We start from the raw sequence: 55,159 nt of genomic DNA on the forward strand, positions 1-55,159 counted from the left end.
CTACGTGCGAGGTCAGCGAATGCTGCCTCCAGGGTCCAACGGCCTCCCCGGTAACTGTTTTTAACTCTATCAGTTCATCTCGCTTCAACATACAAGGGTCCGTTTCAACGGACCATTCCAGCCACGGCACCGGGATTCGGTCGACTGAAGTCGACCCTACGACGACCCTACGGGACCGCCCCGTCATCGACGCCGCTACCCCACCCAGGCGAACCATTCCGGGTGCTGCTGCCACAACAGCCGTACCGACATCACCAGCGACACCGTCACCAGCATGGGGCGGATGATGGTGGTGCCCCTGGTCACCACCATCTTCGAGCCCAGTCGGGCACCGACAATCTGACCGAGCGCCATGGACAGGCCGACGACCCAGGCCACCTGGCCGCCCAGGATAAAGAACAGCAAGGACGCGATATTGGAAGTGAAGTTCAACAGCTTGGTATGGGCGGTGGCCCTGGCCATGTTGAAACCGGCCAGGGCGATAAAGCCCAAGGCGAAGAAGGAGCCGGTGCCGGGGCCGAAAAAGCCGTCGTAAAAACCCACCCCGGTGCCCACCAGCAGGGCGAAGGGGACCATGCCGAGGCGCCGGTGGCGATCTTCATCCCCGATGCGGGGGGAAAACAGGAAGTAAAGGGCGAAGGCGGCCAGCAGGAAGGGCAGCACCTTCTGCAACAGGCTGGCGTCGATGCGCTGTACCAGCAGGGTGCCCAGCACGCTGCCGACAAAGGTACAGGCCACCGCCCATTTCATGCTGCGCCAGTCGATAAGGCCACGCCGCAGGTAGTAGAGGGTGGCGGAAAAGGCGCCGAAGCTGCTCTGCAGCTTGTTGGTGGCCAGGGCCATGGTCGGCGGCATGCCGGTGGCCAGCAATGCCGGTATGGTGATCAGGCCGCCGCCGCCGGCGATGGCGTCGATAAAGCCGGCCAGCAGGGCGGCCAGGGCCAGCAGCCCCAGGGTCAGTAAATCCAGTTCCATTATGATACCGTACTGCAACAAGAAGGCGCCCAGCCTAACAGCAGGGGCGCAGGGGCGACAGCGAAACCCCGGACTGACACCTATTCCCTTTATTCATATATACAATCGACACCGGCTCGTAACATTCGCCATTCAGCCCGAGGGACGGCTATGGTAACTTAGCCCCGTACCCACGAGGAGATAATAAAATGACGGATTCCGTATTGAGTCTGCTGCCCAATGATTTTCCCGATGCCGACGACCGCGCCTTTATCAATACCGGGGTGCGCCAGCTGGTGCTGGCCGGCGGTTGTTTCTGGTGCACCGAGGCGGTCTATCGCCAGTTGGAGGGAGTGCTGGGCGTGGTGTCCGGCTATGCCGGCGGCACCGCCGACACCGCCGACTACGACAGCGTCTGCAGCGGTACCACGGATCATGCAGAGGTCATCTGCATCGAGTACGACAGCGCCCAGATAGGCCCCGCCACCCTGCTGAAGGTGTTCTTCGGTATCGCCCACGATCCCACCCAGCTCAATCGCCAGGGCAACGATCTCGGTCGTCAGTACCGTTCGGCGGTGTTCTACCGGGACGACAACGAGCGCCGGCTGGCGGCGGACTATATCGCCCTGCTGGAAGAGCAAGGGGTGTTCAGGGCCCCCGTCGTCACCACCCTGGAGCCGCTGGATGCGTTTTATCCGGCCGAGGGCTATCATCAGAACTACGCGGCGGCGCATCCCAATCAGCCTTATATCGCCGCCGTCGCTCAGCCCAAGGTAGCCAAGGTGCAGCATTATTTTAAACACCGGTTGAAAAAGGATCTGTAATCATGGCGCAAACTCCCAGCCCCTACGACCTCAGCCCGCCCAGCGACGAGCAGTTGCAGCAGTTGGCCGAAGCCCTGAGTCCGGAAGAGCGACGCATCCTGCTCAACCAGGGCACCGAACCTCCCTTCTGCGGTGGCCTGCTCGACAACCATGAAGAAGGCAGTTACGTGTGCCGGCTGTGTGCCCTGCCGCTGTTTTCCTCCGCCTGCAAGTTCGAGTCCGGCTCCGGCTGGCCCAGCTTTTATGTCCCTTACCATCCGGATCATATTCGCGAGCTGGTGGACCTGGGCCACGGCATGCGCCGGGTCGAGATCCGCTGTGCCCGCTGCGACGGCCACCTGGGTCATGTGTTTCCCGACGGCCCCGCCCCTACCGGACTGCGCTACTGCCTGAATTCGGCCTCGCTCAGTTTCTGCGGCGATGGCGAGCCCAAGCCGGATCCGCTGCGGCGGGGAGAACGCGACTTTTTATAGGAGAGCGCCATGGCGGACGGCAGTGGTCATCCAGATCGGTTCGACAAATTCAAGCGGGTCCTGATCGACAGTCCGCTGCTGGTCAACGGCTTCGACCGGCAGGGCCGCTGCGTATTATGGAATCATGAGTGCGAGCGCCTGTTCGGCTGGTGTTTCGACGAACTGAGCCAACATGCGGATCCCTTGGCCCTGCTGTATCCGGACAACGCCGTTCGCCAGGCGGTGAAAGACAGCTTTCTCGCCCCTGCCGGCTCCCGTTTTCGTGAATGGGCCCCCTTGACCCGCCAGGGCCATCCCCTGCCCAGCCTGTGGGTCAACATCGCCCTGCCGGACGGTGAGCTGATCTGTATCGGCCACGATATCAGTGAGCAGAAAAAGGCCGAGACCCAGTTGCAACTGGCCGCCAGGGTGTTCGAATGCAGTTACGAAGGTATTCTGATCACCGACGCCGACAACCGCATCATCAGGGCCAACCCCGCCGTATCCCTGGTGACCGGCTACAGCACCGAAGAGCTGCTGGGCCGGACGCCGGCGCTCTTTGCCTCGGGCCGTCATTCCGCCGATTTTTTCGATGCCATGTGGCACAGCCTGAATACGGAGGATCACTGGCGGGGCGAGATCTGGAACCGGCGCAAGAGCGGCGAAATCTACCCCCAGTTGCTGGCCATTTCCGCCCTGCGCAACAGGGAGGGGCGGATCAGTCACTATGTGGCGGTGTTCAGCGATATCAGCCAGCTCAAGGCCGATGCGGCCGAGCTGGAGCAAATCGCCCAGTACGACGCCCTCACCGGCATTCCCAACCGCCGTCTGCTGGCCGACCGCCTGCTCCAGGCCATGGCGCGCTCCCAGCGCCTGGGCAGCCAGCTGGCGGTCTGCTATCTGGATCTGGACGGCTTCAAACAGGTCAATGATGAGCACGGCCATCCCGCCGGGGATCAATTGCTGATCGAAATCAGCCGTCGTCTCAAGCATATACTGCGTCAGTACGATACCCTGGCCCGGCTGGGCGGCGACGAATTCGCACTGCTGTTCGCCGAATTGCAGCACAGCGAGGATCTGCACCCCATCCTGACCCGGGTGCTGGAAACCATAGCCACCCCGATAGAACTGCCCGATGGCCTGGCCCGGGTCTCGGCCAGCATAGGCGTCACCTTTTACCCCCACGACGACAGCAGTGCCGACCTGCTGCTGCAGCATGCGGATCAGGCCATGTACCAGGCCAAGCAGGCCGGCAAGAACCGCTACCAGTTTTATGATCTCGAGCAACAAATCGAGCAACTGAGCCGCCACCACCAGCTGAAAGTCATCGAACAGGCCCTGCAGCACCAGGAATTTGTGCTCTATTACCAACCCAAGGTAGATCTGCTCAACGGCCAGGTGATCGGGCTGGAAGCCCTGATCCGCTGGCAGCATCCGCAGCTGGGCCTGCTGGTCCCCGCCGCTTTTCTTTACCAGCTGGCCGGCAGCCGGCTGGAGTGGGGACTGGGCCAATGGGTGATTAATTCGGTGCTGCAACAAATTGCCGACTGGCAACATCAGGGGCTGGACCTGACCGTCAGCCTCAATATCAGCGCCGATCACCTGCTGCAACCGGACTTTGCCGACCAGCTGAAAGCGGCCCTGCAACGCTACCCTCAGGTGCCCCCCGCCAGCCTGGAGCTGGAATTCCAGGAAATTGCCGCCATTCGCCAGCTGGAACAGGTCACCTGGGTGCTGGAACAGTGCCATCAACTCGGAGTGCAAATCGCCCTGGACAATTTCGGCACCGGGTTGTCCGCCCTTTCCTTCCTGCGTCAGTTGCCGCTGGACATTTTGAAACTCGATCACAGCTTCGTCAGCGACATGCTCACCAACGCCGAGGATCTCAGCCTGGTCAGCAGCGTGCTGCACCTGGCCCGCACCTTTCACCATCCGGTGGTGGCCGAAGGCGTGGAAAGCCCCGAACTCGGCGCCCTGCTGCTCCAGCTGGGGTGCCGCTTCGCCCAGGGCTACGGCATCGCCGAGCCCATGCCGGCAGGGCAGGTACCCGGCTGGATTGACAACTGGCACGACAAAGGGCTCTGGGCCGATCTGACAACCCGCTTCGGCCCGGATCAGGCGATGAAGCCACTCGAATAGACTCGCGTCCAGGAGGGATGACGGTATCCATGACGAGGGCCTGGCCGCGATGGCCATCGCGGAAACCGGCCGCCGCCGCACACCCCGCCGTCGTGCCGGCTCAGTCCGCCTCCAGCCGGCGCACGAAGTCTTCGATCACCATGTCGTAGAGCCGGTCCTTGAGGAAAAGATCCTCCACCCCGTGATCGATATTGGGATTGTCGTTCACCTCTATCACCGCCACCCGGCCCTTGCCCTCCTTGATGTCCACCCCATAGAGGCCGTCGCCGATGGGCCTGACCGCCTTGAGGGCGGCGTTGATCACCGCCTTGGGCGCCTCGAAGGTGGGCAGGGTGACGAAGCCGCCGGAGTCCGCCTCCTGGCCGTTGCCGTTATGGCGGTAAATCTGCCAGTGCCCCTTCACCATAAAATACTTGCAGGCGAAGATCGGCTGGTGGTTGAGCACCCCGATGCGCCAGTCGAACTCGGTGAAAAAATACTCCTGGGCCAGCACCAGGGCCGAGGCGTTGCGCAGCTTGGCCAGGGTGTCCACCAGGGCCGCCCGGTCGGCCACCTTGTATACCCCGCGGGAAAAGGCGCCGTCGGGGATCTTCAGCACCAGGGGGTAACCCAGCTCCCGCTCCAGCCAGTCGGCGGCGTCCTTCTGTTTGGGGTTGACCATCAGCGTCTTCGGCGTGGGCACCCCGTGCTTGGCGAAGCTTTCCGCCAGGAAAATTTTGTTGGCGCAGCGCAGTATGGAAGTGGGCGAGTCCATCACCACCAGGCCCTCGTGCTCCGCCTTCTGGGCGAAGCGAAAGGTGTGGTGGTCGATGGCGGTGGTCTCGCGGATAAAGAGGCCGTCGTATTCCGCCAGCCGCTGGTAGTCCTTGCGGGTGATCATCTCCACGTTGACCCCGGCCCGCTCCCCGGCCTTGACGAAACGCTTGAGCGCCTTGGGATCCGAGGGCGGCAGCGCTTCCTCCGGGTTGACCAGCATCGCCAGATCGTAGCGATAGCGCTTCACCGATCTGGGCTTGCGCCAGATGATGCGGGAATAGGCTTCGAGGGCGTCGGCGAACTGATCTTCCTCCTCCCCCGCCAGATCCCGGGGCGCCAGAGTCGCCAGCCCGGTCAGCTCCCAGCGGGAGCGACGCTTGAAGCCGAGCTCCATGATGGGGCACGGCAGCCGCTCGAACAGCTCCCGGCACAAATTGCCCAGGCCCGGCACCTGGCAGTGGCCGAAATAACTTTTTATTTTCAGCTGCTTAACTGGCTCGCCACTGGCCAGCCACTGGTCGAGCGCCTCGGATACACCGTCGAAACCGAAGGCGAACAGCCCCTTGTTGCGCAGGTTGTTGAGGGTGGACACCGAGGGGATCACGTGCTGGCCGCGGGCCTCCGCCAGCAGCGAGCAGTAATAGCCGTTGGACAGGTACTTGCCGGTCTTGCACAGGTTGATGACCCGGGTACGGGGCGCGTTTTTGGCCGGCGCCTGCTTGAGATAGGTCTGGAAATCGACCAGGTTTTCGGAAGGAAAATAGGGCTCCCAGGCGCTGAGTTCATCGACCACCAGGATCAGTTGGGTCATGGGGAAATCCGTGTTGGCTGCAGACGTTATGTGTGCCTCACTCTACCCCCAAATCCGCCGGCCGGGCATGGAAATTTGCTCGCTGACGGAATATTTTTGACGTATGTTGAAAGTATTCATCTGGCCCATCCGGTGACCTATGTCCGCCCCCGTCGTCCGCCCCGCCCAGAAGTCCGAACTGGCCGCCCTGCTCGCCCTCGAGGCCCGCTGTTTCGAGCAGGACAGGATCAGCCGGCGCAGCTTCCAGCGCTTTATCGAACATCCCCAGGACATGCTGCTGTTGGCCGAGCTGGGCGACCGGTTGCTGGGCTATATACTGGTACTGTTTCGCCGCAACACCCGCCTGGCCCGGGTCTATTCGGTGGCGGTGGCGCCCGATGCCCGCGGCTTGGGGCTGGGGCGCGCCCTGATGCTGGCCGCCGAGGACGGCGCCCGGGACAAGGGCGCCGTGTTTATGCGGCTGGAGGTGCGCGCCGACAACACCGCCGCCCAGAACCTGTACCAGCGGCTCGGCTATCGCCAGTTCGGGGTCTTCCACGACTACTATGAGGATCACCAGACCGCCCTGCGCTACCAGAAGCGCATCCACCATTATCATCCCCTCACCGGTACCAAGGCCGTGCCCTACTACCGCCAGACCACCGACTTCACCTGCGGGCCGGCGTCGCTGATGATGGCGGTGAGCGCCCTGGACTCGCGCTACCGGCCGGAAATCGACGAAGAGCTGCAGCTGTGGCGCGAGGCCACCACCATCTTCATGACCCGGGGCCACGGCGGCTGCGGCCCCCACGGCCTGGCCCTGGCCGCCAAGCGGCGCGGCTTCGAAGTGGAGCTGATGCTGAACCTGCAGGGGCCGCTGTTCGTCAGCAGCGTGCGCACCCCCGACAAGAAGCTGATCCTCGAGCGGGTGCACGAGCAGTTCCTGGCCCAGATGGCCGAGCTCGGCATCCGCCCCCAGTACGGCAGCTTCAGCCTGGAGCAGCTGGAGCAGGGGCTGGCCCGGGGCCGGCTGCCGCTGGTGTTGATCAGCACCTACCACCTGGACGGCCGTAAGGCTCCCCACTGGGTGCTGGTGTGCGCCATCGACAAGGAATTCGTCTATATCCACGATCCGGATATCGACGACGACGCCGGCGAAAGCCCGGTCGACAAGCAGTACCTGCCGATAGAGCGCAGCCGCTTCGACCGCCTGGCCCGCTACGGCCAGAACGGCCTGCGCACCCTGGTGTGGGTGTACAAGAACTGAACCGCTCCCGCCACGGACAGGAGCTGTCGGGCACAGCTTATCGCCTGTTGTGGCACAACAAATTAAAATTTATTTAAAAACAATAAGTTGAAAATAAATCATCACAAGGGGACTCAAACAATACCACACCCTGGCCGCTTCCCTTCCGGCGTTGCCCATGTATAGTTCGTCCAAGTTGAACAGCCTGACAGAGAGTCTGCATGTTGAAGAAAAGCCTTACCTTAAGCCTGCTGCTGCTCGGCGCAGCGCCCGCCATGGCCGGCGAAACCCTCAATACCATCATCGGCGGCGGGGCCGGCGGGGCCGCCGGCGCCGTTATCGGCAAACAGATGGCCGGTGACACCGGCGCCCTGGTGGGAGCCGCCCTGGGCGGCGCCGCCGGTGGTGCCGCCACCGCCAACCGGGGCAACAAGAACGAAGCCGCCCTGGGCGGGGCCGTGGGTGCCCTGGGTGGCGCTGCGCTCGGCAAGAACGTGGCCGGCGACAGCGGCCAGGTGATCGGCGCCGGCATCGGCGGTGCCGCCGGCTCCGCCCTGGGCGCCAAGTCCGGCGACAACCGCAAGGTTGTGCACCACCATCATTACCACGGCAAGAAAAAAAAGAAGAAATACCGCCGTTGGCATGACTGATATACCAAGGCCCGGTGAAAACCGGGCCTTTCGCTTTTTCGCCATCATACCTGCGCCCTGATTTGGCCGAACAAATCCGCCCCTGTGAGAAGGCTGGTGCCGTAGTCGCTCGACTGACGTAACCCCGGCGGCGGGCGGAAATAAAAAACCCGGCGCCAGGGCCGGGTTTGTGGGGTTTATTCGGCGGATGCGGCCTGCCGCTCCACCTTGTCCACCAGTTTGAGCCAGAAGCCCAGCACCAGTTTCTGGTCGTCGTCGTTCAGCTCGCCACTCAGAATGGCCTGGTTGAGGCTGGTCTTGACCCGGGCTTTCACATCGCGGATATGGTTGCGGCCGGACAACTCGCTCTGGGCCACCGCCAGGGTGATGTGCCCGCGCAGGTAGCCACCGGCAAACAGCTGATCGTCGCTGGCCTCGGCCACCTGAGCATCGATTTCTGCCAGCAGCAGCCGTTCAAATTCAAAAATATTCATTTATTGAGCCTCGTATTCCGGGTTTGCCACCCGAACCAGAACTTCATCATGATAGCCAGTGATCACCCGGATCAGACCGCCCAGTTCACGGTCAAGCATGGGATCATTGGTGTCCACTCGCAACGGGCGCCCATGAAGCGAGTTAAGCTTTGATTTGGTCGCCAGTAGCCAGATATTGTCGCGCCCCACGGCTCTGATCACCTGGGGACTGAGCTGCTGATTGCCACGGCCGAAAATATGGCCCTGGCCCCCGATCAGGGTGATCACCAGCTTGCATTTCTTATCCTTGATCCGTTCATACAGGCCTCTGGCGTCCAGATCCGAGGCAATCAGGCGTTTCTGGTACACCAGATCCACGCCCAACAGGGTATTCTCCAGGCCGAGCCGCTCCATCACCGCCGCCACTGTGGTGCCCGATCCCATGATGTAATAACTGTCGTCCTCCATCCGCTCGATGATGTCATCGGCAATGTCGGTCAGCACCAGCTCGGCGGATTCCTTGCCGGCGACTTTCACCGCCTGCACATAGTTGAGCTCGCCGGGAATCCGCATTTCACCATAACGGCGGGCCCGCACCCGCCCTTCCCGGAAGGCGGCTTCGTCGATATCCATTACGTCCGCTTCCACCAGGCTTACCGGCTCGCCGCGCACCAGCCTGGCCAGCAGCCGACCGGTGCCGGCCGGCGTCACCCCGTACACGCCGGAATGGATTTTCACCCCGGCGGGAATGCCGAGCACGCAGAGCCGCTCCGGCACCTCGGCGCAGATGTCCCGGGCGGTGCCGTCACCACCGGCGAACAGCAGCAGATCGATGCCTTGTTCCAGCAACAGCGGCACCGCCCGGTGGGTATCCTCGGCGGTGCTGGGGCTGGCAGGCTGGTAACAGACGACAAAGGGCAAACCGAGGGCGTGGCACACCGTTTCGCCCATGTCACCGGCCACGGTATAAATCATAAGGTGATCTTTCAGCTCCGCCAGCTCCGCCAGGGCCAGGGCGCTTCGCTGCAGGGCACGGGGCTCGGCGCCCAGGGCCCGGGCCTGCTCGGCCAGGCCGTCACTGCCTTTCAGTGCCACGCTGCCGCCCAGGCCGGCCAACGGATTGATAATCAAGCCTATCTTAAACATCTCTGCCCTCAGCTCTCAGCCAAAATCCGCCGCCGTCAGCGCGGCTTGCCGGTAGTGGCGCTGCAATGCCGTCATAAAGGCCCGCGCCCGGGGGGGAAACCCCGCTTCCAGATAGCACAAGGCCTGCTGCCGCACCCGGGCCTTGAAGGCGTGGCGATCCGGCTCCACGCTGCCGTTGAGGTTGTCGCAACTGACGTTGAAGGGAAAGCCGCAGCTGAGCGACAACGCCCACTCGATGGCCTGGGGTTTGACCTCCACCGCCTCGAACTGTTGCTGGGCCAGCGCATCACGGCCATCGGGATGGTACCAGTAGCCGTAATCCACCTGGGTGCGCCTGGCCTCCCCCGCCAGCAACCAGTGGGCCACTTCATGCAGGGCGCTGGCAAAAAAACCATGAGCAAAAATAATGCGATGATGGCTTACTCCGGCGTCTGCCGGCAGGTAAATGGGCTCGTCATCCCCCAGCTCAAGGCAGGTATTGTACGTGTCGGCGAAGCATTGGTTAAACAGGAAAATCAGATCCCGGTAACAAAATGACATAATAAAAGCGGCCCTCTGTTAAGGGCCGCTATTTTACTCACTCGCGAGGGGTACACAAGAGGCGTGACGCCGTGGTTCGGTCGAATAAATTCGACCCTACGGGTGGGATCGTGCCGTGTTCGGTCGAATAAATTGACCCTACAGCTTGGGCGTGCTGGTCACGACCTCGGCATTCTGCGCCCGGTTCAGCAGCAGGTGGTCGAGCAGCACTATGGCCAGCATCGCCTCGGCGATGGGCACGGCGCGGATGCCGACGCAGGGGTCGTGGCGGCCGCGGGTCACCATCTCGGTGGGGTTGCCTTCAACGTCGATGGTTTTGCCCGGCACCATGATGCTGGACGTCGGCTTGAGCGCAATGCTGGCGACGATGTCCTGGCCACTGGAAATGCCCCCCAATACCCCGCCCGCATGGTTGCTGGTAAAGCCTTCGGGGGTCATCTCATCCCGGTGCTCGGAGCCTTTCTGCTCGACCACTGCGAAGCCGTCGCCGATTTCCACGCCCTTGACCGCGTTGATGCTCATCAGGGCATGGGCGATGTCGGCGTCCAGCCGGTCGAACACCGGCTCGCCCAGGCCCACGGGCACGCCCTGGGCCACCACCTGGATCTTGGCACCGATGGAGTTGCCCTCTTTTTTCAGCTCGCGCATGTATTCGTCGAGTTGCTCCAGCTTGCCCGCATCGGCAAAGAAGAAGGGGTTGGTCTCGATGATGCTTTGATCGAAGGCTTCCGCCTTGATCGGGCCGAGCTGGGTCAGGTGGGCATAGATGGACACGCCGAACCGGGCCAGCACCTTCTTGGCGATGGCGCCGGCCGCCACGCGCATGGCGGTTTCCCGCGCCGAGGAACGGCCGCCGCCGCGGTAGTCGCGGAAACCGTATTTCTGGTGGTAGGTGTAGTCGGCATGGCCCGGCCGGAACAGATCCTTGATGGCGGAGTAGTCCTGGGAGCGCTGATCGGTGTTTTCGATCAGCAGGCCGATGGAGGTGCCGGTGGTCTTGCCTTCGAACACGCCGCTCAGGATCTTGACCTGGTCCGCTTCCCGCCGCTGGGTGGTAAAGCGGGAGGTGCCGGGCTTGCGCCTGTCCAGATCCTGCTGCAGATCCGCCTCGCTGAGTTCGATGCCCGGGGGCACGCCGTCGACCACGGCGCCCAGGGCCGGGCCGTGGCTCTCGCCGAAGGTGGAGACACGAAAGAGGGTTCCGATACTGTTCCCTGCCATTGATTCGTTTCCTTATATGAGATTAAAACTGGTTCCGGAAGGGCAAAAGATCACGCCGGCTGATCACGAAAACGCCGTGGCCGCCCTTTTCAAACTCGACCCAGGACAGGGGCAGTTCGGGATAGGCGTCTTCCAGGTGGATCTGGCTGTTGCCCACTTCCACCACCAGCACGCCGTCGTCGGTCAAAAAGTCGCAGGCCTGGGCCAGCAGGCGGCGGGTAAAGTCCAGGCCGTCGCTGCCGGAAGCCAGCGCCAGCTCGGGCTCATGACGAAACTCCTCGGGCAGGTCGCTCATGTCCTCGTCGTCCACATAGGGCGGATTGGCCACGATCAGATCATACCGGTCGCCGGCCGGCAGGGCCGCAAACAGGTCGGACTCGATGGGGATCACCTGTTGTTCGAGGCCATGGTTCTGGATATTGATCTCCGCCACGTCCAGCGCCTCCCGGGAAATATCCAGGGCGTCCACCTCGGCGTCGGGGAAGGCATGGGCCAGGGCGATGGCAATGCAGCCGGAACCGGTGCACAGGTCCATGATGCGCAGCGGGTCGTGGGCCAGCCAGGGCGCGAAACGGGTGTCGATGAGCTCGGCGATGGGCGAGCGCGGGATCAAGACCCGCTCGTCCACGTAAAACTCGTAACCGGCAAACCAGGCGGTGTGGGTGATATAGGGGGTGGGAATGCGCTGCTCTACCCGTTGTTGCAGGGCCTCCAGCAGTTGCTTGCGTTCACTCGGCAGCAAGCGGGCATCGCGTACCTGGGGCGGGCAGTCCTGCGGCAGGTGCAACAACGGCAGCACCAGTTGTACCGCTTCATCCCAGGCGTTGTCGGTACCATGGCCGTAAAACAGGCCGGCCTGCTGGAAACGGCTGACGGCAAAGCGCAACCAGTCGCCGATGGTGTGCAGCTCGGTGAGCGCCTCATCATTAAAAAGCGTGTCCAAAACCCCTCCGCCTCGATAAAATGGCTGTTTTTGAATAATCGGACGCAGACATGACCACCACCTCCCCCCCCAAAGACGACGAAAAAGCGCTCTTTAAGGAGGCGGTGCAGGGTGTCCGCAAATTGAAGCAGGATACCATAAGTCCGCACCGGGCGCCGGTCAAGGTGAAAGCACAGCGGCAAATAGTGCGTAAAGACAGTGCCGAAGCCCATCCGTTTTCCGATATCTACGAGCCTTATCTGGATCAGGACGGCCCCACCCGTTTCCGGCAGCCGGAGACGTCCGCCCATGAGCTGAAAAAGCTGCGGCGGGGCGACTATGTACCGGATTTGTTTCTGGATTTGCACGGCCTGACCCAGGATCAGGCCAAGGAAGAGTTATCGGCCCTGCTGTTGGCGGCCCGCCGCCGGCACACCCGGTGCGTGTCCATCATGCACGGTCACGGCAAGCATATCCTGAAGCAACGGCTGCCGATGTGGCTGGCCCAGCATCCTCAGGTGCTGGCCTTTCATCAGGCCACCCGGGAATGGGGCGGCGACGCCGCCCTGCTGGTGCTGCTCAAGACCGACATCTGAACGCCGGAATCGATAAGGTCCACTGATGGACCCTACGGCGGGTAGCACGGCGCCGGTTCGACGGAACCTCTGTAGGGTCGAACCGTGGCCATCAGGCGGTTTGCGGTTCCTGCAGACGACCAATCAAACTATTGATTTCCTGTACCGTGACCCGGTGACGCTCATCGGCATGAGCCGGCATCACCAGCATTCCCTTGGCATACAGGAAGGCGCCTCTGCCACGAATGTATAAACGTCCGCTGAAAAAGGTTTTTACATACTTGGCAATCAACAAAGGCTGATATTTATTAAAAATACGCATGATTCACCTCTGCTTATTTCCTTATTATCACTACCCTAAAGACCCGAGAAGGTGACAAGGCTGCTCATAATGGGGACGGACGTTGTGCGGCCCCTCCAGCCAGTTGAACACGGGCGCCTGGCCTTGCTCGAGGATAATTTTGGCGATACCCGAGGTCACGAAAATCGGTGCCATGGTTGCCGGACACAGACTCTCGACCAGAAAACCGACCAGCGGCATGTGACTGACCACCAGCAGGTTGTCCTGCCGGTGCAGGTCGCCATAGGCCAGCAGCAGGCTGGCGGCAATGTCCGCATCGGCATTGGGAGTGAGTTCTTCGCAACACTCCACCTGGGTTCCCGTTATATGCTTGGATACCTGCTGCCAGGTTTGCCTGGTTCGCAGATAAGGACTGACCAGCACACGATCAAACACCGGCACTTGCCGTGCCAGCCATTGCGCCATCAAACAGGTCTCATCCCTTCCCTGTCCGGTCAAAGGTCGTAAAGCATCACTGGATGCTTCCGGTGCCGCCTGGCCGTGGCGCATGATAAAGATATTCATCTCCACCTCACTTTCAGGCGAACCCCGCCTCTATAAACGGCGGGCATCATACCCCTGCGTTTCGTTATGCTCAAGGATCCAGCTCACCTTTTAACCAAGCGGCGGGAACTCTTTTTTGTTCTTATCTTAGCTATAACATAAAGAACACAACTCCACCGAAAATCATTCGCTTTTTCGGACATGAGCACAGTCAGGCAGGTCAGTCAGGCTCCGGCAGCGTCAAAGTGTGCCCGGTGTTGATGACATTTTGGTGAAAAGCGGGCAAAAAAACTGGCCGGGAAGGCCAGTCAAAAAGATTACATACTAACGAGTGAACAGAAACCAGAATCTGAGATCACCCAGGTGATCATCAGCTTGTTGACGTGGCGCCAACGGGTTTAAGCATAAGCACTCTGCCTGTTCGCCGGTTTGATCTTAATCAACAAAGGCACACTCAGCCTTTGCGCTTATCCATCCACATCAGGATAAGGCAGGTCACTACCGACACGCCGATAAAACCTGTCAAGAAAATCAATGGCATAGCGGTATAACCCAAGACATTCCAGATTAATTTTTCCAGTGCACTCATAACATGCTCCAAGCAGATCCCGATGGGGGCAGTCTAGCAGAAGAGAACTGTCAGGCCTTGCGCAAGATCAAATCAGGCCCGAAGCAGGGCATAACCCATACCGCGGGCGCACACCAGCGACCAGCGCCGCCTGGCCATAAACAGGGGAAGTGCCGCCGGGCCGAACAGGCAGCCGAGCAGGGCCCAACGACGCGGCGGTAAGGCGCATTGCAGTGCGGCGATATAAAACAGCCCCCCAAACAAGGGTGCCACCAAGCTAAGAATAAGGATCATGTACGGCCCTCCCAATCGCGCAAGATTAGCACAACCCAATTCCCCCTGTCATCATGCACACAAAACTCAATAAAAATGCACACAAAAAAATAAATCAATTAAATTGATTATGAAACTAAAAAACTTCAATTTTTATTAATTAAATCACCGCCCTACACTGCCGCCATACCAGTTACGGAAAAGGGATGATCATGCTTATCGTTATCCGGGGGATAGGTCTCGCCGCACTGTTGGCGGCGGTCAGCATGATGTTGGCCCAACAATTCGGCACCGCCATCAGTCCCTTGATTTTCGCCATCCTGATTGGCCTGGTGTTGGGGAATGCCTTGCCGAACCTGGCCCGGCCAGGGTGGCAACCCGGCCTGGAGTTCTGCAAGAAAAGGCTGCTGCGTATCGGGGTTGCCTTTTACGGCATCCATATCACCCTGCAGCAAGTAGCCGAGGTCGGCGCCGGCGCCCTGGTGGTGGATGCGGTGATGCTGCTCTCCACCCTGGCACTGGCCTACTGGCTGGGCCGTCGCTGGCTGGGCCTGGATGCTACTACCAGCCTGCTGGTGGGCTCGGGATCGGCCATTTGCGGCGCCGCCGCCATCCTCGCCACCGAGCCGGTGGTCCGCGCCAAGCCCCAACAAACCACGGTGGCCGTGGGTACTGTGGTGCTGTTCGGCACCCTGGCTATGTTTGTCTATCCCATGCTCTATCCCTGGCTCGGGCTTTCCCCCCAGGCCATGGGCATCTATACCGGCGCAACCGTGCATGAAGTGGCACAAGTGGTTGCCGCCGGCACCGCCATGGGCGATGATGTGGCGCAAACGGCGGTGATCGCCAAACTGACCCGGGTAATGATGCTGGCGCCGGTGCTGCTGGTGCTCGGCAGCTGGCTCGGTCGCAAAAGCGGCACCCAGGCGGTACGCGCGCCCCTCCCCTGGTTTGCCTTCGGTTTTATCGCCGTGGTGGTATGCAATTCTCTGCTGAGTCTGCCGCCGATCTGGGTCGCCATCATCAAGCATCTCGATACCTGGGCCCTGACCATGGCGATGGCGGCGCTGGGACTGGGTACCCGGCTCGGCGGGCTCGGGTCGGTAGGCTGGAAGCCGCTGGTACTGGCCGCCATCCTGTTCTTGCATTTAGTGGTCAGCGGGCTGATAGTGACCCATATGGCGACATCCTGGCTGTAGTCACCGGCGAACACGACGCCGCCGGTTAAAAGGAGGCGGAGATGCCCTATCGTAATATTCTGGTGGCCCTGGAGCTGAACCACAGGGAAAAGCCTTTGCTGAAGCGGGCGGTGGAACTGGCGGAATGCTACCAGGCCGGGCTGCATATCGTCCATGTGGAGCCGGACGTCAGCGGCATCTACGTGGGCAGCCTGAACATGGATCTGCGCCAGCTCAAGATGAAGCTGCGGCTGGAAAGCGGCCACGAGATCATGCAGATGCTCAAGGACGCCCAGCATCAGGTGGCCAGTGTCTCTCTGCCGAGTGGCGATGTCCGCCAGGCGGTGCGCCTGGCGGTAAAGGAAAAAAACGCCGATCTGCTGATCTGCGGCCACCAGCTCGAGCATCATTTCCTGGGTCATCTTTTCTCCCACACCGTGGGTTTTCTCGATATCAGCAACTGCGACCTGCTGGTGGTCAAGTTGTCCGACACCAGCGGAGACTAACGCAGGCAGAATCCCTGGCGGTGCAGAAACTCCAGCATAAAAGGACGCGCCTCCCTGGCCAGGGTTTCCCCTATCTGCCCGGTCCAGCTCATGTCCTTGTTGCCGCCGGTACGGGAGCGATAGTAGTGGCGCACCCGCTCGTCGTAGTCTCCCATCAGGGCCTCGTCCTGGTGCGCCGGGTAGCCGTTCTCGAAGAACATCAGGGCCGCGGGCAGCCGTGGCTTGGGCTCGGGATCCTGGTCCGGGTGGCCGAGACAGAGCCCGAACAGGGGAATCACCCCCTTGGGCAGCGCCAGCAGCTCGCTGAGCTCATGCGGGTGGTTGCGTACCGCCCCGATAAAGACCCCGCCCAGCCCCAGTGACTCCGCCGCCGTCAGCGCATTCTGCCCCATCAGGGCGGTGTCGATGGCGCCGATAAGCAATTGTTCGGCAAAGCCGGTCTTGGCTGCGGGCACCCACTGCAGGTGGCGGTGGAAATCGGCACAGAATACCCAGAACTCGGCAGCCCCGACTACATAGGCCTGATTGCCGCACAGGGGCAGCAGCCGGCCTCTGAGTTCGGGATCGGTCACCCGGATCACCGCCGAAGCCTGCAGGAAGCTGGAGCTGGGCGCAGCCTGGGCGGCGGCCATAATCGCCTCCCGTTGTTCGCGGGAAAGGGGCTGCTCGGTGAACTTGCGGATGGATCTGTGACGGCGCATCACCTCGATGGCGGTTGTCATTTTTACCTCTTGCTGGCGGTCTTCGTGTATCATCACCTTAATGGAATCACGCCCCAAATGGGAGAGACGGTGCGGGAAACCCAACACATAGAGCCCATGTCGCGCCGCCATGGGCTGGCCCTCACCCTGGCCGGCATGGCCGTGATGTTGGTACTGACCGGGGTGCTTTACTGGCTGGGCGGGCGTGGCCATCTGGTGGTGATCTTCCTCTTCCTGGCCGGCCTGGTGATGACGACTCTCGGTATTCTCAAGCTGCGCGAACCGGTATACAGCTTTTCCCTGAGTGCCGACAACCTGCATTTTCATCACAAGATCGGCGGCTGGAGCCTGCACTGGAGCAACATCGTCCGGGTCGATCAACCCCGGCTGCACTCGGGGCTGGAGCTGGTGGAACTGCCCTATATCGGCATCAAGATCCGTGACTACGACGAATTCCTGCCGCTGATGACACCGCGCCTGACGGTGCACCTGCTGACCGATCAACGGCCCCTGTTGGCCATGGCCCTGCGCCACGGCGCCGTCAGTCGCAGCCGGCTGCAAGACTGGCTGGTGGAGGACAATCATTATCGTTCGGCCAACGGCCGGCATTATGACGGCCTGCCCGCCATGCTCGGCCACCGCATGACCCATCTGCGCGAGCTTTATGGCTACGATCTGCTGGTACACGAGTCCAACCTGGATCGGGAGCCTACCGCCTTTGTGGCGCTGATGCGCCGTTATCTGCAGCCGTCTTGATCTACGGCGGACGCCGGGCTGGTCGCGGGTCCATTGCAGTGGACCATCCACCAACGGCGCAGTGTTCGGCCGAATAAATTCGACCCTTGTGGTATTGGGCCGCATTCGGTCCACTTCCGTCGGCCAAAAACACTGGATCTGCGCGCGTCCCTCGCATAGAGTCCCTCCATGCTTGTATCACCCACGGCACCAAGGCCCGCCCCATGAAAAACCTGGATGCCTTTTATTTATTCGTCAAAGTCGTGCAGCAGGGCGGCTTTTCCCATGCCGCCGCCCAGCTGGGCATGCCGACCGCCACCCTCAGCCGGCGCATTTCGGCCCTGGAGCAATCGCTCGGCTGCAAGCTGCTGAGCCGCACTACCCGCAAGCTGCAGCTGACCGAGGAAGGCCGACGCTACTTCGAGCGGCTGAACCCGCTGCTCACCGAAATGGAGCAGGTGACCGGCGACATCCAGGGCCAAAGCCAGCGCATGAGCGGCCTTATCAAGGTGGCCGCGCCCATCGCCATTTCCAACACCTTTCTGATCGACGGCATCACCGAATTTTGTCTGCGTTATCCCGCAATCCGCATCGAGCTGCTGCAAAGCAACGACTACACCAGCCTGCTGGATACGGATCTGGACGTGGTGTTTTTCAGTGGCGAGCTGCCCGATTCGAGCCTGCGGGCCCGTCGCCTGGGCGAGGTGCACTACGGTCTGTTCGCCTCTCCCCACTACGTAGAGCAGCAGGGCATGCCGGTGTTGCCGGAAGAGCTGGACCAGCATCATATCATCCAGTGCTGGCCACATCGTAACTGGCTGCTGACCCATGAAGACGGACGCCGTTTTCACCTGAAACCGGTGGCCCGGCTGTCGGTCAACCAGATGCAGTCGGCGGTCAAGGCCGCCATCCAGGGCCTGGGTATCGTCAACGTGCCCAAGCACTATGTGGCCCACCACGTGAATGCCGGCCTGCTGCGTCCGGTACTGTCACCCTGGCTGGGCGGGAAGCGCCCCTTCCATATGGTCTATCACAACAGGGAACTGGCACCGGTGCGGCTCAATACCTTTATCGAGTTTATCGACAAGCACATGCGCGAGCGGCTGGCATCGACCTGGGTCAGAAACTGGCAGGATAAAAGCGAGGAGGAGTAAGATGCGGGCAAAAAAAATGGGCAGCTTCCGTCTGCCCGATTCCACTAACAAAAGATAAATGTAAGTAAGCTTGAACAAAAAGGTAACATAGCTCTCCCGGATGGATTAGCAGTTATTCTGTAAAACGAAAAAAGTCATTATTCCATTTTTGCAACAATCAGCTTACCCCCGGTAAATCCTGCTCCCACAGCACCACCTGCCCGCCCGGCCAGCGCTGGTCAAGCTCGGCGTATTTCTGCTCCAGCAGGTGGCGCTTTATCTTGAGCGTGGGCGTCATGATGTCGTTGTCCACCGTCCAGGGTGCCTGCATCACCAGTATGCCCCCCAGCCGCTGGTGGCTTTCCAGCTTCTGGTTAACCTGCCCCAGGGTGGCCGCCAGTTGTTCGGCGATGATCCCCTTCTGCCGCTGCTGCGCCCCTTCTGCCAGCTGTACCAGGGCCATCGGCTGGGCCTGGCCGCTGCCTACCACGCATACCTGTTCGATCAGCTCATTCTCGATCAACTGAGCTTCTATCGGCACCGGCAGCACATATTTGCCCTTGGCGGTTTTAAACGCGTCTTTCATCCGCCCGGTGATGGTGAGATAGCCCTCCGCATCCAGCTTGCCCTGATCGCCGGTATGCAGCCAACCGTCCTGCAGGGTATCGCGGGTGGCGGACTCCTGCTTGTAGTAGCCGCTCATCATTCCCGGGCAACGGCACAGCACCTCGCCATTGTCCGCTATGCGGATTTCCACCCGGACCCCGGGCTTGCCCACGGTACCGACCTTGTCGGAACGGTAGGGATAGTTGAGGGTGGAATAGGCCAGGTTCTCGGTCATGCCCCAGGCTTCGGTGATGGGCATGTCCAGCTTTTCATACCAGCGCAGCAGCGAGGGCGACACCGGCGCCGAGCCGCAACCGAGGATACGGGCGGCACTCAAGCCCAGGCCGGCACGGATCTTCTTCTTTACCAGGCCGGAGATGAAGGGGAGCTTAAGCAGCAGATCCAGTTTTTTCTGAGGCAGTTTTTCCAGGATACGGCTACGGAAGTTGGTCCATAGCCGGGGCACCGAAACAAACACCGTGGGCGAGATGGTTTTCACATCGTCGATAAAGGTGTCCAGGCTCTGGGCGAACCCCACCGGCACCCCGCCGTAGAGGCTGGCGCCGAGGATGTAGACCCGCTCGGTAATATGCGACAACGGCAGGTAGGAAAAGGCCCTATCCTCACTGCTGAGGCCGGTGGTCTGCAATATGCCCTGGCAGGCGGCGGCATAGGCCCCGAAGCAGATCATCACGCCCTTGGGATTACCGGTGCTGCCGGAGGTATACACCAGGCTCATCAGACGATCCCGCTCCGGCACCGGCCGTTCGGTGATGGGCGCCTGGGCCAGCAGATCCGCCCAGTGATGGTGGGTCTCTATGGTGGACGGATAAGGCATGCTGATGCGCATGATGCCATCGGGAATGCCCGGCTCCTGCATGCCGGGATCGTCCAGCTTGCCGGTGAAGATGGCCTTGCTCTCGCTGTGCTCCAGCACATAACGCACGGTCTCGGCCCCGGCGGTGGGATAGATGGGCACATTGACAAAGCCGCCCATCTGCAAGGCAAAGTCGCAGATAAACCATTCGGCACAGTTTTTGGACAACAGGGCCACTTTATCTCCCGGCTCGAGTCCCAGGGCCCGCAGGCCGCCGACCAGCCGGGCCGCCTGCTCCAGCACCTGGGCCCAGCTGTACTGGTACCAGTGGCCGTCCTTGGGCTGACGCAGGTAGATATCGTGGGGCTTGTGTTCGGCCCAGTAATAGAGCATTTCCAGAGGCAGCTTATCGGTATGTGTGCTCATAACTATCCTTGTGTCTGCAGGGCTAGATTAACAACAGTATTACAAAAACGGCGGAAAGCACCAGCATCAGGCCGGCTAGGTGCTTGATGATATTCACAATATCGGCTTTATTGCGACGGAAGTCGCCCACCGGGCGGCGGGCCGGAACGAAAAAGCCCGCATCGCTGCGGGCTTTTCAATCATTGGATGTTAAAACGGGCAATCAGCGCCGACATTCGCTCGGCAATGCCAGAAAGCTCCTTGGTAGCTCTGGATGTGTTGCCTGCTTCACCCGCCACTTCACTGGATTGGTCACGGATCACGATCACGCTTTGGTTAATCTCTTCGGCAGCGGCAACTTGCTGCCCGGTCGCGCTGGCAATCTGCACTATTATATCTTGCATAGCGCGGATCGTAGTTACAATCTGTTCCAGCGATGACTCCACCGAGCCAGACAGTTCAACCGAAGAACGCACCTGCTGTACTCCCTCTTGCATAGTGGCAACAGCCTGGTGGGTGCCTGACTTCAACTCTTCAATAATAGCCCGGATTTCACTGGTCGATTCTTGGGTTCGTTGCGCCAGAGTGCGGACTTCGTCAGCCACCACGGCAAATCCCCGTCCCGCCTCCCCGGCGCGAGCGGCTTCGATGGCGGCATTCAATGCCAACAAATTGGTCTGCTCGGCAATGCCTCGGATCACATTCAGTACTTGGTCGATATTGCTGCTTTGCTGCTCTAAGCGGGTGATTGCCTGGCTGGCATCGGCCAGGCTAGTGGCCAAGGCGCCGATGGAGATCATTGCTTCACTGACTACCTGCCGACTCTCGGCCGTTTGAACACTTGCATTTTCGGTAGCTTCCGCCGTACCTGCCGCCAATCGCGCGACCTCGTTGACCGTCTGCACCATCTCATTCATCGCTGCAGCAAGCTGTTCGGTACCGGTCTGCTGTCCCTGCACCGCGCGCTCGGTAGATTTGGTCGCGCCATCCAACATGCATGCGGCTTGGGTCAAACTCCCGCCCGCCGTCGCCACCGCCTGGACAATGCCGCGAATAATCTCGGTGAACTGATTGAAATGGCGTGCCAGCATCGCCAATTCACGTGGGCCGGTCTCCGGCAATTGGCGCCTGAGATCACCATCGCCGGTAGCCAGATCCCTCATCGCTGCCACACTCCGAGTCAATGGCCGGGTAATACTGCGGATCAACAACATGCTTACCCCCCCCATCATCACCAGAGCCAGTATGGCTGTTATGATGAACCGTTTCTGTACCAACGCCTGTTCCTGCTCCAACCGCCCCATGTTGACGCCACTGCCAATAATCCACCCCCAAGGCTCGAAATAAGCCGAATAGGTGGTTTTATCGATCAGCACGTTCTTATCGGTAGGGCTGCCCCACTGGTAGTGGGTGAAGCCGCCGCCATTCATGGCGGCTTGGCGGATACCTCGGACGATGTAGACCCCGGTAGGATCTTGCAGCTCGTCGATATTCTGGCCGTTCAGCTGTGGGCTGGTAACAATACTGACGGCCACACCGTTATCTTGATGAACAAAGACATAGTTACCATTGTCGAAACGCAATGCTTCAATATGGGTGATCGCCTGTGACTGAGCATCCTGACGTTGTAGCTCGCCACTTCGCTCCTGCTGCAGATAGTGGTTGAGTATGCCTTGCGCGCTCTCTACCGCGATGATCGCAGAGTGCTGAGTACTGTCACGCAGCTGCAAATGGCTATGGCGCAGTGCCACACCAATGCTGAACAGCAAACACAGCGCAAAAACACCAAGCAAAATCCAGATACGAGCGGCAATGGAAAGGGAATAGCTCTGCTGCATGTTATCCTTCCTTGAATAACCCATGACGGTTCTGGCTCCACGTAGAGCATCATCCGCCAAGCAAAAACATGGAAATAGACCCAACCGTAAGATTCAATCAGACCTCACTGCCAGGCCAGCCCGATACTAACAGAAAAAAATGAAGATAAAACGACAAGTCGCCAGCATGGGGCATCAAAAAGCGGGACAGGGAAGAAAATGGGTGGGCGGCTTTCAGCTGACAGGCTAAAAAATAAAGCCACTGCAAGCAGTGGCTTTATCCTAACTAAGATTTGGCGGTGAGGGAGGGATTCGAACCCTCGATACGTTGCCGTATACACACTTTCCAGGCGTGCTCCTTCAGCCACTCGGACACCTCACCAAATTTTTATGCGTTTTTTATTACGGTGTCTGCTTCACCGCTCTTTCGTCTTCGGATTACTGTCCTCGGGCTGACGCAGCACGCTGCGCGCTTTTACCCCGGCTTTGCCTCTTGGCAGCCACTCGGACACCTCACCAAATTGTTGTGGCGTTTTTTGTTATCGGTGTTACCTTCACCGGCCTTCCTAACACCGAAGGGCATCGCCCTTTCAGCGGGGCGTATAGTAGGCAAGACGCGGCATGGGTGCAATCTTTTTCTTAGCATCCCGGTGCGTTTGCGCAATATTACGCCAGACGGCCCGACTGCCGGTTCCGGGTGGCCATTGCAGGCGACGATACCGGGTGACTCTGGCATAATAAGCGCCCGGTTTTTAAGGCAAAGTTAGGACGATAATGACGGCAACAGCAGCATCTATTCAGCTCCACGAGCGCTTTCGGGGCTATTATCCGGTGGTGATCGACGTGGAAACCGGCGGTTTCAATGCCAGGACCGACGCCTTGCTGGAAATTGCCGCCATTACCCTGAAGATGGACAGGAACGGCTGGCTGAGCCCGGACCAGACCTTCCATTTTCATGTGTCTCCCTTCGAGGGTGCCAACCTGGAACCGGCCGCCCTGGCGTTTACCGGCATCGATCCCTACAGCGCCCTGCGCGGGGCGGTGAGCGAACACGAGGCCCTGGAGCAGATCTTCAAGGGAATACGCAAGGGGCTCAAGGCCAACCAGTGCCAGCGCGCCATCGTGGTGGCGCACAATGCCACCTTCGATCATGGCTTTGTGATGGCCGCGGCCGAACGCTCGGGCATCAAACGCAACCCGTTCCACCCCTTCGCCACCTTCGATACCGCCACCCTCGCCGGCCTGGCGCTGGGACAGACGGTACTGGCCAAGGCCTGCAAAACGGCGGGTATGAGCTTCGATAACAAAGAGGCCCACAGCGCCCTCTACGATACCCGCAAAACCGCCGAGCTGTTCTGCCTTATCGTCAATCGCTGGAAAGAACTGGGCGGCTGGCCGCTCGGACAGATGGAAACACCGGCCTTCGACGCACCGGCGTCATCGGAATAAGCAGGCCGGGGCCGGGATGGCCCCGGGTTTTTCGTTAGCCTCGCCCCGTCGCCGGGCTCCAGTTCAACGACGGCTCCTGCAGGTCGTCACGCCGCCAGTCGCCATCCCCCAGGGTAAAGGCCTTGAGCCGGCCATCCAGCTCGACCACCATCTGCTCCATCATTTCACTGCCGCGCACCAGCTCGGCGGCACAGCTTTGGGTACTGTCGTACCCCTGCTTCATCACCACTATGTTGTGCTGGATATCGTCGGTCACGGTTCTTTGCTCTTCGGTGGCCGTCGCCACCTGCTCGGTCATGGCGTTCACCTGGCTGATTTCATCGACGATGGCGGACAGCTGGGCACCGGCATTTTTGGCCTCGCTCACGCACGCCAGGCTGCGGCTGCGCCCCTGCCCCATGGCCTCGACCGCCTGCTCGCTGCCCTGGCGCAGCCGGGTCAGCATGTCTTCAATCTGGTCGGCCGTGCTTTGGGTCTGCATCGCCAGGGCCCTCACCTCTTCGGCCACCACCGCAAAGCCCCGGCCCGATTCCCCGGCCCGGGCCGCTTCGATGGCCGCATTCAGCGCCAGCAAATTGGTCCGATCGGAAATCTGCTTGATCACGTCGAGGAAGTTGCTCACGTCCCGGCTGTATCCCGCCACTTCGACCACCTTGGCCTCGCCATGCTCCAGCGAGGCGGCGACCTGTTCGATGGCGGCAATAGTATCATCCACCTTGTGGTCGCCGTCCGAGGCCCTGGCTATGGTGTGGTTGGCGGCAGAAAAGGTTTCCGAGGCATGACGGGCAATCTCGGCCACGGTGGCCGACATTTCGGTGGCGGCAGACACCACCAGATCCACCTGCCCCAGCCCCCGGTCCAGATCCTGCTGGATCACCTGCAGGGTCTGGCGGGTATGGCCGCTGTGGGCCGTCAGCTGTTCACAGGTATCCCGCATCTGGCCGAGCAGGGTGGACAGCTGATGCTGCATGCGATTGACCGCGCCGGCCAGCTCGCCCAGCTCGTCCCGGCTCGCCACCCGCACCGGCTGGCTGAAATCCTGGCGATGGGCAATGCGCATGATGCCCTGTTGCAGCGCCGCGAAGCCAAGGCGCAGCTGGCGCAGGATCAGACCGCATATCGCCAGGGTCAGCAGGGCTACCGCCAGACTCAGCACCAGTGAAAACACAAAGCTGTTGCGTGCGGCCAGATAGCCCTGCTCGCCGGTGTGGGCCAGGCTGGCGGCAAACTGATCCTCGACCCCCTTGATGGCATCGATATACCCCGTGGCCAGGGTGAACCAGGCGGCGGCATCGCCACTCAGGGCACTGTGGCCGTGCTGCCGGTGGGCCTGGCTGATGGCATCCTGCACTTCCCGCGCCACCGTGGTCCCCTGCACCGCCGTGAACCGATCACGCCACTGGGGGGCGGCCAGCACCATAAAGCGCTCCAGGTAGGCGTTGTATTCGGCCTCCAGGCCAGCGAAGCGGCGGTACATTTCCGGGCTGAACTGTCCCGCCACCCGGGCCGAACTCAGGCTGGCCCTGAGCAGCCCCAGCCTGTCCTTGGCCTGGAGAAAGGCGCTGTAGGCGCTCAGGGAAGCGGCCTGGGGCGCATCGGCCGCGAGGGGGACGGCGCCGTCGATCACCGCCAGCAGGGAGGCAATGACCCGACTGTAGTTGTCCACCACTTGCGGCACCGTGAGTTGCTTGGCATCCACCTGCTGGCGCAAGCTGCCGAGCTGGCCCAACGCCTGCTGCAGGGCCTGGTGGCGGCTGGCGGCATCACCACTCGTCGACTGCTGGCGGCTGCCCTGCTCCAACTGGCGCAGGGCCTGTTCGGTGCGGGCTCGCTGCTCGGTCAGCCGGGGGATAAAGTCGCCGCGACTGTCATTGATGCTGCTGGCCGACAAACCGCGTTCGGCCTGCAACTGGTGTGCCAGTTGACCGGTATGTGCCGCCAGCCGGGTAATGGGCAGCATGTCCGCGGCATTGACCATGCCGCGATAACTCGCCGTGGCATAGAGGGTGGCAAACAGGAACAGTGCCGCCAGGGGCAACAATACCAGTAAGCCGAGTTTGTGGGTGAGTTTGAGTGACGTCATGCAATGCCTCGTGATACCGCCGGGAATGGTTAGTGTATCGGCATCATCGCGCCTGGCTTAAGGCAATATTTGTGCCAGGCCGTGGTTTTATTTGACATGGATCAAGCGGCGGGCCTGACCGCGGCTAATTTAAGCCCGTCGCGGGCGGGACCGGCGGCTTCAGACCGGCCGAATGGAAACACGGGAAGGCAGTCTGTGCACTGGCCGGCTCACCCAGGTGAGCCGGCCAGTGCTTATTTTCTGGTCGTTATTCGACCCGGGTGACGGGCTGGAGGTGTCCGGTTCTGACCCACAGTCGGGTGTGGTTGTCCGCCTCCAGCCCGGGTACGGTACCGGGCGGGAAACGCAGCCAGCTCAGGGCTGGATAGCGGGTCGGCCCCTCGCTCAGATGCCCCTCCAGCACCAGGATCTCCAGGCCATGCTTGTAGCAGCAGGGCGGGAAACGGCCACCGGCGGGAAAGTCCAACAGGCTGGTGCTCACCCCGGCATGCTTGTGCAGCGGCAAGCGCCGATAGCCGTGTTCGCCGGTGATCCACAGGTCCTGCCCGGGCCGGAGATGCAGGAGTCCAGTATCCCCCTCGGCAAACTGGTTGAGCTTCACGAAGAGCACACAGCCTTCATCGCTGAAGGAGCCGTGCCGGCTCCGGGGGGGATGGCGCACATAACTGCCGGCGGGGTAATCACCGTTTTCATCGGAAAAGGTGCCTTCCAGCACCCAGAACTCCTCACCCTGGGGGTGCTGATGCTCGGGAAAGCGGGCGTGCGGTTCAAACCGAACCAGGCTGGTGACATGACCGCTTTCCGCCTGCTCCCGCTCCAGCGGATAGCGCCACACGCCGGCAGCCGGTGAAGGCTGCCAGCGGGAAGCATCATAGGGAAGGGTCAGTCGTTGAGAAAAATCCATATTCAGCATCGGTTAATGTCCCGACAGACAAAGGGGATCCCATCCTCGCCCCGCCTTGGTTTGGGGTCAAGCCCCTTTCAGGGCCTCACTGCGATAAATGTAGCCAGTGCCTGCGCTGACGAAGCTCAGGCGGTGGCTGATACAGGCCGGCGCATCCTCCTGATGGTGTGACACGAACAGCAACTGGGTACCGCCCTCGGCCACCAGCAGATCGATCCAGCGTTTGACCCAGTGGCGGTTGAAGGTATCCAGCCCCTGCAAGGGTTCGTCCAGGATCAGGATGGGGGGGTGCTTGACCATGGCCCTGGCGATCAGCAGCAGCCGTTGCTGGCCGTAAGACAGGCTCCGGAACGGCGCGTTGGCCTGGCCCTGCAGGCCGAGCAGCGTCAGCCATTGTTCGGCCAGGGCCAACTGGCTGGCGCCGGGCTGCTGATAGACACCGACGGAATCGAAGAAGCCGGACAGGATCACCGAGCGCGGCGTGGCGGTCACCCGGTAGTCCTGCTGCATGGTGGTGCTGACGTAGCCGATATGCTGCTTGATATCCCAGATGCTTTCACCGCTGCCCCGCCGACGGCCGAACAGGGTGAGATCGTTGCTGTAGCCCTGCGGATGGTCGCCGGTGACCAGGCTGAGCAGGGTGGACTTGCCGGCCCCATTGGGGCCGACTATCTGCCAGTGCTCACCCGGATCCACCTGCCAGTTCAGGCCGTCGAGAATATGGTGGCCACCGTAGCTGACCCTGATATCGCGCATGACGATGCGCGGAGCGTCGGGGTCCAGGGCACGCCGCACCGCGTCCGGATCCGCCGGCGGCAGCGCCCGGGTCGCCTGCTCCATGGCCGCCAGATGGGTCAGTTGCATCAGCTCGGCCGAGGCCGCCACCTCGGCGCGGGGCCCGGCGGTGGTCAGCTCGCACTCGGCCAGTATGCCGAGCCGGTCGGTAAAATCGGGAATTTCCTCGAACCGGTTGAGGATCAAGACCAGCGTCTGTCCCGCCGCCGCCAGCTCTTGCAGCAACAACATCAGCCCTGCGTGCGCATGCACGTCCAGGCCGTCGAAGGGTTCGTCCAGGATCAACAGTTCCGGCGCTTGCAGCAGGGCCCGGCACAACAACACCTTGCGGGTTTCTCCGGTGGAGAGATACTTGAAACCGCGATCCAGCAGTTCCGCAATGCCGAAGCGTCCGGCCAGTTCATCCAGCCCCGCCGCCTCGCCCCCGCCTTCCAGGATGATCTGTCGGGCGCTGTGGCCCTGATCCTCATAATCGAGCAGATCGCTTTCATCCTCTTCCCGCTCCCGGTCGGCCAAGCGTTGCAACTGCTCGAACGACACCCACTCGATACGCCGGAAGCCATTGCTGAACTGGCCGGCCAGCCGTGGCAGCTCCCCGGCCAAGGCCCGGGCCAGGGCGGTTTTGCCGCTGCCGTTGGCCCCGACAAAGCTCCAGCACTGCCCCTCCTCGAGTTCGAGCCCTTTGATGCTCAGCCGATGGCGTTCGCTGATGGAAAACTGGGCATCCCTGATACTGATGGCGGACATACAAGCCTGATCCTTCTCGATTAATCGGCAAAAAGACATCATCAATAACCCGGCCGCGGGATGCAAGAGACAAAATTGACACCCTGGATCCGGATTTGTGAGCCAGCCCCCAACCCGCCGCGCCAGAACAGGCTAACGTCTGCATGTCACCCACCCTCCGCTGAGGAGCTTTTATGCGTTATAACCAGGCCCTGATGGATGAACTGAATCTGTTGCTGCATTTCGATCTCGATACCACCCAGCAGGGGATCAAGGTACATCATGATGCGGACCCGGCAGTGATCGCGGCTGCCGTACGGCTGCACGACAAGGGGCTGATTACCCTGAGTGACGGCGGCTACCTGACCGAACTGGGGCGGGAAGCCAATGAACACGCACAAGCCATGCTGAACCTGTTGCGGGAAAGCACTACCGCCTGAGGCGCGCCATCCCGGTCATGGCATCTATGACCCTTCCCCAAAATAAAAAATGCCGGCAACCCGTGCCGGCATTTTGATGCGAGAAACGCAGCGAGAGTCTTACAGACCCTCGGCGTGCTCCGCCAGGTATCTGGCCACGCCGTCCGCAGAAGCCTGCATGCCTTGCTTGCCTTTTTCCCACTGGGCCGGGCACACTTCGCCGTGCTCTTCGTGGAACTGCAGGGCATCGACCATACGCAGCATTTCGTCGATATTGCGGCCCAGCGGCAGATCGTTCACCACCTGGTGACGAACCACGCCGTTGGCGTCGATCAGGAAGGAGCCGCGGAAAGCCACACCGGCTTCCGGGTGCTCTACGTCATAGGCCTTGCAGATGTCGTGCTTGACGTCGGCCACCAGCGGGTATTTCACCTGGCCGATGCCGCCCTTCTCTACCGGGGTGTTGCGCCAGGCATTGTGGCTGAACTGGGAATCGATGGACACGCCGATCACTTCCACGCCGCGGCTCTGGAACTCTTCGAAACGGCGATCGAAGGCAATCAGCTCGGACGGGCACACGAAGGTGAAGTCCAGCGGGTAGAAGAACACCACGGCGGCTTTGCCTTCGGTGAACGCTTTCAGGTTGAAGTTATCAACGATTTCGCCATTACCCAGTACAGCAGCAGCGGTAAAGTCGGGGGCCGGGCGGCCTACCAGTACGCTCATGTCTATCTCCTTGGTGTTTACAATAGTGGGTTTCCAGGAAACCACGCAGTTCGGCCACACAGTATAGGGGCGCCTGCCGCCAAACCCAAGAGCGCACGGGCCGGTTGTATGAAATTGCAGCAGCGGCCATGGCCACCGGCGGGCGGGCATAATGCCAATTCCCTGCACAGACGACCTCTGGCAGCAGGATCTGTAATAGAAGACGGTGTCGAGCCAAATAATGCTCGACATTATTGGCTGAATTTGCAAACTAGCCCCTTCGCATCCCCGTTCAGCCAAATCCCGTAAGGATAATCCATGAATCCTGTTGTCATCGCCGTCTGCCTGATGCTGGCCCTGAGCCTGCTGCGCATCAACGTGGTGGTCGCCCTTACCCTCAGTGCCCTGGCGGGCGGCATGGTCGCCGGCCTGTCGTTGACCGAGGCGGTCAATACCTTCGCCGGCGGCCTCGGCGGTGGCGCCACCATCGCCCTGAGTTACGCCATGCTGGGCGCCTTTGCCGTGGCCATCGCCCGCTCCGGCATCACCGACCTGCTCGCGCTCAAGGTGATCCGCGCCCTGGGCCGGGACGCCACCGCCGGCCGCCTGTTGTGGATCAAGGCGCTGCTGCTGTGCACCCTGCTGCTGGTGGCCATCTCCTCCCAGAACCTGATCCCGGTGCACATCGCCTTTATTCCCATCCTGATCCCGCCACTGTTGCATGTCATGGCCAGGCTGCGGCTGGACAGACGCGCCGTGGCCTGCGTGCTCACCTTCGGCCTCACCGCCACCTACATGCTGCTGCCGGTGGGCTTCGGCGGCATCTTCCTCAACAACATCCTGCTGGCCAACCTGGTCGAGAACGGGGTGACGGCCGACAAGGCCATGCTGCCCACCGCCATGGCGATTCCCGTGGGCGGCATGTTGCTCGGCCTGCTGGTGGCGCTGTTTATCAGCTACCGCCGCCCCCGGGACTATGACGAAGCCAAGATCCTGGCCATCGAGCCCGAGCAGGTCCGCATCAACGGCGCCCATATCCTGATCGCCGTGCTCGCCATCCTCACCGCCCTGGGGCTGCAGCTGTACAGCGACTCCATCATCCTCGGCGCCATGGTCGGCTTCGTGATCTTCACCCTGGGCGGGGTCATCAAGTTCAGGGAAAGCCAGGACGCCTTCACCCAGGGGGTGAAGATGATGTCGCTGATCGGCTTTATCATGATCGCCGCCGCCGGCTTCGCCGCCGTGCTCAAGGCCACCGACGGCATCGGCAGCCTGGTGCAGGCGGTGGAAGCGGTGATCGGCGACAACAGGGCCCTCGCCGCCCTGATGATGCTGGTGGTGGGCCTGCTGATCACCATGGGCATCGGCTCCTCTTTTTCCACCATTCCCATCATCGCGCCCATCTATGTGCCCCTGTGCATCGCGCTCGGCTTCTCGCCGCTGGCCACGGTCGCCATCATCGGCACCGCCGGCGCCCTGGGGGACGCGGGTTCGCCGGCTTCCGACTCCACCCTGGGCCCCACCTCGGGCCTGAACGCGGACGGCCAGCACGATCATATCTGGGACTCGGTCGTGCCCACTTTCCTGCACTACAACCTGCCGCTGATCGTCTTCGGCTGGCTGGCGGCCATGGTGCTCTAAATTTCTCGGTAAGGGGCAAGGGTGGCACCGCCTTGCCCTGTCGGTTTTCTCCTGATCAACGTCAAGCTATTCACCCTCGAAGCTGTTAAAATAAAACTACATTTTTAGCTTCCAGGGTCTTAAACATGAAACCTAACAACAATAACCTTGATCCCCTGCTACCGCCGGAAATAGCGAAAAAAGCCGAGGATGTGGGGGTCTACAAGGCCAGCAGCCCACCGTTGCAATCTTTCATACTGGCGCTGACTGCCGGTGTGTTTATCTCCATCGCCTTCGTGTTCTACATTACGGTCACCACCGGCGCCGGCGGCCTGCCCTGGGGCATGGCACGCTTTATCGGCGGCCTGGCCTTCAGCCTGGGGCTGATCCTGGTGGTGATCTGCGGCGGCGAGCTGTTCACCTCCAGCGTACTCACCACAGTCGCACGGGCCAGCCGGCGCATCGGCTGGGGCCAGTTGGCGCGCAACTGGGTGATCGTTTACCTGGGCAACCTGGGCGGTGCCCTGCTGCTCGTGCTGCTGATCTGGCTGGCCGGCCAGCACCTGGCCGCCGACGGCGCCTGGGGCCTCAACACCCTGAATATCGCCCGGCACAAGCTGCACCACGGCTTTGTGCAAGCGGTGGCCTTAGGCGTACTGTGCAACATGATGGTCTGCCTGGCGGTGTGGATGACCTTTTCCTGCCGCAGCAACACCGACAAGGTGCTGGTGATGCTGCTGCCGATCTCGATGTTCGTGGCCAGCGGTTTCGAACACAGCATCGCCAACCTCTTTATCCTGCCCCTGGCCATCGCCATCCAGCAGTTTGCCGGCCCCGAGTTCTGGGCCCTGACCGGCGCCCTGCCCGCCGATTTCGCCGAACTGACCCTGGCCAACTTTCTGCTCCGCAACCTGTTGCCGGTCACCCTCGGCAATATTATCGGCGGCGGCGTGCTGGTGGGGCTCAGTTACTGGCTGATTTACCTGCGCCAGACACCGCCTGCGAAATCAGAGAGCGGAGCAGATGACGCAGCCACTGCAGCGCCGGCTGGCGGTCGTGCAGCGGATGCCAGACGCAGTTGAGATGGTAGGCGGGGGCGTCCTCCGGCAACGCCACCATGCGCAACGGCCAGGCCTCGGCCAGCATCATCGCCACCTTGCGGGGCAGCACCAGCAGGTGATCGCTCTGGGCGACGATGGCCGCCGCCGACATGTAGCTCTGGCTGTTGACCGAGATGGTGCGTTTACGCCCCTGCCCCGCCAGCCAGCGGTCGACGATGGACTCGCGGGTGCCGAGCGGCGAGTGGAACACATGGGGCAGCTCGGTCAGCTCGTCCAGGCTGAGCCGCTCCCCCACCCCGGGGTGCTCCCGGCTGACCACCCCCGCCAGGGGCTCGGTCAGCCAGGTCTGGGTCCGCAATGAGCCGGGCACCTGCATGTATTCATCGAACCCCAGCACCAGATCCACCTCGCCGTTGACCAGGGCGCCTTCCGGCAGGCGATCGCGCAATATCCCGATCTCGATGCGCACCCCGGGCGCCAGCGTCTTCAGCCGGCGGATAAGCGGCGGCACCAGCACGCACTCCACATAGTCGGTGGTGCTGAGCACGAAGCGCCGGCTGGAGCTGGCGGGATCGAAGCGCTCCTCCCGTCCCAGCTCCTGCTCCAGCAGTGCCAAAGCCTGGCGCACCGCCCGGTGCAGAACGTCGGCGCGGGCGGTGGGCACCATGCCGGTGGCGCTGCGCACCAGCAGGGGGTCTTCGAAGAACTGGCGCAGCCGGTTGAGGGCATGGCTCATGGCCGGCTGGCTGATAAAACACTGCTCGGCCGCCCGGGTGACGTTGCGCTGGATCATCAGGGCATCGAAGGCGAGCAACAGGTTGAGATCGAGCTGGTGCAGCTTCATCAATATTCACCATAAGAATAAACTGATTAATACTATTCATTTGATGGATGGTAATGCAAGGGTCACACTGAAGCCTGAAGATTCGGGTTGTTGACAAAGAGGTAGCCTGGTTGCCGGTCGGCCAAAGGGCCTGCACCGCCGACACGCTGTAAATACCTCCCTGTACGCTCGCACATGCCATCCCTGGCATGTGACGGTCGTCGGTGCAGGCCCTTTGACCTCCTCTTCCATTACGAGGCTGTCTGCCCGGGGTCATGCCACCCCAACAACCCAGTGACAATTCACTTGTATAAGGAGTTCACCATGGCAATGGTTACCGTGGCCGCCACCCAGATGGCCTGCAGCTGGAACAAAGAAGAGAATATCGCCCGCGCCGAGCAGTTGGTACGCCAGGCCGCCGCTCAGGGCGCCCAGATCATCCTGATCCAGGAGCTGTTTGAAACTCCTTATTTCTGCATCGACCAGAGCCCCGAGCACTTCGCCCTGGCCCAGGAAGTGGACAACAGCCCGCTGATCCGCCACTTCCAGGCCCTGGCCAGGGAGCTGGAGGTGGTGCTGCCGCTCAGCTTCTTCGAGCGCGCCGGCTACGCCCACTACAACTCCCTGGTGGTGATCGACGCCGACGGCAGCCTGCTCGATGTCTATCGCAAGACCCATATCCCCAACGGCCCGGCCTACCAGGAGAAGCAGTTCTTCACCCCCGGCGACACCGGCTTCAAGGTGTGGCAGACCCGCTACGCCAAAATCGGCGTGGGCATCTGCTGGGATCAGTGGTTCCCGGAAACCGCCCGCAGCCTGGCGCTGATGGGCGCCGAGCTGATTTTCTTCCCCACCGCCATCGGCTCCGAGCCCGCCTACCCGGAAATCGACAGCCAGCCCCACTGGACCCGCACCCAGCAGGGCCACGCCGCCGCCAACCTGGTGCCGGTGATCGCCTCCAACCGCATCGGCACCGAGCAGAGCAAGTACATCGACGGCCTGGAGATGACTTTCTACGGCTCTTCCTTTATCGCCGATCAGTTCGGCGAGCTGGTGCAGCAGGCGGACAAGAGCTCCGAGGGCGTGCTGGTGCACAGCTTCGATCTGGACGCCATCGCCAACACCCGCATCAGTTGGGGCCTGTTCCGCGACCGCCGCCCGGCCATGTACCAGGCGCTGATGACCTCCGACGGCAAGACCCCGGGAGGCCGCTGATGGAACAGCTGAACGGCTTTTATATGCCCGCCGAATGGGCGCCCCAGCAGGCGGTGTGGATGATCTGGCCGCACCGGCCGGACAACTGGCGCGAGCAGGGCGCCCCGGCCCAGGCCACCTTCGCCCGGGTCGCCGAGGCCATCGCCGCCGCCACCCCCGTCTATATGGCGGTGCCGGCGAAGGAGATGGACCAGGCCCGGGCGGTGATGCCGCCCCAGATCACGCTGGTGGCCATCGAGAGCGACGACGCCTGGGCCCGGGACACGGGGCCGACCGTGGTGGTGAACGGCAAGGGCGAGGCCGTCGGCCTCGACTGGCGCTTCAACGCCTGGGGCGGCCATGAGGGCGGCCTCTACCACCCCTGGGACCGGGATCAGGCCATGGCCCGGGCCATGCTGGCGGTGCACGGGCTGCCGGCGGTGGCAAGCCCGCTGGTGCTGGAAGGCGGCTCCATCCATGTGGACGGCGAAGGCACCCTGCTCACCACCGCCGAGTGCCTGCTCAACCCCAACCGCAACCCCCACCTGAGCCAGGTGGACATAGAGCAGCACCTGAGGGAGACCCTGGGCGTCAGCCACTTTATCTGGCTGCCGGAAGGGGTCTATATGGACGAGACCGACGGCCATATCGACAACATGGCCTGTTTCGCCCGCCCCGGCGAGGTGGTGCTGCACTGGTGCGAGGATGAAAGCGATCCCCAGTACGCCCGCAGCCGGGCGGCGCTGGCGGTGCTGGAGCAGGCGGTGGACGCCAGGGGCCGCAAGCTCAGGGTGTGGAAGCTGCCCCAGCCCGGCCCCCTCTATGTGACCGAGGAGGAGGCCGCCGGGGTGGCCAGCGGCGCCGCCGTGCCCCGGCTGGCCGGCGAGCGGCTGGCGGGCTCCTACGTGAACTTCCTGATCAGCAACCGGCGGCTGGTATTCCCGCTGCTGGACGAGCGCACCGACGGCGAGGCCCGACGGCTGCTGGAGACCATTTTCCCGGAGCTGGACGTGGTGGGCGTGCCGGCGCGGGAGATCCTGCTCGGCGGCGGCAATATCCACTGCATCACCCAGCAGATCCCGGCGGTGTAACCCCTGCAGGGCCCATTTCAGTAAGCCCCCATCGGCGCCGTGGTTTGCCGTAGGGTCCGTTTCAACGGACCCTACCCCCAACGGCGCCGGACTTTGGTCGACTGACCTCCACCCTGGCCGGTTTACCGCCTTTACTGGCTACGGGGATGAAACTTGATCTTCAGGAAGATCAGCCCCGCGCCCATGATGGTGCCCAGGGGAAAGGACGGCAACTGCACCGCCACCAGTACCCAGAAAGGCCATTGTTTACCCATGCCCTCGGTGGACAGATAACCCGCCCAGGCCCGGCGGCACAGCCATAGCCAGGCGGCCACCAGCAACGCCAGGAACAGTCACAGCAGCGGGCCCTGCAGGGTCGGTGCCTGCTCGCCATTCTCGGTCACCCGCTGCATCAACAAACCGCTGCCGATAAGCAGCAGGCTGATCAGCACCGCCTGCACCACGATGATCACTTTCGCCAGGGTATCGGCGGTTTCTACTCGCATTGTCGTCTTCCTGTCATCCCATTGTTATCAAACTGACATTTTTGCCTTCTAGCATGGCGTGGTCGTAACCCCATGTGAGCAAAGGATAATTTAAAAATGAGCCAGTTTGAACTGAAGGATGAACAGAACCATCCCCGTCACCAGGTGCCCGAGTTTACCCAGATGGTCGAGCAGGGCCTGAGCCGTCGCCGCTTCCTCGGTGGCGCCGCCGCCCTGGGTGCCGCCGCCTTCTTCGGCGCCTCGCCGATTTCCCGCGCCATCGCCGCCGCCACCGGCAAGAGCCCGCTGATGGGCTTCAAGGCCGTGCCCGCCAGCACCAAGGACACCATAGTGGTGCCGGAAGGCTACAAGGTGGAACGCCTGATCTCCTGGGGTGACCCCCTGTTCTCCAACGTCGCCGAATTCATCGACAACGGCGGCAACAAGGCCGCCGATCAGGCCGGCCAATTCGGCGACAACAACGACGGCATGAGCTTCTTCCCGGTCGACGACAGCACCGCCATCCTGGCCATCAACAACGAATACACCAACTACGAGCTGATGTTCTCCCACCAGGGCAAGAACATGAGCGAAGACGACGTCAGGCGCGCCCAGGCCGCCCACGGCGTGTCCGTCATCACCCTCAAGAAGCAGGCCGACGGCTGGCGTTTCGAGCAGGACGGCAAGTTCAACCGCCGCATCGATGCCAACACCCCCATGATCATCAGCGGCCCGGCCAAGGGCCACGCCCTGCTGCAGACCAGTGCCGACCCCAAGGGCGAGCGGGCGCTGGGTACCTTCAACAACTGCGCCAACGGCATGACCCCCTGGGGCACCTACCTCACCTGTGAGGAAAACTTCAACGGCTACTTCGGCACCGACGGCGAGGTTGAACTTTCCCCGGCCCTGGCCCGTTACGGCGTGGCCGCGGAAGACGCCGGCTACCAGTGGCACCGATTCGACGAGCGTTTCGACCTGGCCAAACACCCCAACGAACCCAACCGCTTCGGCTGGGTGGTGGAAATCGATCCCAGGGATCCCTCGTCCACCCCCATCAAGCGCACCGCCCTGGGCCGCTTCAAGCATGAAAACGCCGAACTGGTGATCGACCGGGACGGCCATGTGGTGGTCTACCTGGGCGACGACGAGCGCGGCGAGCATATCTACCGCTTCGTCAGCAAAAACAAGTACAACCCCAAGGATCAGGCCGCCAACCGCAACCTGCTGGAAGACGGCACCCTCTACGTGGCCAAGTTCCACAACGGCCCCAATGGCGCGCTCAAGGGCAAGGGCGAATGGATTGAGCTCTCCTTCGGCAAGAACGGCCTGACCCCGGAAAACGGCTTTAACAGCCAGGCCGAGGTGCTGATCCACGCCCGCCTCGCCGCCACCCAGGTGGGCGCCACCACCATGGACAGGCCCGAGTGGGTGGCGGTCCACCCCACCGAGCCCATGGTGTTCTGCACCCTGACCAACAACCGCAACCGCGGCGTGAAGGATAACCAGCCGGTGGACGGCCCCAACCCCCGCGCCGAAAACCACTATGGCCAGATAGTACGCTGGCGCCCGGAGGGCGGCCGCCACAGCGCCGAGGGCTTCGACTGGGATCTGTTCGTGCTGGCCGGCAACCCCGAGGTGCATAACGGCAGTCTCTACGCCGGCTCCGCCAACCTCAATGCCGACAACATGTTCAACAGCCCGGACGGCATCGGTTTCGACCAGGGCGGCCGGCTGTGGATCCAGACCGACGGCAACTACTCCAACGAAGGGAACTTCGCCGGCCAGGGCAACAACCAGATGCTGTGCGCCGATCCGGACAGCGGCGAGATCCGCCGCTTCCTCACCGGCCCCGTGGCCTGTGAAGTGACCGGCCTGGCCTTTACCCCGGATCAGAAGACCCTGTTCGTGGGCATCCAGCACCCGGGCGAAGAGCTGGCCGGCTCCCACTTCCCCCTGGGCGGCGACAGCACCCCCCGCTCCAGCGTGATGATAGTCACCCGGGAAGACGGCGGCATCATCGGCGCCTGAAGCCAGTAAAGGTCACTTCTCCAAGGGGCCGCGGCCCCTTTTTTGCGTTCCCTCACCGTCGTTGCCGGGCGCCACCACAAATGTCTGGATATAATGCGGCGTCATGCGCACAATAAGCGCGCATCCCCCCTAAAGGAATCATCTGGAGCCCCATGACTCAGCCAGTGCTCGCACGCCATCACGTCCAGCTTAGTGGCCAGGGAAAGACTCCGCTGATCTTTGCCCATGGCTTCGGCTGCGATCAGCAGATCTGGCATCGGGTGATCCCGGCCTTTGAGGCGGATTACCGTATCGTCTTGTTCGATCATGTGGGCTGCGGCCGCTCCGAGCTGTCCGCCTACGATGCGGGCCGCCACGGCAGCCTGGAGGGCTACGCCCGGGATCTGCTCGAACTCTGCGACGCGCTCGGACTTGAGCAGGCCACCCTGGTTGCCCATTCGGTGGCCGGGGCCATCGGCATGCTGGCCGCTATCGACCAGCCCGAGCGGTTCCGGCAATTGATCGCCATCGGCCCCTCCCCCTGCTATGTGAATGACGGTGACTATAAGGGCGGTTTCGAGCCGGCCGACATCCGGGCCCTGCTCGACATGATGGAGCGCAACCATGTGGAATGGGCCGGGCACCTGGCCCCCCTGGTGATGGACAACCCTCATCGTCCCGAGCTGGCGGAGGATTTGCGCCAACGCTTCGCCGCCGCCGAACCGGCCATTTCCCGCCGCTTTGCCGAAGTCACCTTTATGAGCGATATCCGGGCACGGCTGCCGCGGGTCACGGTGCCGACCTCCATCCTTTATTGCGACACCGACGCCGTGGTGCCGCTGTCCGCCATCGAATACCTGGGGCGTCACCTGCCTCGTTGCCGTTTGCACCGGCTGCCGGCCAGCGGGCATTATCCCCATCTCAGCCACCCCGACGCCGTTATCGCCGCCCTGCGGCAGGAGCTGGCCGCTGTCTGAGCACGCCTTCGCCCACCCCGATGATCTTCCCTGCGGCCTGCTCAAGCTGGACGAGCAGGGCCGCATCCTCGACGCCAATGCCCAGCTCTGCGGCTGGCTCGATTACTCGCAAGGGCAACTGCACGGTCAGCCCGTCGAGCGGCTGCTGGGGCCGGCCGGCCGGATTTTCTACCTGTCGCAGATCCTGCCCGCCCTGCAACACCATGGCCGGGTCGATGAAATCGCCTTTCGCCTGCTCGCCCGCACCGGCGGCGAGCTGCCGGTGCTGCTCAATGCCCGCCGCCACCAGGAAGGAAGCACAAGCCGCTACCTCCTGGCGCTGATGCCCACCAGGCAACGGGATCAGATAGAAACCCAGTTACTCCAGGCCCGGCGGGACGCGGAGCAGGCGGCGGCGGAAAAGGAGGCGGCCAACCAGGCGCTAGAGCAGGCCCGCCGGCAACTGACCGAACTCAACCAGCGCCTGGCTCACCAGGCCGAAACGGATCCGCTGACCGGCGTCTTCAACCGCCGCCGCTACGAGCAGGAGCTGGCCCGGCTGCTGGCCCGCTTTGAGCGCAGCCGGGCTCCCTTTTCCCTGTTGCTGGCCGACATCGATCACTTCAAGCGCATCAACGACAGCCAGGGCCATGACACCGGCGACAGGGTGCTGCAACAGATCGCGGGCACCATGCAGGGCGGCATTCGGGAACTCGACTGCCTGGCCCGGGTGGGCGGCGAGGAATTCGCCATCCTGCTCCCGGACACCCTCCTCCCCGAGGCCGTCCGGCTGGCGGAACGGCAGCTGGCCAGCGTAGCTCGGCTGCGCTGGCCCTTCGGCCCGGTGACCGTCAGCATCGGCCTGGCCCAGTGTGCGCCGGGCGACACCCAGAGCAGCCTGTTCAGCCGGGCCGACGGCGCCCTCTACCGGGCCAAGGAAGCAGGACGCAACCGGATAAAGGTCAGTCCGGCCAGGGACTGAGCCCCTTATGCCCCGGCTGCCGGCCCCAGCCGGGCCTCGCGGAAGGCGGCCAGCCGTTCGTCCACCAGGGCACGGGTGGCTTCGGCGTTGTCCTTGATAGCGCCCGCATACACCCCCAGCCCGTCCAGTACCTTGACCGCCTCGCCATAGCCCTGGTCGATGGCCTTGGTAATTTTCGCCAGAAACTGCTCCACCTGCTCCGGTTCGGTCAAGTCGGGATGTTGCTTTTTAAAGGTATCGAAGTGGCCCAGGGCCCCGTTGGCGATGCGCTCGGCGGTGTTTTCCGGCGACCAGAAATCGTCACGCTCGCTCGCCATCCTGTCTTCGGTCACGGCGAACTCCTCGCCCAGCTCCGCATTGAGCTTGTCCAGCACCTCCCGGAAGAAAATGCGCATGCTCTTGTCGTTGCTTTTATCCGCCGCCCCGAACATGGCCTCAATCAACCCCTTGTTGCTGCGGGCCTTGAGCTCATCCCGCACCTTCGACAGCTCTGCCCCGGGGCTGTGCTCGGCCTGCTTGTCCGTTGCCTTGGCGTTTTCCGGGTTGGTCCGGCCAGGGTGGCTGACCTGGGTCTTTAACATGGGTGGCACCGTCATCATATCCTCCTGAATCAATGGGGCCGGAGTGATTGTTCAGTCATTCACTCCGGCCCCATATTATCGGCAGGAGCAGCGCGAAGATGAGCGGCCATCGTGATCTCGACCCGCTTTTGCTGTTACCCTGTGGCCATGGCGTTTCTGTTCCAACTCATTAATCCCGCTAAGGAAATCCCATGAAATACAGAAAACTGGGCAATACCGACCTCGACGTCAGCCTGATTGGCCTGGGCACCATGACCTGGGGCGAGCAGAACACCGAGGCCGAGGCCCACGCCCAGCTCGACCTGGCCCTGGATCGGGGCGTCAACCTGGTCGACACCGCCGAGATGTACCCGGTGCCACCGCGCCAGGAAACCCAGGGTCGCACCGAAACCATGATCGGCAACTGGCTGGCCGCACGCGGCAACCGCGACAACATAGTGCTGGCCACCAAGGTGGTGGGCCGCTCCCGGGATCCCAAACGCCCTTCCTACTTCCGCGACGGCCAGCCCAAGCTCGACAGGGCCAATATCGTCGCCGCCCTGGACGACAGCCTGCGCCGGCTGCGCACCGATTACGTGGATTTTTACCAACTGCACTGGCCGGATCGCACCACCAACATGTTCGGCCAGCTCGGCTTCGAGACCCTGGTGGAGGAAGAGAGCGTCCCCATCGAGGAGACCCTGTCAGCCCTGGATGAGTTGGTGAAGGCGGGCAAGATCCGCCATATCGGCGTGTCGAACGAAACCGCCTGGGGCGTGCACAAATTCCTGGCCGCGGCGGACAAGCACGGTTTGCCGCGCATTCAGGGCATCCAGAACCCCTACAACCTGCTCAACCGTACCCATGAGGTGGGGCTGTCGGAGTTCAGCCTGCGCGAGGGGGTGGGCCTGCTGGCCTACTCGCCCCTGGCCTTCGGCATGCTGAGCGGCAAATACGAGAACGGTGCCCGGCCGGAAAACGCCCGCCTCACCCTGTACAGCCGTTTCCAGCGCTACTGCAACCCCCAGGCCCGCGCCGCCACCAGCGCCTACGTGGCGCTGGCCCGGGAGCACGGCCTGACCCCGGTGCAACTGGCCCAGGCCTTCGTCAACAGCCGGCCCTTCGTGACCAGCAACCTGATCGGCGCCACCACTCTGGCGCAGCTGGAGGAAAACATTGCCTCGGTAGAGGTCGAACTGAGCGAAGCGGTGCTGGCCGGCATCGACGAGATCCACCGCCAGTGGTCCAATCCGGCGCCCTGATAACAACGCCGCCGTGTCTTGGGGCAGGTATTAGAGACCGTCGCCACCGCAACTTAAGAGCGTCACCACCGCAACTTAAGAGCGTCACCACCGCAATTTAAGATCGTCTCCCCCGCAACTAAAGATCGTCTCCCCCGCGCAGGCGGGGGCCCAGGGAACCTAGGCCGGAACTCGGATCGGTTAAGCTCCGCGTCGCCGGCCCTGGATTCCCGCCTTCGCGGGAATGACGCCGCGACGGCCGGCGACGCCTGCTTTGATCTGCCTGGATTCCCGCCTTCGCGGGAATGACTATTTTTTCGCCGGCCCCTGGATGTCCGTCTTCGCGGACAGGACGGCCCGGCCGTTCAGATCACCGGCCGGCGGACCAGCTCCGCCGGCCGCCGCTCCACCAGCACCCGGCCCCGGCGCACCGAATAGAGCACCTCGCCCTGGCGGCGGATCACCTCGAAATCGTCCTCCCCTTCCAGGATCACGAAGCTGGCCGGCTTGCCGACCGCGATGCCGTAGTCGTCCAGGCCCAGCACCCGGGCGCCGTTGTCGGTGATCAGATCCAGCGCCCGGGAAATGTCCTCGTAGCCCATCATCTGGCAGATGTGCAGGCCCGCGTCCAACACCCGCAGCAGCTTGCCGTTGCCGAGGGAATACCAGGGATCCCGGATGGAGTCTTCCGCCAGGGCCACGTTGATGCCCGCCGCCAGCAGCTCCTTCACCCGGGTCACGCCCCGGCGCTTGGGATAGCTGTCGAAGCGCCCCTGCAGATGGATGCTCTCGGTGGGACAGGACACGAAGTGGATGCCGGACATCTTCAGCAACCGGAACAGCTTGGAGCAGTAGGCGTTGTCGTAGGAATGCATGGCGGTGGTGTGGCTGGCGGTGACCCTGTCTCCCATACCGGCCTCCAGGGCGGCGGTGGCCAGCACCTCCAGGAAGCGGGAGGCAGGATCGTCGGTTTCGTCGCAGTGCACGTCCACCCGCTTGTTATGCCGTTTGGCCAGATCGATCACCCAGCGCATGGACTCCACCCCGTATTCCCGGGTGAACTCGAAATGGGGAATGCCGCCCACCACATCGGCGCCCTCCGCCAGCGCCTGCTCCATCAGCCCCTTGCCGTTAGGGTAGGACAGTATCCCCTCCTGGGGAAAGGCCACTATCTGCAGATCGAGCACCGGCTTCAGCCGTTCGCGCAGCCGGACCAGGCTTTTCAGTGCCACCAGCCCCGGGTCGGTCACGTCCACATGGGTGCGCACATGCTGGACCCCGTTGGCCGCCAGCAGCTCCACCGTGCTCAGCACCCGCCGCTCCACATCTTCCGGCGTCAGCAGCGGCTTGCGCTCGGCCCAGCGCTCTATGCCCTCGAACAGGGTGCCGCTCATGTTCCAGTTCGGTTCGCCGGCGGTGAGCGCCGCATCCAGGTGGATATGGGGCTCGACCAGGGGCGCGCACAACAGGTTGCCGCCCGCGTCCAGCACCCCCGGCGTTGCCGCCAGGGCGGCGGCCTGGGGCCTGATGGCGGTGAAATGCCCCTCGGCCAGCTCCAGGGTAAAGAGCCCTTCCGTTTTTCTCAGCCTGGCATTGATGATGTTCATTCCGTCCCCCTGCCACTAGGTATTCAATAAGGTCCTTTCGCAGCATAGCCCGCCCGGCCCGGGGGAAACAAGGCCGGCGCTAATGCCGGCGGCCGTCAAGCCCCGGGGCGTGAAGCCAGCGGGCCAGGCCGGCGGCGCCGTCCCGCATTACCGCATGGTGGTTCCAGGCGAACAATGGCCGGGCCAGGGGGGCGGCCAGGTTCATCCAGCGGCGGGTGGTGCGCACCCGCCATTCGTAGCGGACCCGGGTAATGCCCGCCTGTTCCGTCAGCTGCCAGCAGCCCCAGCCATCCAGATCGCCGCGGGCCTCGCCCACTATCACCCGCGGCGGATAGAGCCGGATCACCCGCATGTCGAACCTGAGGCCGTAGCCCAGCCGGCTCTGCCAGTGGTAACGGTATATCCGGCCTATGCCGCGCGCGTCGCCGGCGGCCAGCTCCCGCACCCGCACCAGCCCCGGCCACCACAGGGGCCAGCGCTGGGACTGGCTGATGGCCCGGTACACGGCTTCCAGCGGGGCGGCTATCCGCCAGTGGGTCACGAAGTGATAGCACGCCATGCGGGCCTCAGGGAAAGAAGAGATCGTCGGCAAAGGGCGGATCCAGCTCGATGTGCTCCAGCCACACGGTTTCGAGCAGATTGCCCCGGGCGTCGTGGCTTATCACCCGCACCGGGAACAGCAGGGACTTGTCCAGCCAGATCTCATAGCGCGCCGGCTGGCCCGGCTCGGCCGGGCCCCGTGCCAGCAGCTGCAGCACAAGGCGCTCGCCCAGCCAGCTTTCTCCCAGCAGACGTAGCTCCCCCTGCAAGCCGAGCCGCCGGACGCTCTGCAGCAGCACGCCCACGTCGGATCTGTCCAGCCGGTGGCCGCGGGGGCTTTTCACCAGCCGGTTGTCGGGGCTCAGGCTCAGGGAGGGGCCGTTCAGGCCGAAGGGCCAGAGCCGCACCCGCTCGCTGTAGGGGCTGTAGATCAGCACGGCGCCGGCGTGGGGCGAGATCACGTCCAGCCGCACCAGGCCGGGTTGGCGGTAGGCATAACGCAGCAGCTGGTTGCCCCCCGGCCCTTCGCTGCGCAGCTCCAGCCGGTAGCCCTGCAGCGCGTCGAAGCGGGCCTGGGCTTGCTCCAGCGGGTCCGAACTATCCAGCGCCAGCGCCATCAGCAGCAATATTCCGCTCAACATGGGTCACTCCACCACCTCCAGCACGCCCGCCATGCCCCGCTCCTGGTGGCTGGGGAAGAAGGCCAGCTTTTCCCGGCAGTAAAAGGGAGTCTGGCCGGTGGCCGTGGGGGTAAAGCGGATCACCCTGGCCTCCCGGCCCAGCATTTCATCCACATCCAGCCCCATGCGCGGCGACCAGATCACCAGGCTGTGGGGCGTAAGCCCCGGCTCCTTGCTGACCACCAGCTCCACCGGTATCCCGACCCTGACCACGACATGGTCGGGGCGGAAGAAATAGTTGCCGCCGACCACCTCCACCCGCTGCACCCCGTCGGCATCGAGCCGGGCCGGCACCGGCTCGGCCCACCCCGCCCCCGGTGCCAGTGCCGCCAGCAGGAGCAGCACGCCTTGCCATCGCCCATTCATAACGCCTCCCGGCCCAACCCTCTCTTGTTCAGCATAGCAGCAGGGGCTGCCCGGCCGCGTAGCGGGCTGAAGCGGTCGCTATGCCCGGGGGCCGTCCGCCACCTCGGCGTTGCCCCGGCGACGGGCCAACCGCTCCAGGCCGAGCACCAGGGTGACGCCGGCGATAGCCAGCAGCACCGCCAGCAGCAGTTGGGCATCCTGGCCGCTGAGCTCGCTGAAACGCCCGGGCAGCAAATTCTCCTGCAGCAGCGGATAGGACTCGCCCCTGCTGTTGGTCTGCCAGGTCAGGGTCTGCTTCCAGGGCCAGACCTTGCCCAGGGAGCCGAGCAACATACCGGTGAGAAAAGCCAGGGCCAGGTCACGCAGATGGGTCAGCATCCAGCTGAGCAGACGCGAGAAGCACAGCAGGCCGAGCAGGCAGCCGGCACAGAACACCGCCAGTATTCCCACCTCCAGGTTTTTCAGGGCGCCCAGCACCACAGGGTAAAGTCCCAGCAGCACCAGGATGAAACTGCCGGAAACCCCCGGCAGCAACATGGCGCTGATCGCCACGGCACCGGCAAAGAACAGCGTCAGCGGATCGGCCTGCAGTTGCAGCGGCGCCGCCAGGGTGATCCAGATCGCCAGCCCCAATCCCAGGGCAAAGCCCAATAGCGGGCTCAGACTCCAGCGCGACACCTCTCGTCCCACCAGGTAGACAGATACCAGCACCAGGCCGAAAAAGAAGGACCAGAGCAGTACCGGATATTCCACCATCAGGTAGCTGATCACCCCTGCCAAGCTGAATACGCTGGTGATCACGCCCAGCAGTACCGTCGCCAGGAAGCCTGCCTGGCAGGCCCGCCAGGCGTCCTTGATCCGTCCCCTTGCCACCAGCATCGCCGCTTGCGGCATGGCGGCGAGAGCGCCCAGCAGCCGGTCGTAGATCCCGGTGATCAGCGCCACGGTTCCGCCGGAAAAACCGGGTACCACGTCCACGGCGCCCATGGCCATGCCTTTCAGGTAAAGCAGTAAAGACTTTTTCATATATCCATCCAGCAATCATCACTTAAGGTCATCGTCGGGCAGCGCGACACGCGACCACCTTGATGCCTGATACGCACGAGGCCGCCCCCAAGGGCGGCCATTCTAATGATTTCCGTAGGGCTGTAACAGCGAATACCGCACTTCGTCCGCGCTGGGAGCCGTCGTCGGAAATGGGCTCCCGCCTTCGCGGTAGTGACTGAAAAGCGGCAGTGACTGCAAAGTGGAAGTGACTGAAAAACGGGGGTGACTGCCAGAGGTTGGGTGCCGGCGTGTCGGCCGGCACCATATTCAGGGGGTTCAGGCAAACACGAAGTACTTGCGCACGGTTTCCACCACTTCCCAGGTGCCCCGGAAGCCGGGCTCGACCACGAAGATGTCGCCGGCCTTGAGGTGGATGGGCTCGCCGCCTTCCGGGGTGAGGATGCAGTAGCCTTCACGGAAGTCGCAGTATTCCCACTTGGTGTAGTTCACCGCCCACTTGCCCGGGGTGCACAGCCAGGTGCCCATGATCTTGCTGCCGTCTTCCGAGGTGTAGGCGTTGAGGTTGACGGTATGGGGGTCGCCGGAGAGCTTTTCCCATTTGGTGGCATCCAGCAGTACTGTGGGCTGGGTATCGCGCAATACCGTGATCTTGTCGGACATGATGTCTCCTTGTCGCTGTTTGAGGTTATTGGCCGGCGCCGCCGGCCCTGTGCGTTGTCAGTTGCCCAGTACCACCGTCTTGCCCTGGTACATGAATACCCGCTTTTCGATGTGGTACTGGATGGCCTTGGCCAGGGTGACGCATTCCACATCCCGCCCCTTGGCCACCAGGTCTTCCGGATAGTGGCTGTGATCCACCGGCTGGATGCCCTGGGTAATGATGGGGCCTTCGTCCAGCTCGTTGTTGATGTAATGGGCGGTGGCCCCCACCAGCTTGACGCCCTTGGCGTAGGCCTGGTGGTAGGGTTGGGCGCCCTTGAAGCCGGGCAGCAGCGAATGGTGGATATTGATGGCCCAGCCGGCGAGCTTGTCGCACAGCTCGGGGCTCAACACCTGCATGTAGCGCGCCAGCACCACCAGCTCCGCCTCGCTTTCGTTGATGATGTCCCACATCCTGGCTTCCTGCTCGGCCTTGGTATCGGCGGTCACCGGCAGGTGGTAGTAGGGAATATGGTGCCAGTCGGCCAGCCGCTGCAGATCCGGGTGGTTGGAGATGATGGCCGGGATCTCGATGGCCAGTTGCCCGGTGCGGTAGCGGTACAGCAGATCGTTGAGGCAGTGGTCGAATTTCGACACCAGTATCACCACGTTGGGCTTGCGCTTGCGCTCGGTCAGTTGCCACTGCAGGTCGAAACGGGCCGCCTTGGGGGCGAAGCCGTCGCGAAAGGCCATCTCGTCGAAGTCGCCGTCCGCCGGCCGGCGGAACTCGGCCCGGATGAAAAACTGGCCGGCGCGGGCGTCGTCGAAGGTTTGCATGTCCGCCACGTAACAGCCCTGCTCGTACAGGTAGCGGGTGACCACGTCCACGGTGCCCAGCCGGCTGGCACAGGTGGCGGTGAGGATCAGGGTATCGTTGACTTGCATGCGTCAGCCTCCTGCTGGTGGTGCCGGCGGGCCTGGGCCGCGCCGGTATGAAATTTGCCTTGATAACAAGCTTCGTCATTCCCGCGCAGGCGGGAATCCAGAACCCGGGCACCCTGCCGCTAACACCCCGGAGCCGTTGTCCATGGACCCCCGCCTTCGCGGGGGTGACGGTAACACTGCGGGGTCACGGTAACGCCACGGGCGACGACACTAGGGCGGTCATTCCCGCGCAGGCGGGAATCCAGGCCGCCGCCGATCTTACCGGCTGATCACCAGGCCGTATTCGCGGCTGGCGTCCTGCAGCCAGAGCCAGAGGTAGTCGGCGAAACTGCGCCGCACCACCAGCTCGAAGCTCTCCGCCCCGGTGCGGCGCAGCAGTACCGTGCTCTTGGCGAACACGGTGCCCACGCACTTGCCGGTGGGGAAGTTGGAGGGATGCACGTCGTAGGGGCAGGACTTGCGCACCACCAGCTCCGCCTTGGGACCGGACAACTCAAACACCGTCTGGCCGCCGCTCACGTCGGTGATGGCGTAGTGGCCGGACAGCTGCTCGCGCAACTGGGCCTCGAGCTGGCCTTCCCGGCCGCCTTCCACGATGATCAGCCACTCGTCCGGCGCCAGCCACTGCACCAGCACCCGGTCGGTGTCCACCGAGCCGCAGGGCTGGGTGGGCAACGCCACCCCCAGCGCCTTTTCCACGGTTTTGGCGAACAGCTCGTTGCCGGCGTTGCCGCGCAGCACCAGGTGGCCCAGCAGTGCCTTTTCGCGCAGCACCACCTCTCCCTGCTGCCGTTCGGCCGCCAGGGCCGGCAGGTTGGCGTGATAGAGCGGGGATTCCACCCGCACCCGGGTCTCGGCCCGGGCCAGTTTGGTGGTGACGTTAGACATGCTGACGCTCTCCTTTGGGATCATAGAAAACGGGACTGGTGATCTCGGCTTCCAGCACCCGGCCGTCGGCCAGGGGGAAGAACACGGTTTCACCCATGCGGTTCAAACCGCCTTTCACCACACCCATGGCGATACTGTAGCCCAGGTTGGCGCTGTAGTAGCTGGAGGTCACATGGCCGACCATGGGCACCGGCACCGGGTGCTTGGGATCCAGCACAATTTGCGCCCCTTCCGGGATCACGGTCTTGGGCTCCTTGCACTTCAGCCCCACCAGCTGCTTGCGGTCGGTGCGCACGGTGTCGCTGCGCGACCAGGAGCGCTTGCCGATGAAGGGGAAAGGCTTGGTCTTGCCCACGCACCAGTCCATGCCCAGATCGAAGGGGGTCACGGAGCCGTCCGTATCCTGGCCGACGATGATAAAGCCCTTCTCGGCCCGCAGCACGTGCATGGTCTCGGTGCCGTAGGGAGTGATGTTGAACTCGGCCCCCGCCGCCATCAGCGCCTCCCACACATGCAGCCCGTAGTTGGCCTGCACGTTCACCTCGAAGCTCAGCTCGCCGGTGAAGGAGATGCGGAATATGCGCCCGCTTACCCCGGCGATGGTGGCATTCTGCCAGGTCATAAAGGGGAAGGCCTCGCCGGACAGATCCACGCCTTCCACCACCTTTTCCAGCACCTTGCGGCTGTTGGGGCCGGACACCGTCATGGTGGCCCAGTGGTCGGTGACGGAAGTGAAATACACCTCCAGCTCCGGCCATTCGGTCTGGTGCCACAGCTCCAGCCACTGCAGCACCCCGGCGGCCCCACCGGTGGTGGTGGTCATGATGAAGTGCTGGTCGTTGATGCAGGAGGTGACGCCGTCGTCGAACACCATGCCGTCTTCCTTGCACATCAGGCCGTAGCGGCAGCTGCCGGGGTTGAGCTTGGCCCAGGCGTTGGTGTAGATGCGCGACAGGAACTCCCGGGCGTCCGGACCCTGGATGTCGATCTTGCCCAGGGTGGAGGCATCGAGGATGCCCACGCTGGTGCGGGTGGCCACGCATTCCCGGTTCACCGCCTGGTGCAGATCCTCGCCCGGCTGGGGAAAGTACCAGGGACGCTTCCACTGGCCCACGTCCTCGAACTCGGCGCCGTGCTTCAGGTGCCAGGCGTGCATGGCGCTGAAGCGGGCCGGGTCGAACAGCTGGCCGGCGTCGCGCCCGGCCAGGGCGCCCATGGTCACCGGGGTGTAGTTGGGCCGGAACACTGTGGTGCCGGTTTCGGGAATCGACTTGCCCATGGCCTTGGCGGCGATGGCCATGCCGTTGATGTTGCCGAGCTTGCCCTGATCGGTGCCGAAGCCCATGGCGGTATAGCGCTTGATGTGCTCGATGGACTCGAAGCCCTCGCGCACGGCCAGCTCGATACCGGCGGCGGTCACGTCGTTCTGGTAATCCACGAACTGCTTGGGCGCGCGGCTCACCGGCTTGTCGTGGGGCACCAGGAACAGCGCCTGGGCCGCATCTTCCCGCGGATCCACGGTGTTGATCTCCGCGTCCACCACCTGGGCGGCGATCTCGCCGTAGCCGGTGGCCTCGGCGGCGGCGCGGCCGGCCTCCAGCCCTTCGGCCAGTACCCGGGACAGGCCATAGGTGCCCTGCACCCCGCCGGCCAGCAGTTGCTTCTGCACGGTGTCGCCGGGCACGAAGCCGATGATGTCGTCATTCCATACCGGGCGGGCGCCGGTATGGGCGGTCAGGTGCACCACCGGGCTCCAGCCGCCGGAGCTGGCGATGGTGTCACAGGTAAGGGCTTCGGCCTTGCCGGTGACCTTGCTGCCGTCGCTGGACAGCGGAGCCACCTTGGCGCCGTTCACCCGCTTCTTGCCGCTGGCCTCGATCAGGCCATGGCCGGTGTAGATCTTGACGCCGCGCGCCTTGAGCATCTGGTAGCGGGCGCCGTCGGGCTTGTGGCGGCTGTCCACCACCGCCACCAGTTCGCGGCCGGTGTCCAGCCAGTCGAGCGCGGCCTGGTAGCCGTAGTCGTTGCAGGTCATCAGCACCAGGCGTTGGCCTGGGGCCACGCCGTAGCGATTGACGTAGGTAGAGATGGCACCGGCCACGAAGCAGCCGGGCAAGTCGTTGTTGCCGAACACCAGGGGACGCTCGTGGGCACCGGCGGCCAGCACCACCCGCTTGGCGCGGATGCGGTGCAGGCGCTGGCGGGTCTTGCCGCTCAGCCGCTCGCCCAGGTGATCGGTGCGCCGTTCCACCACGGACACGAAGTTCTGATCGTAGTAGCCGGTGGCGGTGCTGCGCGGCAGCAGGGTCACGTCGGGAAGCGCACTCAGCTCCTTCACCGCCGCCGCCACCCAGTGGCCCGGCGCCTGGCCGTTGATGGGCTGGGTGCTGTGCAGCAGGTGGCCGCCGAACTCGTCCTGCTCGTCCACCAGGATCACCCGGGCGCCACGGCGGCCGGCGGCCAGGGCCGCGGTCAGGCCGGCGGCACCGCCGCCCACCACCAGCACGTCACAGTGGTGGTTGAGCTTGTCGTAACTGTCCGGATCCCGCTCCTGCGGCACCCGGCCCAGGCCGGCGGCCTTGCGGATCAGGTGCTCGTACTTGGGCCACATGGACTGGGGATACATGAAGGTCTTGTAGTAGAAGCCGGGGGGCATCATGCTGCCGCCGAGCTTGCCCATCACGCCCATCAGATCCTTGTCCACACTCGGCCAGCCATTGGTGCTGGCCGCGGTGAGGCCGTCGTACAGCTCGGCCTGGGTGCCGCGGATATTGGGGATCATGGTGGCCTCGGAACCGCCCACCTGCAGGATGCAGTTCGGCTCTTCCGCCCCGGCGGCCATGATGCCGCGCGGCCGGGCGTACTTGAAGGAGCGGCCGACCACGTCCACCCCGTTGGCCAGCAGCGCCGAGGCGATGGTGTCACCGACATAGCCCTGGTAGCGCTTGCCGTTGAAGATAAAGCTGAGCGGCTTGCTGCGATCCACCCGGCCTTTGCCCTGAATGCGGTGTTGCTGGCTCATGACTGGCCTCCTTGCTCGCCGACCTTGTAGGTTTCTTCGATTTCATACGTCACTGTGTGCCGAGCCGCGTTGAAGAACTTGCGGCAGCCGGCGGCGTGGTACCACATCTCCCGATGCAGGCCGCGCGGGTTCTTGCGCATAAACAGGTACTGGGCCCACTGCTCGTCGCTGAGGGCGTCCGGATCCGCCGGGCGGGCGATGTGCGCTTCGCCGGCGTAGCGGAACTCTTCTTCTTCGCGGTATTCGCCGCAGTGCGGACAATAAATATGTAACATCGGCTCTCTCCTCAGTGGGCTACGCCGGCAGCGCCGTGCTCGTCGATCAGGTGGCCGCTGGTAAAGCGGTCGATGCTAAAGGGTTTGGCCAGGGGGTGCGGCTCGTCATGGGCGATGGTGTGGGCGAACACGTTGCCCGAGCCCGGAGTGGCCTTGAAGCCGCCGGTGCCCCAGCCGCAGTTGAAATACAGCCCCTTGATAGGCGTCTTGGAGATGATCGGGCAGGCGTCGGGACAGGTGTCGACGATGCCGCCCCAGGTGCGGTTGAGGCGCACCCGGCTGAAGATGGGGAACATCTCCACGATGGCCGCCATGGTGTGCTCCACCACCGGGAAGGAGCCGCGCTGGCCATAGCCCAGGTAGCTGTCGATGCCGGCGCCGATCACCAGGTCGCCCTTGTCGGACTGGGACACATAGCCGTGCACGTGGTTGGACATCACCACGGTGTCGAGGATCGGCTTGACCGGCTCGGACACCATGGCCTGCAGCGGGTGGGACTCGAGCGGCAGCTTCATGCCTACCATATTGGCCATGACGCCGGAGTTGCCGGCGGTGACGCAGGCCACCTTGCGCGCCTTGATCAGGCCACGGTTGGTTTCCACCCCCACCACGGCGCCGTTCTCCCGGCGGATGCCGGTGACTTCGGTCTGCTGGATCAGGTGCACGCCCATGGCGTCGGCGGCGCGGGCAAAGCCCCAGGCCACGGCGTCGTGGCGGGCGGTGCCGCCGCGCGCCTGCCAGGAGGCGCCCAGCACCGGATAGCGGGCATTCTTGGAGCAGTCCAGGATCGGTACCAGCTCCTGCACCTGCTTGGTGCTGAGCACCTCGCCGTCGATGCCGTTCAGCCGGTTGGCGTTGACCCGGCGCTCGATGTCGCGCATGTCCTGCAGGGTATGGCCCAGGTTGAGCACGCCGCGCTGGCTGAACATCAGGTTGTAGTTGAGATCCTGGGCCAGGCCTTCCCACAGTTTCATGGAGTGCTCATAGAGCCAGGCGGCCTCGTCCCACAGGTAGTTGGAGCGCACTATGGTGGTGTTGCGGGCGGTGTTGCCGCCGCCGAGGTAACCCTTCTCGATCACCGCCACGTTGGTGATGCCGTGCTCCTTGGCCAGGTAGTAGGCGGTGGCCAGGCCGTGGCCGCCGCCGCCGACGATCACCACTTCATAGCCTTCGTGCTTGGGGGTGGGGTTGCGCCACACCTTCTGCCAGTTCTCGTGATGGCTCAGGGCATGCTTGAGGAGCCCGAACCCGGAATATTTTTGCATAGTGTCACCTGTTATCTTTAAGTCAGTGTCCGGACTGCCTGGACATTCAGAGTGCAGATTGGGCTGTCCTCTAAGCCGACCGTTGGCGCCAGGGATGGCGCCGCCGAGCCCCCAGGGATGGGTTTACGGCGAGTCGGCGTGAGGATGGCCCAAGCTGCGGACTCCGGCAGCAGGCCATCAGCAATCGTTTAGCGATATACCGGGAAGTAGTTGCACAGGCTGGCCACCTGATCCTTCACCGCGATAATCACTTCCGGGTCGTCCATATGGTCGAGAATGTCGCAAATCCAGCCCGCCAGCTGGCGGCAGTGCTCCACCTTGAAACCGCGGCTGGTCACCGCCGGGGTGCCGATGCGCAGGCCCGAGGTCACGAAGGGCGGCTGGGGGTCGTTCGGCACCGCGTTCTTGTTGACGGTGATGTGCGCCTGGCCCAGCACCTGATCCGCGTCCTTGCCGGTGATGCCCTTGGCGGACAGGTCGAGCAGGAACAGGTGATTGTCGGTACCGTTCGACACCACATCGAAGCCGCGACTCTTGAACACTTCCACCATGGCGCGGGCGTTGTCCACCACCGCCTGCTGGTAGTCACGGAATTCCGGGGTGAGCGCCTCGGCAAAGGACACCGCCTTGGCGGCGATGGCGTGCATCAGCGGGCCGCCCTGGCCACCGGGGAAAACGGCGGCGTTCAGTTTTTTCTCAATCTCAGGATTGGCCTTGGCCAGGATCAGGCCACCACGGGGACCGCGCAGGGTCTTGTGGGTGGTGGTGGTGACCACGTCCGCGTAAGGCAGCGGGTTGGGGTAGCAGCCCGCGGCCACCAGGCCCGCCACGTGGGCCATGTCCACGAACAGGTAGGCACCCACCTTGTCGGCGATGGCGCGGAAACGGGCCCAGTCCATCACCCGGGAATAGGCGGAGAAACCGGCCACTATCATCTTGGGTTCGTGCTCCAGGGCCAGGGCTTCGACCTGGTCGTAATCCACCTCGCCGGTGGCCTCGTTCAGGCCGTATTGCACCGCGTGGTAGATCTTGCCGGAAAAACTGACCTTGGCGCCGTGGGTGAGGTGGCCGCCGTGGGCCAGGCTCATGCCGAGCACGGTGTCGCCGGGGGCGCACAGGGCCATGTAGACGGCGGCGTTGGCCTGGGAGCCGGAGTGGGGCTGGACGTTGGCGTAGTCGGCGCCGAACAGCTCCTTGGCACGGTCGATGGCCAGCTGCTCCACCTTGTCCACCGCCTCGCAGCCGCCGTAATAGCGTTTGCCGGGGTAGCCTTCCGCATACTTGTTGGTGAGCACGGACCCTTGCGCTTCCATCACCGCCGGGCTGGTGTAGTTTTCCGAGGCAATCAGCTCGATATGCTGCTCCTGGCGGGCGGCCTCCTCTTCCATGGCGGCCCAGAGTGCCGGGTCCATATCCTGAATGCGGGTGTGTTTGCTGAACATCTTGTGACCTCCTTGCTCGGCTCGGGCCTCCCCCAGCCTGACATTGTCCATCCCTTCGGCGCCGCGTCTCGGCGGGCTGCCGGGTTCTGCTTTGACTAGCATACTACTGAGGGCCCGAGGGGCAGGGATGACTGGCTGCGGCCTAAAGCTGCGTATTTGCGACAAGGATGGCGCAGGCGGGCAAGCCGCCGGCCGCCGAAGGCCGCGGCCACCGGCGCCGGGGGATAAGGCCCCAACGCCGGCAAGAGGTCGGAAACAGATAATGGGTGTGATAAGGCCAGTTTGAAATCGTTGTGAAGCTTGCTGTTACGACGCCGCAAAGAGGCAACAGGGCCACCTCCGCCGACACGCCGCAATAAATGACACTCGCCCTTTCAGTCTGCTGCGAACATTCACTGGATGTTCGGTCAGACTGAAACGGCTCGTCACGGCGAGGCAAGCTCGCCCCATGTAGGCTCGCACATGCCTTCCCTGGCATGTGACGGTCGGCGGAGGCAATCCCTGTTGCCTCTTCCAACCCCCGATATCGTCTGATGGTGATGCAAAGCCAGGCCCGGCGGGGTACTATCCCAACCAGGTTGTCACCGTCACGCGACTTGCCCTTGCGGACCCGTTAACAGATGCCATGCCCCCAGTGAGTGAAAAACGCCTTTTCAGCCACCGCCTGCGCGACACCAACAGCGCCTTTCTCCCGGCCCGCCAGCAAGAGGATCGGCCGACCCGGGTGGGCTTTGTGCTGCTGCCCCATTTTTCGATGATGGCCTTCACCGCCGCGGTGGACGCCCTGGTCACCGCCAACCTGGTGCAGGCCACCCCCCTGTTCGCCTTTGCCACCTACGGCCTGGAGAGCACTACGGTGCGCAGCGATCTGGCCATCGACATCTCCGCCAATGCCACCCTGGAACAGTTGCAACTGGAAGGGGAAGACGCACCGGACGTGGTGATCGTGTGCGGCGGCTTTCGCTGCGACCTGAACGAGCGGGCGCCGCTCAGCCACAAGCTGAAACTGGCCGCCAAGCGCCAGAAGGTGCTGGGCGGCCTGTGGAACGGCGCCGTGGCCCTGGCCCACGCCGGCCTGCTCGACCGCTTGGCCTGCGCCATCCACCCGGACAACCACACCTTCGCCCGCGAATGCTTCCCCCATGTGCAGGT

Annotated in this window: 55 protein-coding genes, 1 tRNA gene and 1 pseudogene (1 of these 57 cut by a window edge); 22 read left to right on the forward strand and 35 right to left on the reverse strand. The window is 63.0% G+C overall.

The annotated features are described in order from the left end of the window. Positions 1–195 precede the first annotated feature (195 nt). Positions 196–975: a TSUP family transporter gene (locus tag JKV55_RS09475; RefSeq protein ID WP_202084603.1), complete on the reverse strand. Its 780-nt coding sequence runs from the start codon at positions 973–975 to the stop codon at positions 196–198. A gap of 188 nt (positions 976–1,163) precedes the next feature. Here JKV55_RS09475 and msrA point away from each other — a divergent pair, with 188 nt between their 5' ends. From msrA to JKV55_RS09490, 3 genes are read left to right on the forward strand one after another with little or no spacing between them, the layout of a single operon-like run. Then, on the forward strand, positions 1,164–1,778 hold the full coding sequence (gene msrA / locus JKV55_RS09480; RefSeq protein ID WP_202084605.1) for a peptide-methionine (S)-S-oxide reductase MsrA: 615 nt from the start codon (positions 1,164–1,166) through the stop codon (positions 1,776–1,778). Between the two features lie 2 nt (positions 1,779–1,780). Continuing rightward, positions 1,781–2,251, forward strand: coding sequence for a peptide-methionine (R)-S-oxide reductase MsrB (gene msrB, locus JKV55_RS09485; RefSeq protein ID WP_202084607.1), 471 nt, complete (start codon positions 1,781–1,783; stop codon positions 2,249–2,251). Between the two features lie 9 nt (positions 2,252–2,260). Continuing rightward, positions 2,261–4,369, forward strand: a complete 2,109-nt coding sequence (locus tag JKV55_RS09490; protein ID WP_202084608.1) for a putative bifunctional diguanylate cyclase/phosphodiesterase — start codon at positions 2,261–2,263, stop codon at positions 4,367–4,369. 100 nt (positions 4,370–4,469) lie between these two features. On the opposite strand, the gene JKV55_RS09495 is transcribed toward JKV55_RS09490, so the two are convergent. Then, positions 4,470–5,936: a RimK family ATP-grasp domain-containing protein gene (locus JKV55_RS09495; protein WP_202084610.1), complete on the reverse strand. Its 1,467-nt coding sequence runs from the start codon at positions 5,934–5,936 to the stop codon at positions 4,470–4,472. Between the two features lie 139 nt (positions 5,937–6,075). Between JKV55_RS09495 and JKV55_RS09500 the strand changes: the two genes are divergently transcribed. Both JKV55_RS09500 and JKV55_RS09505 read left to right on the forward strand, forming a co-directional pair. After that, complete coding sequence (locus JKV55_RS09500; RefSeq protein ID WP_202084612.1) at positions 6,076–7,182, forward strand: GNAT family N-acetyltransferase/peptidase C39 family protein; 1,107 nt, start codon at positions 6,076–6,078, stop codon at positions 7,180–7,182. Positions 7,183–7,382: 200 nt separating this feature from the next. Further along, positions 7,383–7,811: a YMGG-like glycine zipper-containing protein gene (locus tag JKV55_RS09505; protein ID WP_202084613.1), complete on the forward strand. Its 429-nt coding sequence runs from the start codon at positions 7,383–7,385 to the stop codon at positions 7,809–7,811. A gap of 176 nt (positions 7,812–7,987) precedes the next feature. Here the strand turns inward: JKV55_RS09505 and JKV55_RS09510 are convergent, their stop codons facing one another. From JKV55_RS09510 to prmB, 5 genes are all read right to left on the reverse strand, one after another. Further along, entirely contained in the window at positions 7,988–8,284 is a 297-nt protein-coding gene (locus JKV55_RS09510) for a YfcL family protein (RefSeq protein ID WP_202084615.1), read from the reverse strand. Next, positions 8,285–9,409, reverse strand: a complete 1,125-nt coding sequence (locus JKV55_RS09515; RefSeq protein ID WP_202084616.1) for an ATP-NAD kinase family protein — start codon at positions 9,407–9,409, stop codon at positions 8,285–8,287. A gap of 15 nt (positions 9,410–9,424) precedes the next feature. After that, the gene (locus JKV55_RS09520) at positions 9,425–9,949 is read right to left on the reverse strand and encodes an elongation factor P hydroxylase (protein ID WP_202084618.1); all 525 of its coding nucleotides are present in this window, start codon (positions 9,947–9,949) and stop codon (positions 9,425–9,427) included. Positions 9,950–10,087: 138 nt separating this feature from the next. After that, positions 10,088–11,170, reverse strand: coding sequence for a chorismate synthase (gene aroC, locus JKV55_RS09525; RefSeq protein WP_202084626.1), 1,083 nt, complete (start codon positions 11,168–11,170; stop codon positions 10,088–10,090). Positions 11,171–11,192: 22 nt separating this feature from the next. Further along, the gene (gene prmB / locus JKV55_RS09530; protein WP_202084627.1) at positions 11,193–12,113 is read right to left on the reverse strand and encodes a 50S ribosomal protein L3 N(5)-glutamine methyltransferase; all 921 of its coding nucleotides are present in this window, start codon (positions 12,111–12,113) and stop codon (positions 11,193–11,195) included. A 50-nt stretch (positions 12,114–12,163) separates the two neighbouring features. Here prmB and smrB point away from each other — a divergent pair, with 50 nt between their 5' ends. Beyond that, complete coding sequence (gene smrB / locus JKV55_RS09535) at positions 12,164–12,688, forward strand: endonuclease SmrB (RefSeq protein ID WP_202084629.1); 525 nt, start codon at positions 12,164–12,166, stop codon at positions 12,686–12,688. A gap of 91 nt (positions 12,689–12,779) precedes the next feature. Here the strand turns inward: smrB and JKV55_RS09540 are convergent, their stop codons facing one another. The 4 genes from JKV55_RS09540 to JKV55_RS09555 form a co-directional block, all read right to left on the reverse strand. Beyond that, positions 12,780–12,989, reverse strand: a complete 210-nt coding sequence (locus tag JKV55_RS09540) for a DUF1107 domain-containing protein (protein WP_202084631.1) — start codon at positions 12,987–12,989, stop codon at positions 12,780–12,782. 30 nt (positions 12,990–13,019) lie between these two features. Further along, positions 13,020–13,532 (reverse strand): phosphohistidine phosphatase SixA, encoded by a 513-nt coding sequence (gene sixA, locus JKV55_RS09545; RefSeq protein ID WP_202084633.1) that lies wholly within the window; start codon positions 13,530–13,532, stop codon positions 13,020–13,022. Positions 13,533–13,965: 433 nt separating this feature from the next. Continuing rightward, positions 13,966–14,100: a TIGR02808 family protein gene (locus tag JKV55_RS09550; RefSeq protein WP_202084635.1), complete on the reverse strand. Its 135-nt coding sequence runs from the start codon at positions 14,098–14,100 to the stop codon at positions 13,966–13,968. Positions 14,101–14,172: 72 nt separating this feature from the next. Then, positions 14,173–14,373, reverse strand: coding sequence for a hypothetical protein (locus JKV55_RS09555; RefSeq protein WP_202084637.1), 201 nt, complete (start codon positions 14,371–14,373; stop codon positions 14,173–14,175). A 191-nt stretch (positions 14,374–14,564) separates the two neighbouring features. On the opposite strand from JKV55_RS09555, the gene JKV55_RS09560 reads away from it, so the two are divergent. After that, on the forward strand, positions 14,565–15,551 hold the full coding sequence (locus JKV55_RS09560; RefSeq protein ID WP_202084639.1) for a YeiH family protein: 987 nt from the start codon (positions 14,565–14,567) through the stop codon (positions 15,549–15,551). Positions 15,552–15,592: 41 nt separating this feature from the next. Then, positions 15,593–16,036 (forward strand): universal stress protein, encoded by a 444-nt coding sequence (locus JKV55_RS09565; RefSeq protein WP_202084641.1) that lies wholly within the window; start codon positions 15,593–15,595, stop codon positions 16,034–16,036. On the opposite strand, the gene nfsA is transcribed toward JKV55_RS09565, so the two are convergent. Next, a complete protein-coding gene (gene nfsA / locus JKV55_RS09570) occupies positions 16,033–16,758 on the reverse strand; it encodes an oxygen-insensitive NADPH nitroreductase (protein ID WP_202084643.1) in 726 nt (241 codons plus the stop codon). The genes JKV55_RS09565 and nfsA overlap by 4 nt on opposite strands. A 57-nt stretch (positions 16,759–16,815) precedes the next feature. On the opposite strand from nfsA, the gene JKV55_RS09575 reads away from it, so the two are divergent. Both JKV55_RS09575 and JKV55_RS09580 read left to right on the forward strand, forming a co-directional pair. Beyond that, the gene (locus JKV55_RS09575) at positions 16,816–17,493 is read left to right on the forward strand and encodes a DUF2982 domain-containing protein (protein WP_202084646.1); all 678 of its coding nucleotides are present in this window, start codon (positions 16,816–16,818) and stop codon (positions 17,491–17,493) included. A 203-nt stretch (positions 17,494–17,696) separates the two neighbouring features. Beyond that, positions 17,697–18,626: a LysR family transcriptional regulator gene (locus JKV55_RS09580; RefSeq protein ID WP_202084648.1), complete on the forward strand. Its 930-nt coding sequence runs from the start codon at positions 17,697–17,699 to the stop codon at positions 18,624–18,626. A 157-nt stretch (positions 18,627–18,783) separates the two neighbouring features. On the opposite strand, the gene JKV55_RS09585 is transcribed toward JKV55_RS09580, so the two are convergent. The 3 genes from JKV55_RS09585 to JKV55_RS09595 form a co-directional block, all read right to left on the reverse strand. Then, positions 18,784–20,454 carry an AMP-binding protein gene (locus tag JKV55_RS09585; RefSeq protein ID WP_237332795.1) on the reverse strand — a complete coding sequence of 557 codons (1,671 nt, stop codon included), beginning with the start codon at positions 20,452–20,454 and terminating at the stop codon, positions 18,784–18,786. A gap of 179 nt (positions 20,455–20,633) precedes the next feature. Next, positions 20,634–22,271, reverse strand: coding sequence for a methyl-accepting chemotaxis protein (locus JKV55_RS09590; protein ID WP_202084650.1), 1,638 nt, complete (start codon positions 22,269–22,271; stop codon positions 20,634–20,636). 273 nt (positions 22,272–22,544) lie between these two features. After that, positions 22,545–22,632 (reverse strand) — tRNA-Ser (locus tag JKV55_RS09595). A 392-nt stretch (positions 22,633–23,024) separates the two neighbouring features. Here JKV55_RS09595 and rnt point away from each other — a divergent pair. Continuing rightward, on the forward strand, positions 23,025–23,699 hold the full coding sequence (gene rnt, locus JKV55_RS09600) for a ribonuclease T (RefSeq protein ID WP_202084652.1): 675 nt from the start codon (positions 23,025–23,027) through the stop codon (positions 23,697–23,699). 34 nt (positions 23,700–23,733) lie between these two features. Here the strand turns inward: rnt and JKV55_RS09605 are convergent, their stop codons facing one another. The 3 genes from JKV55_RS09605 to modF form a co-directional block, all read right to left on the reverse strand. Next, positions 23,734–25,782 carry a methyl-accepting chemotaxis protein gene (locus JKV55_RS09605; protein WP_202084654.1) on the reverse strand — a complete coding sequence of 683 codons (2,049 nt, stop codon included), beginning with the start codon at positions 25,780–25,782 and terminating at the stop codon, positions 23,734–23,736. 247 nt (positions 25,783–26,029) lie between these two features. Continuing rightward, positions 26,030–26,686, reverse strand: coding sequence for a cupin domain-containing protein (locus tag JKV55_RS09610; RefSeq protein ID WP_237332796.1), 657 nt, complete (start codon positions 26,684–26,686; stop codon positions 26,030–26,032). A 66-nt stretch (positions 26,687–26,752) separates the two neighbouring features. Further along, positions 26,753–28,228, reverse strand: coding sequence for a molybdate ABC transporter ATP-binding protein ModF (gene modF / locus JKV55_RS09615; RefSeq protein ID WP_202084658.1), 1,476 nt, complete (start codon positions 28,226–28,228; stop codon positions 26,753–26,755). A 173-nt stretch (positions 28,229–28,401) separates the two neighbouring features. Here modF and JKV55_RS09620 point away from each other — a divergent pair, with 173 nt between their 5' ends. Continuing rightward, on the forward strand, positions 28,402–28,647 hold the full coding sequence (locus JKV55_RS09620; protein WP_202084660.1) for a TIGR02647 family protein: 246 nt from the start codon (positions 28,402–28,404) through the stop codon (positions 28,645–28,647). Positions 28,648–28,746: 99 nt separating this feature from the next. On the opposite strand, the gene JKV55_RS09625 is transcribed toward JKV55_RS09620, so the two are convergent. Next, a complete protein-coding gene (locus JKV55_RS09625; RefSeq protein ID WP_202084662.1) occupies positions 28,747–29,352 on the reverse strand; it encodes a peroxiredoxin C in 606 nt (201 codons plus the stop codon). A gap of 297 nt (positions 29,353–29,649) precedes the next feature. On the opposite strand from JKV55_RS09625, the gene JKV55_RS09630 reads away from it, so the two are divergent. Then, positions 29,650–30,972, forward strand: coding sequence for a Na+/H+ antiporter family protein (locus JKV55_RS09630; RefSeq protein WP_202084664.1), 1,323 nt, complete (start codon positions 29,650–29,652; stop codon positions 30,970–30,972). A 125-nt stretch (positions 30,973–31,097) separates the two neighbouring features. After that, positions 31,098–32,033, forward strand: coding sequence for a formate transporter FocA (focA, locus tag JKV55_RS09635; RefSeq protein WP_202084666.1), 936 nt, complete (start codon positions 31,098–31,100; stop codon positions 32,031–32,033). Here focA and JKV55_RS09640 read toward each other — a convergent pair. Then, positions 31,915–32,856: a LysR family transcriptional regulator gene (locus tag JKV55_RS09640; RefSeq protein WP_202084668.1), complete on the reverse strand. Its 942-nt coding sequence runs from the start codon at positions 32,854–32,856 to the stop codon at positions 31,915–31,917. The two genes, focA and JKV55_RS09640, sit on opposite strands and share 119 nt — an antisense overlap. 303 nt (positions 32,857–33,159) lie before the next feature. Between JKV55_RS09640 and aguB the strand changes: the two genes are divergently transcribed. Together aguB and aguA are read left to right on the forward strand one after the other, a co-directional pair. Next, positions 33,160–34,050, forward strand: coding sequence for an N-carbamoylputrescine amidase (gene aguB, locus JKV55_RS09645; protein WP_202084670.1), 891 nt, complete (start codon positions 33,160–33,162; stop codon positions 34,048–34,050). Continuing rightward, positions 34,050–35,120 (forward strand): agmatine deiminase, encoded by a 1,071-nt coding sequence (aguA, locus tag JKV55_RS09650; RefSeq protein ID WP_202084672.1) that lies wholly within the window; start codon positions 34,050–34,052, stop codon positions 35,118–35,120. Before aguB ends, aguA begins: the two co-directional genes overlap by 1 nt. 131 nt (positions 35,121–35,251) lie before the next feature. Here the strand turns inward: aguA and JKV55_RS09655 are convergent, their stop codons facing one another. Continuing rightward, entirely contained in the window at positions 35,252–35,434 is a 183-nt protein-coding gene (locus JKV55_RS09655; RefSeq protein ID WP_202084674.1) for a hypothetical protein, read from the reverse strand. An 18-nt stretch (positions 35,435–35,452) separates the two neighbouring features. Next, positions 35,453–35,605, reverse strand: a complete 153-nt coding sequence (locus tag JKV55_RS09660; protein ID WP_202084676.1) for a hypothetical protein — start codon at positions 35,603–35,605, stop codon at positions 35,453–35,455. Between the two features lie 96 nt (positions 35,606–35,701). Between JKV55_RS09660 and JKV55_RS09665 the strand changes: the two genes are divergently transcribed. From JKV55_RS09665 to JKV55_RS09680, 4 genes and pseudogenes are all read left to right on the forward strand, one after another. Next, positions 35,702–37,612, forward strand: a complete 1,911-nt coding sequence (locus JKV55_RS09665; RefSeq protein ID WP_202084677.1) for a PhoX family protein — start codon at positions 35,702–35,704, stop codon at positions 37,610–37,612. 152 nt (positions 37,613–37,764) lie between these two features. Beyond that, positions 37,765–38,568 carry an alpha/beta fold hydrolase gene (locus JKV55_RS09670; RefSeq protein WP_202084679.1) on the forward strand — a complete coding sequence of 268 codons (804 nt, stop codon included), beginning with the start codon at positions 37,765–37,767 and terminating at the stop codon, positions 38,566–38,568. Positions 38,569–38,632: 64 nt separating this feature from the next. Continuing rightward, positions 38,633–38,824, forward strand: a pseudogene (locus JKV55_RS20225) (hypothetical protein); the annotation flags it as partial. A 6-nt stretch (positions 38,825–38,830) separates the two neighbouring features. After that, positions 38,831–39,529: a GGDEF domain-containing protein gene (locus JKV55_RS09680; protein WP_202084683.1), complete on the forward strand. Its 699-nt coding sequence runs from the start codon at positions 38,831–38,833 to the stop codon at positions 39,527–39,529. Positions 39,530–39,534: 5 nt separating this feature from the next. Here the strand turns inward: JKV55_RS09680 and JKV55_RS09685 are convergent, their stop codons facing one another. After that, positions 39,535–40,110: a DUF5610 domain-containing protein gene (locus JKV55_RS09685; protein WP_202084685.1), complete on the reverse strand. Its 576-nt coding sequence runs from the start codon at positions 40,108–40,110 to the stop codon at positions 39,535–39,537. A 191-nt stretch (positions 40,111–40,301) separates the two neighbouring features. On the opposite strand from JKV55_RS09685, the gene JKV55_RS09690 reads away from it, so the two are divergent. Further along, complete coding sequence (locus JKV55_RS09690; protein WP_202084687.1) at positions 40,302–41,351, forward strand: NADP(H)-dependent aldo-keto reductase; 1,050 nt, start codon at positions 40,302–40,304, stop codon at positions 41,349–41,351. Between the two features lie 344 nt (positions 41,352–41,695). Here the strand turns inward: JKV55_RS09690 and codA are convergent, their stop codons facing one another. The 12 genes from codA to glyA form a co-directional block, all read right to left on the reverse strand. After that, positions 41,696–42,937, reverse strand: a complete 1,242-nt coding sequence (gene codA, locus JKV55_RS09695; RefSeq protein ID WP_202084689.1) for a cytosine deaminase — start codon at positions 42,935–42,937, stop codon at positions 41,696–41,698. A 79-nt stretch (positions 42,938–43,016) separates the two neighbouring features. Next, positions 43,017–43,496 (reverse strand): SRPBCC family protein, encoded by a 480-nt coding sequence (locus JKV55_RS09700; RefSeq protein WP_202084690.1) that lies wholly within the window; start codon positions 43,494–43,496, stop codon positions 43,017–43,019. A gap of 7 nt (positions 43,497–43,503) precedes the next feature. Next, positions 43,504–44,118, reverse strand: coding sequence for a LolA family protein (locus tag JKV55_RS09705; protein ID WP_202084692.1), 615 nt, complete (start codon positions 44,116–44,118; stop codon positions 43,504–43,506). Between the two features lie 3 nt (positions 44,119–44,121). Beyond that, complete coding sequence (locus JKV55_RS09710) at positions 44,122–44,523, reverse strand: cupredoxin domain-containing protein (RefSeq protein ID WP_202084694.1); 402 nt, start codon at positions 44,521–44,523, stop codon at positions 44,122–44,124. A gap of 78 nt (positions 44,524–44,601) precedes the next feature. Continuing rightward, entirely contained in the window at positions 44,602–45,549 is a 948-nt protein-coding gene (locus JKV55_RS09715) for a DUF368 domain-containing protein (protein ID WP_202084696.1), read from the reverse strand. A 297-nt stretch (positions 45,550–45,846) separates the two neighbouring features. Then, positions 45,847–46,191 carry a cupin domain-containing protein gene (locus JKV55_RS09720; RefSeq protein WP_094041384.1) on the reverse strand — a complete coding sequence of 115 codons (345 nt, stop codon included), beginning with the start codon at positions 46,189–46,191 and terminating at the stop codon, positions 45,847–45,849. A 57-nt stretch (positions 46,192–46,248) separates the two neighbouring features. Beyond that, positions 46,249–47,115, reverse strand: a complete 867-nt coding sequence (gene purU / locus JKV55_RS09725) for a formyltetrahydrofolate deformylase (protein WP_202084698.1) — start codon at positions 47,113–47,115, stop codon at positions 46,249–46,251. A gap of 258 nt (positions 47,116–47,373) precedes the next feature. Next, positions 47,374–48,003, reverse strand: a complete 630-nt coding sequence (locus JKV55_RS09730) for a sarcosine oxidase subunit gamma (RefSeq protein WP_202084700.1) — start codon at positions 48,001–48,003, stop codon at positions 47,374–47,376. Further along, entirely contained in the window at positions 47,996–51,025 is a 3,030-nt protein-coding gene (locus tag JKV55_RS09735; RefSeq protein WP_202084702.1) for a sarcosine oxidase subunit alpha, read from the reverse strand. Before JKV55_RS09735 ends, JKV55_RS09730 begins: the two co-directional genes overlap by 8 nt. Beyond that, entirely contained in the window at positions 51,022–51,300 is a 279-nt protein-coding gene (locus tag JKV55_RS09740) for a sarcosine oxidase subunit delta (RefSeq protein ID WP_202084704.1), read from the reverse strand. The genes JKV55_RS09735 and JKV55_RS09740 overlap by 4 nt, the downstream gene beginning before the upstream one ends. Positions 51,301–51,311: 11 nt before the next feature. Beyond that, a complete protein-coding gene (locus JKV55_RS09745; RefSeq protein WP_202084707.1) occupies positions 51,312–52,565 on the reverse strand; it encodes a sarcosine oxidase subunit beta family protein in 1,254 nt (417 codons plus the stop codon). 188 nt (positions 52,566–52,753) lie between these two features. Next, a complete protein-coding gene (glyA, locus tag JKV55_RS09750) occupies positions 52,754–54,007 on the reverse strand; it encodes a serine hydroxymethyltransferase (RefSeq protein ID WP_202084708.1) in 1,254 nt (417 codons plus the stop codon). 625 nt (positions 54,008–54,632) lie between these two features. On the opposite strand from glyA, the gene JKV55_RS09755 reads away from it, so the two are divergent. Continuing rightward, positions 54,633–55,159 carry the 5' portion of a GlxA family transcriptional regulator gene (locus JKV55_RS09755; RefSeq protein WP_202084710.1) on the forward strand. The gene runs 520 nt beyond the window's last position, so the window shows 527 of its 1,047 coding nt (coding positions 1–527); it begins with the start codon at positions 54,633–54,635; its stop codon lies beyond the right edge, outside the window.

This window comes from Zobellella iuensis (assembly GCF_016746085.1).
In the GTDB taxonomy this organism is placed as follows: domain Bacteria; phylum Pseudomonadota; class Gammaproteobacteria; order Enterobacterales; family Aeromonadaceae; genus Oceanimonas; species Oceanimonas iuensis.

What these genes read in the sequence shown, in the direction of transcription:
- JKV55_RS09475 (WP_202084603.1), bottom strand. Translation starts at nt 975, where the DNA reads ATGGAACTGGATTTACTGACCCTGGGGCTGCTGGCCCTGGCCGCCCTG.
- msrA (WP_202084605.1), top strand. Translation starts at nt 1,164, where the DNA reads ATGACGGATTCCGTATTGAGTCTGCTGCCCAATGATTTTCCCGATGCC.
- msrB (WP_202084607.1), top strand. Translation starts at nt 1,781, where the DNA reads ATGGCGCAAACTCCCAGCCCCTACGACCTCAGCCCGCCCAGCGACGAG.
- JKV55_RS09490 (WP_202084608.1), top strand. Translation starts at nt 2,261, where the DNA reads ATGGCGGACGGCAGTGGTCATCCAGATCGGTTCGACAAATTCAAGCGG.
- JKV55_RS09495 (WP_202084610.1), bottom strand. Translation starts at nt 5,936, where the DNA reads ATGACCCAACTGATCCTGGTGGTCGATGAACTCAGCGCCTGGGAGCCC.
- JKV55_RS09500 (WP_202084612.1), top strand. Translation starts at nt 6,076, where the DNA reads ATGTCCGCCCCCGTCGTCCGCCCCGCCCAGAAGTCCGAACTGGCCGCC.
- JKV55_RS09505 (WP_202084613.1), top strand. Translation starts at nt 7,383, where the DNA reads ATGTTGAAGAAAAGCCTTACCTTAAGCCTGCTGCTGCTCGGCGCAGCG.
- JKV55_RS09510 (WP_202084615.1), bottom strand. Translation starts at nt 8,284, where the DNA reads ATGAATATTTTTGAATTTGAACGGCTGCTGCTGGCAGAAATCGATGCT.
- JKV55_RS09515 (WP_202084616.1), bottom strand. Translation starts at nt 9,409, where the DNA reads ATGTTTAAGATAGGCTTGATTATCAATCCGTTGGCCGGCCTGGGCGGC.
- JKV55_RS09520 (WP_202084618.1), bottom strand. Translation starts at nt 9,949, where the DNA reads ATGTCATTTTGTTACCGGGATCTGATTTTCCTGTTTAACCAATGCTTC.
- aroC (WP_202084626.1), bottom strand. Translation starts at nt 11,170, where the DNA reads ATGGCAGGGAACAGTATCGGAACCCTCTTTCGTGTCTCCACCTTCGGC.
- smrB (WP_202084629.1), top strand. Translation starts at nt 12,164, where the DNA reads ATGACCACCACCTCCCCCCCCAAAGACGACGAAAAAGCGCTCTTTAAG.
- JKV55_RS09540 (WP_202084631.1), bottom strand. Translation starts at nt 12,989, where the DNA reads ATGCGTATTTTTAATAAATATCAGCCTTTGTTGATTGCCAAGTATGTA.
- sixA (WP_202084633.1), bottom strand. Translation starts at nt 13,532, where the DNA reads ATGAATATCTTTATCATGCGCCACGGCCAGGCGGCACCGGAAGCATCC.
- JKV55_RS09550 (WP_202084635.1), bottom strand. Translation starts at nt 14,100, where the DNA reads ATGAGTGCACTGGAAAAATTAATCTGGAATGTCTTGGGTTATACCGCT.
- JKV55_RS09555 (WP_202084637.1), bottom strand. Translation starts at nt 14,373, where the DNA reads ATGATCCTTATTCTTAGCTTGGTGGCACCCTTGTTTGGGGGGCTGTTT.
- JKV55_RS09560 (WP_202084639.1), top strand. Translation starts at nt 14,565, where the DNA reads ATGCTTATCGTTATCCGGGGGATAGGTCTCGCCGCACTGTTGGCGGCG.
- JKV55_RS09565 (WP_202084641.1), top strand. Translation starts at nt 15,593, where the DNA reads ATGCCCTATCGTAATATTCTGGTGGCCCTGGAGCTGAACCACAGGGAA.
- nfsA (WP_202084643.1), bottom strand. Translation starts at nt 16,758, where the DNA reads ATGACAACCGCCATCGAGGTGATGCGCCGTCACAGATCCATCCGCAAG.
- JKV55_RS09575 (WP_202084646.1), top strand. Translation starts at nt 16,816, where the DNA reads ATGGGAGAGACGGTGCGGGAAACCCAACACATAGAGCCCATGTCGCGC.
- JKV55_RS09580 (WP_202084648.1), top strand. Translation starts at nt 17,697, where the DNA reads ATGAAAAACCTGGATGCCTTTTATTTATTCGTCAAAGTCGTGCAGCAG.
- JKV55_RS09585 (WP_237332795.1), bottom strand. Translation starts at nt 20,454, where the DNA reads ATGAGCACACATACCGATAAGCTGCCTCTGGAAATGCTCTATTACTGG.
- JKV55_RS09590 (WP_202084650.1), bottom strand. Translation starts at nt 22,271, where the DNA reads ATGCAGCAGAGCTATTCCCTTTCCATTGCCGCTCGTATCTGGATTTTG.
- rnt (WP_202084652.1), top strand. Translation starts at nt 23,025, where the DNA reads ATGACGGCAACAGCAGCATCTATTCAGCTCCACGAGCGCTTTCGGGGC.
- JKV55_RS09605 (WP_202084654.1), bottom strand. Translation starts at nt 25,782, where the DNA reads ATGACGTCACTCAAACTCACCCACAAACTCGGCTTACTGGTATTGTTG.
- JKV55_RS09610 (WP_237332796.1), bottom strand. Translation starts at nt 26,686, where the DNA reads ATGGATTTTTCTCAACGACTGACCCTTCCCTATGATGCTTCCCGCTGG.
- modF (WP_202084658.1), bottom strand. Translation starts at nt 28,228, where the DNA reads ATGTCCGCCATCAGTATCAGGGATGCCCAGTTTTCCATCAGCGAACGC.
- JKV55_RS09620 (WP_202084660.1), top strand. Translation starts at nt 28,402, where the DNA reads ATGCGTTATAACCAGGCCCTGATGGATGAACTGAATCTGTTGCTGCAT.
- JKV55_RS09625 (WP_202084662.1), bottom strand. Translation starts at nt 29,352, where the DNA reads ATGAGCGTACTGGTAGGCCGCCCGGCCCCCGACTTTACCGCTGCTGCT.
- JKV55_RS09630 (WP_202084664.1), top strand. Translation starts at nt 29,650, where the DNA reads ATGAATCCTGTTGTCATCGCCGTCTGCCTGATGCTGGCCCTGAGCCTG.
- focA (WP_202084666.1), top strand. Translation starts at nt 31,098, where the DNA reads ATGAAACCTAACAACAATAACCTTGATCCCCTGCTACCGCCGGAAATA.
- JKV55_RS09640 (WP_202084668.1), bottom strand. Translation starts at nt 32,856, where the DNA reads ATGAAGCTGCACCAGCTCGATCTCAACCTGTTGCTCGCCTTCGATGCC.
- aguB (WP_202084670.1), top strand. Translation starts at nt 33,160, where the DNA reads ATGGCAATGGTTACCGTGGCCGCCACCCAGATGGCCTGCAGCTGGAAC.
- aguA (WP_202084672.1), top strand. Translation starts at nt 34,050, where the DNA reads ATGGAACAGCTGAACGGCTTTTATATGCCCGCCGAATGGGCGCCCCAG.
- JKV55_RS09660 (WP_202084676.1), bottom strand. Translation starts at nt 35,605, where the DNA reads ATGCGAGTAGAAACCGCCGATACCCTGGCGAAAGTGATCATCGTGGTG.
- JKV55_RS09665 (WP_202084677.1), top strand. Translation starts at nt 35,702, where the DNA reads ATGAGCCAGTTTGAACTGAAGGATGAACAGAACCATCCCCGTCACCAG.
- JKV55_RS09670 (WP_202084679.1), top strand. Translation starts at nt 37,765, where the DNA reads ATGACTCAGCCAGTGCTCGCACGCCATCACGTCCAGCTTAGTGGCCAG.
- JKV55_RS09685 (WP_202084685.1), bottom strand. Translation starts at nt 40,110, where the DNA reads ATGTTAAAGACCCAGGTCAGCCACCCTGGCCGGACCAACCCGGAAAAC.
- JKV55_RS09690 (WP_202084687.1), top strand. Translation starts at nt 40,302, where the DNA reads ATGAAATACAGAAAACTGGGCAATACCGACCTCGACGTCAGCCTGATT.
- codA (WP_202084689.1), bottom strand. Translation starts at nt 42,937, where the DNA reads ATGAACATCATCAATGCCAGGCTGAGAAAAACGGAAGGGCTCTTTACC.
- JKV55_RS09700 (WP_202084690.1), bottom strand. Translation starts at nt 43,496, where the DNA reads ATGGCGTGCTATCACTTCGTGACCCACTGGCGGATAGCCGCCCCGCTG.
- JKV55_RS09705 (WP_202084692.1), bottom strand. Translation starts at nt 44,118, where the DNA reads ATGTTGAGCGGAATATTGCTGCTGATGGCGCTGGCGCTGGATAGTTCG.
- JKV55_RS09710 (WP_202084694.1), bottom strand. Translation starts at nt 44,523, where the DNA reads ATGAATGGGCGATGGCAAGGCGTGCTGCTCCTGCTGGCGGCACTGGCA.
- JKV55_RS09715 (WP_202084696.1), bottom strand. Translation starts at nt 45,549, where the DNA reads ATGAAAAAGTCTTTACTGCTTTACCTGAAAGGCATGGCCATGGGCGCC.
- JKV55_RS09720 (WP_094041384.1), bottom strand. Translation starts at nt 46,191, where the DNA reads ATGTCCGACAAGATCACGGTATTGCGCGATACCCAGCCCACAGTACTG.
- purU (WP_202084698.1), bottom strand. Translation starts at nt 47,115, where the DNA reads ATGCAAGTCAACGATACCCTGATCCTCACCGCCACCTGTGCCAGCCGG.
- JKV55_RS09730 (WP_202084700.1), bottom strand. Translation starts at nt 48,003, where the DNA reads ATGTCTAACGTCACCACCAAACTGGCCCGGGCCGAGACCCGGGTGCGG.
- JKV55_RS09735 (WP_202084702.1), bottom strand. Translation starts at nt 51,025, where the DNA reads ATGAGCCAGCAACACCGCATTCAGGGCAAAGGCCGGGTGGATCGCAGC.
- JKV55_RS09740 (WP_202084704.1), bottom strand. Translation starts at nt 51,300, where the DNA reads ATGTTACATATTTATTGTCCGCACTGCGGCGAATACCGCGAAGAAGAA.
- JKV55_RS09745 (WP_202084707.1), bottom strand. Translation starts at nt 52,565, where the DNA reads ATGCAAAAATATTCCGGGTTCGGGCTCCTCAAGCATGCCCTGAGCCAT.
- glyA (WP_202084708.1), bottom strand. Translation starts at nt 54,007, where the DNA reads ATGTTCAGCAAACACACCCGCATTCAGGATATGGACCCGGCACTCTGG.